Annotated in this window: 52 protein-coding genes, 1 tRNA gene and 1 pseudogene (1 of these 54 running past the window's edge); 4 read left to right on the top strand and 50 right to left on the bottom strand. The window is 41.6% G+C overall.

Going from position 1 to position 57,671, the window contains the following annotated elements; translation table 11 throughout:
• The 19 genes and pseudogenes from H7T99_RS07605 to H7T99_RS07515 all read right to left on the bottom strand — a co-directional run.
• Positions 1–255 carry the beginning of an ABC transporter permease gene (locus H7T99_RS07605; RefSeq protein WP_037602019.1) on the bottom strand. The gene continues 954 nt to the left of window position 1, outside the view, so 255 of the gene's 1,209 nt are visible here — the first part of the coding sequence; the start codon lies at positions 253–255; the stop codon falls past the left edge of the window.
• A gap of 9 nt (positions 256–264) precedes the next feature.
• Entirely contained in the window at positions 265–951 is a 687-nt protein-coding gene (locus tag H7T99_RS07600; RefSeq protein ID WP_207185330.1) for an ABC transporter ATP-binding protein, read from the bottom strand.
• A gap of 10 nt (positions 952–961) precedes the next feature.
• A complete protein-coding gene (locus H7T99_RS07595; RefSeq protein WP_037602017.1) occupies positions 962–2,215 on the bottom strand; it encodes an efflux RND transporter periplasmic adaptor subunit in 1,254 nt (417 codons plus the stop codon).
• Positions 2,216–2,279: 64 nt separating this feature from the next.
• Positions 2,280–3,035, bottom strand: coding sequence for a class I SAM-dependent methyltransferase (locus H7T99_RS07590; protein ID WP_037602015.1), 756 nt, complete (start codon positions 3,033–3,035; stop codon positions 2,280–2,282).
• Between the two features lie 367 nt (positions 3,036–3,402).
• The gene (carB, locus tag H7T99_RS07585; protein WP_037602013.1) at positions 3,403–6,582 is read right to left on the bottom strand and encodes a carbamoyl-phosphate synthase large subunit; all 3,180 of its coding nucleotides are present in this window, start codon (positions 6,580–6,582) and stop codon (positions 3,403–3,405) included.
• Positions 6,583–6,813: 231 nt separating this feature from the next.
• Complete coding sequence (locus H7T99_RS07580) at positions 6,814–7,902, bottom strand: carbamoyl phosphate synthase small subunit (protein WP_002890257.1); 1,089 nt, start codon at positions 7,900–7,902, stop codon at positions 6,814–6,816.
• Between the two features lie 163 nt (positions 7,903–8,065).
• Complete coding sequence (locus H7T99_RS07575) at positions 8,066–8,992, bottom strand: aspartate carbamoyltransferase catalytic subunit (RefSeq protein WP_002890256.1); 927 nt, start codon at positions 8,990–8,992, stop codon at positions 8,066–8,068.
• Positions 8,993–9,016: 24 nt separating this feature from the next.
• A complete protein-coding gene (locus H7T99_RS07570; protein WP_037602011.1) occupies positions 9,017–10,294 on the bottom strand; it encodes a uracil-xanthine permease family protein in 1,278 nt (425 codons plus the stop codon).
• A 418-nt stretch (positions 10,295–10,712) separates the two neighbouring features.
• Positions 10,713–11,234, bottom strand: a complete 522-nt coding sequence (gene pyrR, locus H7T99_RS07565) for a bifunctional pyr operon transcriptional regulator/uracil phosphoribosyltransferase PyrR (protein WP_002890254.1) — start codon at positions 11,232–11,234, stop codon at positions 10,713–10,715.
• Between the two features lie 220 nt (positions 11,235–11,454).
• Positions 11,455–12,345, bottom strand: a complete 891-nt coding sequence (locus tag H7T99_RS07560; protein WP_037602009.1) for an RluA family pseudouridine synthase — start codon at positions 12,343–12,345, stop codon at positions 11,455–11,457.
• Complete coding sequence (gene lspA / locus H7T99_RS07555) at positions 12,329–12,790, bottom strand: signal peptidase II (protein ID WP_037602007.1); 462 nt, start codon at positions 12,788–12,790, stop codon at positions 12,329–12,331. Before lspA ends, H7T99_RS07560 begins: the two co-directional genes overlap by 17 nt.
• 8 nt (positions 12,791–12,798) lie before the next feature.
• Positions 12,799–13,704, bottom strand: a complete 906-nt coding sequence (locus tag H7T99_RS07550) for a LysR family transcriptional regulator (protein ID WP_004183016.1) — start codon at positions 13,702–13,704, stop codon at positions 12,799–12,801.
• A gap of 115 nt (positions 13,705–13,819) precedes the next feature.
• Positions 13,820–15,058, bottom strand: a complete 1,239-nt coding sequence (locus tag H7T99_RS07545; protein ID WP_037602004.1) for a CD20-like domain-containing protein — start codon at positions 15,056–15,058, stop codon at positions 13,820–13,822.
• Positions 15,059–15,386: 328 nt separating this feature from the next.
• A complete protein-coding gene (locus tag H7T99_RS07540; RefSeq protein WP_037602002.1) occupies positions 15,387–15,965 on the bottom strand; it encodes a hypothetical protein in 579 nt (192 codons plus the stop codon).
• Positions 15,958–16,698 carry a hypothetical protein gene (locus tag H7T99_RS07535; protein ID WP_037602000.1) on the bottom strand — a complete coding sequence of 247 codons (741 nt, stop codon included), beginning with the start codon at positions 16,696–16,698 and terminating at the stop codon, positions 15,958–15,960. The genes H7T99_RS07540 and H7T99_RS07535 overlap by 8 nt, the downstream gene beginning before the upstream one ends.
• Entirely contained in the window at positions 16,695–17,588 is an 894-nt protein-coding gene (locus H7T99_RS07530) for an ABC transporter ATP-binding protein (RefSeq protein WP_037601998.1), read from the bottom strand. Before H7T99_RS07530 ends, H7T99_RS07535 begins: the two co-directional genes overlap by 4 nt.
• 76 nt (positions 17,589–17,664) lie before the next feature.
• Positions 17,665–17,778, bottom strand: a pseudogene (locus H7T99_RS10675) (TIGR01741 family protein); the annotation flags it as partial.
• A gap of 79 nt (positions 17,779–17,857) precedes the next feature.
• Positions 17,858–18,364, bottom strand: coding sequence for a hypothetical protein (locus H7T99_RS10605; RefSeq protein WP_230315748.1), 507 nt, complete (start codon positions 18,362–18,364; stop codon positions 17,858–17,860).
• A gap of 334 nt (positions 18,365–18,698) precedes the next feature.
• Complete coding sequence (locus tag H7T99_RS07515; RefSeq protein ID WP_037601994.1) at positions 18,699–20,069, bottom strand: hypothetical protein; 1,371 nt, start codon at positions 20,067–20,069, stop codon at positions 18,699–18,701.
• A 287-nt stretch (positions 20,070–20,356) separates the two neighbouring features.
• Here H7T99_RS07515 and H7T99_RS07510 point away from each other — a divergent pair, with 287 nt between their 5' ends.
• Positions 20,357–21,115: a peptidylprolyl isomerase gene (locus tag H7T99_RS07510; protein WP_037601992.1), complete on the top strand. Its 759-nt coding sequence runs from the start codon at positions 20,357–20,359 to the stop codon at positions 21,113–21,115.
• Positions 21,116–21,151: 36 nt separating this feature from the next.
• Here H7T99_RS07510 and H7T99_RS07505 read toward each other — a convergent pair whose 3' ends face one another.
• Positions 21,152–23,053: a beta-glucoside-specific PTS transporter subunit IIABC gene (locus tag H7T99_RS07505; RefSeq protein ID WP_037601991.1), complete on the bottom strand. Its 1,902-nt coding sequence runs from the start codon at positions 23,051–23,053 to the stop codon at positions 21,152–21,154.
• Positions 23,054–23,358: 305 nt separating this feature from the next.
• On the opposite strand from H7T99_RS07505, the gene H7T99_RS07500 reads away from it, so the two are divergent.
• Positions 23,359–23,994, top strand: coding sequence for a hypothetical protein (locus H7T99_RS07500; RefSeq protein WP_037601989.1), 636 nt, complete (start codon positions 23,359–23,361; stop codon positions 23,992–23,994).
• Positions 23,995–24,065: 71 nt separating this feature from the next.
• Here the strand turns inward: H7T99_RS07500 and H7T99_RS07495 are convergent, their stop codons facing one another.
• The 8 genes from H7T99_RS07495 to H7T99_RS07460 all read right to left on the bottom strand — a co-directional run bounded on the left by H7T99_RS07495 (position 24,066) and on the right by H7T99_RS07460 (position 35,006).
• Positions 24,066–25,457, bottom strand: coding sequence for an amino acid permease (locus tag H7T99_RS07495; protein ID WP_037597509.1), 1,392 nt, complete (start codon positions 25,455–25,457; stop codon positions 24,066–24,068).
• A gap of 167 nt (positions 25,458–25,624) precedes the next feature.
• On the bottom strand, positions 25,625–25,882 hold the full coding sequence (locus H7T99_RS07490; protein ID WP_037601985.1) for a DUF896 family protein: 258 nt from the start codon (positions 25,880–25,882) through the stop codon (positions 25,625–25,627).
• Between the two features lie 33 nt (positions 25,883–25,915).
• A complete protein-coding gene (glyS, locus tag H7T99_RS07485) occupies positions 25,916–27,952 on the bottom strand; it encodes a glycine--tRNA ligase subunit beta (RefSeq protein ID WP_037601983.1) in 2,037 nt (678 codons plus the stop codon).
• Positions 27,953–28,233: 281 nt separating this feature from the next.
• Positions 28,234–29,151, bottom strand: a complete 918-nt coding sequence (gene glyQ / locus H7T99_RS07480; protein WP_002886077.1) for a glycine--tRNA ligase subunit alpha — start codon at positions 29,149–29,151, stop codon at positions 28,234–28,236.
• 457 nt (positions 29,152–29,608) lie between these two features.
• Positions 29,609–30,853, bottom strand: coding sequence for a membrane protein (locus tag H7T99_RS07475; RefSeq protein WP_037601981.1), 1,245 nt, complete (start codon positions 30,851–30,853; stop codon positions 29,609–29,611).
• 105 nt (positions 30,854–30,958) lie between these two features.
• Positions 30,959–32,107 carry an N-acetylglucosamine-6-phosphate deacetylase gene (gene nagA, locus H7T99_RS07470; RefSeq protein WP_037602120.1) on the bottom strand — a complete coding sequence of 383 codons (1,149 nt, stop codon included), beginning with the start codon at positions 32,105–32,107 and terminating at the stop codon, positions 30,959–30,961.
• Between the two features lie 84 nt (positions 32,108–32,191).
• Positions 32,192–33,823 (bottom strand): Na/Pi cotransporter family protein, encoded by a 1,632-nt coding sequence (locus H7T99_RS07465; RefSeq protein WP_002890237.1) that lies wholly within the window; start codon positions 33,821–33,823, stop codon positions 32,192–32,194.
• Between the two features lie 136 nt (positions 33,824–33,959).
• Positions 33,960–35,006 carry an SH3 domain-containing protein gene (locus tag H7T99_RS07460; protein WP_037601978.1) on the bottom strand — a complete coding sequence of 349 codons (1,047 nt, stop codon included), beginning with the start codon at positions 35,004–35,006 and terminating at the stop codon, positions 33,960–33,962.
• Positions 35,007–35,231: 225 nt separating this feature from the next.
• Between H7T99_RS07460 and H7T99_RS07455 the strand changes: the two genes are divergently transcribed.
• On the top strand, positions 35,232–35,738 hold the full coding sequence (locus tag H7T99_RS07455) for a YgjV family protein (RefSeq protein WP_037601976.1): 507 nt from the start codon (positions 35,232–35,234) through the stop codon (positions 35,736–35,738).
• A gap of 18 nt (positions 35,739–35,756) precedes the next feature.
• Here the strand turns inward: H7T99_RS07455 and H7T99_RS07450 are convergent, their stop codons facing one another.
• The 22 genes from H7T99_RS07450 to H7T99_RS07345 all read right to left on the bottom strand — a co-directional run bounded on the left by H7T99_RS07450 (position 35,757) and on the right by H7T99_RS07345 (position 55,458).
• Positions 35,757–36,578, bottom strand: coding sequence for a Cof-type HAD-IIB family hydrolase (locus H7T99_RS07450; protein ID WP_037601974.1), 822 nt, complete (start codon positions 36,576–36,578; stop codon positions 35,757–35,759).
• Positions 36,579–36,595: 17 nt separating this feature from the next.
• Positions 36,596–37,252: a glucosaminidase domain-containing protein gene (locus H7T99_RS07445; protein ID WP_037601972.1), complete on the bottom strand. Its 657-nt coding sequence runs from the start codon at positions 37,250–37,252 to the stop codon at positions 36,596–36,598.
• A gap of 90 nt (positions 37,253–37,342) precedes the next feature.
• Entirely contained in the window at positions 37,343–37,684 is a 342-nt protein-coding gene (locus H7T99_RS07440; RefSeq protein WP_002886165.1) for a P-II family nitrogen regulator, read from the bottom strand.
• A 10-nt stretch (positions 37,685–37,694) separates the two neighbouring features.
• Positions 37,695–38,930: an ammonium transporter gene (locus H7T99_RS07435; protein ID WP_037601969.1), complete on the bottom strand. Its 1,236-nt coding sequence runs from the start codon at positions 38,928–38,930 to the stop codon at positions 37,695–37,697.
• A 137-nt stretch (positions 38,931–39,067) separates the two neighbouring features.
• Complete coding sequence (gene rsmI / locus H7T99_RS07430) at positions 39,068–39,934, bottom strand: 16S rRNA (cytidine(1402)-2'-O)-methyltransferase (protein ID WP_037601967.1); 867 nt, start codon at positions 39,932–39,934, stop codon at positions 39,068–39,070.
• A 2-nt stretch (positions 39,935–39,936) separates the two neighbouring features.
• The gene (yabA, locus tag H7T99_RS07425) at positions 39,937–40,257 is read right to left on the bottom strand and encodes a DNA replication initiation control protein YabA (RefSeq protein ID WP_002887582.1); all 321 of its coding nucleotides are present in this window, start codon (positions 40,255–40,257) and stop codon (positions 39,937–39,939) included.
• Positions 40,244–41,050 carry a regulatory iron-sulfur-containing complex subunit RicT gene (gene ricT / locus H7T99_RS07420; RefSeq protein WP_037601965.1) on the bottom strand — a complete coding sequence of 269 codons (807 nt, stop codon included), beginning with the start codon at positions 41,048–41,050 and terminating at the stop codon, positions 40,244–40,246. Before ricT ends, yabA begins: the two co-directional genes overlap by 14 nt.
• Entirely contained in the window at positions 41,047–41,922 is an 876-nt protein-coding gene (locus H7T99_RS07415) for a DNA polymerase III subunit delta' (protein WP_037601963.1), read from the bottom strand. Before H7T99_RS07415 ends, ricT begins: the two co-directional genes overlap by 4 nt.
• An 8-nt stretch (positions 41,923–41,930) precedes the next feature.
• On the bottom strand, positions 41,931–42,560 hold the full coding sequence (gene tmk / locus H7T99_RS07410; RefSeq protein ID WP_037601961.1) for a dTMP kinase: 630 nt from the start codon (positions 42,558–42,560) through the stop codon (positions 41,931–41,933).
• A 124-nt stretch (positions 42,561–42,684) separates the two neighbouring features.
• Positions 42,685–42,757: transfer RNA gene (locus tag H7T99_RS07405), tRNA-Thr, on the bottom strand.
• Between the two features lie 105 nt (positions 42,758–42,862).
• Positions 42,863–44,848: a transketolase gene (tkt, locus tag H7T99_RS07400; protein WP_037601959.1), complete on the bottom strand. Its 1,986-nt coding sequence runs from the start codon at positions 44,846–44,848 to the stop codon at positions 42,863–42,865.
• 303 nt (positions 44,849–45,151) lie between these two features.
• Positions 45,152–45,910, bottom strand: coding sequence for a triose-phosphate isomerase (gene tpiA / locus H7T99_RS07395; protein WP_002885895.1), 759 nt, complete (start codon positions 45,908–45,910; stop codon positions 45,152–45,154).
• 254 nt (positions 45,911–46,164) lie between these two features.
• Positions 46,165–47,361, bottom strand: a complete 1,197-nt coding sequence (tuf, locus tag H7T99_RS07390) for an elongation factor Tu (protein ID WP_002886182.1) — start codon at positions 47,359–47,361, stop codon at positions 46,165–46,167.
• Positions 47,362–47,597: 236 nt separating this feature from the next.
• Positions 47,598–48,878, bottom strand: a complete 1,281-nt coding sequence (ftsW, locus tag H7T99_RS07385; RefSeq protein WP_037601957.1) for a cell division peptidoglycan polymerase FtsW — start codon at positions 48,876–48,878, stop codon at positions 47,598–47,600.
• Positions 48,879–49,136: 258 nt separating this feature from the next.
• A complete protein-coding gene (locus H7T99_RS07380) occupies positions 49,137–49,553 on the bottom strand; it encodes a F0F1 ATP synthase subunit epsilon (RefSeq protein WP_002890211.1) in 417 nt (138 codons plus the stop codon).
• A 12-nt stretch (positions 49,554–49,565) separates the two neighbouring features.
• Positions 49,566–50,972, bottom strand: coding sequence for a F0F1 ATP synthase subunit beta (atpD, locus tag H7T99_RS07375; protein ID WP_002890209.1), 1,407 nt, complete (start codon positions 50,970–50,972; stop codon positions 49,566–49,568).
• A 76-nt stretch (positions 50,973–51,048) separates the two neighbouring features.
• Positions 51,049–51,927 (bottom strand): F0F1 ATP synthase subunit gamma, encoded by an 879-nt coding sequence (locus H7T99_RS07370; RefSeq protein ID WP_002890208.1) that lies wholly within the window; start codon positions 51,925–51,927, stop codon positions 51,049–51,051.
• An 18-nt stretch (positions 51,928–51,945) separates the two neighbouring features.
• Positions 51,946–53,451, bottom strand: coding sequence for a F0F1 ATP synthase subunit alpha (gene atpA, locus H7T99_RS07365; RefSeq protein WP_037601955.1), 1,506 nt, complete (start codon positions 53,449–53,451; stop codon positions 51,946–51,948).
• A gap of 15 nt (positions 53,452–53,466) precedes the next feature.
• Entirely contained in the window at positions 53,467–54,003 is a 537-nt protein-coding gene (locus tag H7T99_RS07360) for a F0F1 ATP synthase subunit delta (RefSeq protein ID WP_037601953.1), read from the bottom strand.
• Positions 54,003–54,500: a F0F1 ATP synthase subunit B gene (gene atpF / locus H7T99_RS07355; RefSeq protein ID WP_014634008.1), complete on the bottom strand. Its 498-nt coding sequence runs from the start codon at positions 54,498–54,500 to the stop codon at positions 54,003–54,005. The genes H7T99_RS07360 and atpF overlap by 1 nt, the downstream gene beginning before the upstream one ends.
• A 20-nt stretch (positions 54,501–54,520) precedes the next feature.
• Positions 54,521–55,228, bottom strand: coding sequence for a F0F1 ATP synthase subunit A (gene atpB, locus H7T99_RS07350; RefSeq protein WP_037601951.1), 708 nt, complete (start codon positions 55,226–55,228; stop codon positions 54,521–54,523).
• Positions 55,229–55,260: 32 nt separating this feature from the next.
• Complete coding sequence (locus H7T99_RS07345) at positions 55,261–55,458, bottom strand: F0F1 ATP synthase subunit C (RefSeq protein WP_002890193.1); 198 nt, start codon at positions 55,456–55,458, stop codon at positions 55,261–55,263.
• Positions 55,459–56,328: 870 nt separating this feature from the next.
• On the opposite strand from H7T99_RS07345, the gene H7T99_RS07340 reads away from it, so the two are divergent.
• Complete coding sequence (locus H7T99_RS07340; RefSeq protein ID WP_037601949.1) at positions 56,329–57,504, top strand: peptidoglycan bridge formation glycyltransferase FemA/FemB family protein; 1,176 nt, start codon at positions 56,329–56,331, stop codon at positions 57,502–57,504.
• Positions 57,505–57,671 lie beyond the last annotated feature (167 nt).

Genomic DNA, 57,671 nt, shown 5'->3' with positions numbered 1-57,671 from the left:
AACTTCTTTAACCGGTTTGGTAGGTTGTGCCAAATCTGCATAGGCAGGATCTAGCTCCTCACCCTTGGCTTCATAGTAAACTTGAACTGTATCCTTGTCACCAGTCACACTATCGGTAACACTCTGACGCATTCCATTTCCTAGCCCCATGATAAGTACTACCGCAGCAACACCAATGATGATTCCCAACATGGTCAGGAAGGACCTCATCTTGTGTGAACGGATAGAACTAAGAGCAAATTTCCAATTTTCCATTCTTACCTCCTAGTCAATCCGAACGCTATCAGTCGTGTCTTGAGTGATTTCACCATCACGAATGACAATCTTACGTCGGGCATAGTCTGCAATCTCTGGCTCATGAGTAACCATGATGATAGTCTTTCCTTCACGGTTCAGCTGGGTTAAGAGCTCCATAATCTGCATCCCTGTCTTGGTATCAAGAGCACCCGTAGGTTCATCCGCTAAAATGATTGCCGGATCGTTAGACAGTGCACGCGCGATGGCAACCCTCTGCTTCTGTCCACCAGACAACTCTGACGGTAGGTGATGGCTACGGTCTGACAAGCCGACTTTTTCCAAGAATTGTTGCGCCCTTTGTTTGCGTTCGCGTGGAGATTTCCCTGCATAAATCAAAGGAAGCTCTACGTTCTTTTGGGCACTTAACTTTGGCAAGAGAAAAAACTGTTGAAAGATAAAGCCAATCTGGTCATTTCTTACCTTGGCTAGACGATTTTCAGAGAGATCAGCCACATCCTCGCCCTCGAGTTGATAGGAACCTGTAGTCGGTTGGTCAAGAAGACCGATAATATTCATAAGGGTTGATTTCCCTGATCCAGAAGGGCCCATGATTGCCACAAAGTCCCCTTCTTCTACCGATAAGTCAATCCCCTTAAGGACCTGCAAGGACTCTTGACCATTTTTGAAAGACTTGGTGATACTCTTTAAAACCATAAGTGCTGGCTTAGTCACTAGACCTCACCTCTTCTCCACTAATGTCTTTTGATTGTTTGCTATCAGCATCCGTCACATCTTTTAGGGTTTCGCCATCCTTAAAGGATTTATCTGCCTTGGTGATAACTTTTTGACCTTCTTTAAGTCCTGAAGCAATTTCCTGTTGCTTGGCATCCGCATTACCAAGTTTGACCTTGACTTGCTTGATTTTCTGAGTTTCATCATCGTAAACCCAGACATAGTTGTCAGAGCCTTTCTTGGTCACAGCAGTTACAGGAACCAACAAGGCATCATCATCTTTTGTCACTTCGAGAGATACATTAAAACCTTGTTTCAGTTTTCCGATAGGACTAGTCAATTGAACCTTGTATTCATACTGAGAACCTGACTGACCTGAGGTGCCAGATGTCCCCGTTGACTGGTTGGCATTTTGCTTAGGATAATTGGAAACATAGCTGACCTTCCCTGTCCAAGTTTGGTCTGGGTATACTTTGGAAGTAATCTTGACCTTTTGCCCCACTGAAATATTTGGGATGTCATATTCTGTTAAGGTCCCTTGAATCTCAAATTGGCCTTCACTTGTCACATGAACTAGGGTTTGGCTCTCTTTTGAAGCAGGGTCCACAGAGTCCGCGACTTCTACGACTGTCCCATTAGCATCTGAAACAATGACTGTTTGGTTGAGAACATCTTGTGCCTTTTCTAGCTCTGATGCTGCATTTGCAATGGCATCATTATAATCTTGCAAGGTTTGGTAATTACTTGCCTCGGTTTGCTGACGCTGTTGAGGACTAACGGTAGTTGTCGAATCATCCTCATCCGAATCACTACTTGTTTGTGCTGAAGCCCCAGGAGCCGTCCCATACTGTTGGAAATAATTACGGTCACGAACTGCCTTATTGTAGGCACGACTAGCCGTATCATAAGCCGCTTGGGCTGAGGTGCTATCGTATTGGACCAGTTGCTGACCGACGCTAACTTCCTCACCCACAGAGACTGTTACAGTGGCATTGCGTCCAATGGTATTGTCAAAATAAACATACTGTTCCGACTGAGCCTTCACCATGCCAGTCAGAAGGGTCGACGAGGCTAGCTGCCCCTTAGTTACCTTACTTGCTGTAGGGGACTCAGAAGCCTTATCTTTCTTGCCACCACCTGCAAAAAGGTTAAAGCCTAGGACCAAAAGGACAAGGAAGCCAATTCCTCCAATGATCCAAACTCTTTTTTTATTTTTAAATAACTTTGGACTGATTTTCTTTCGCATATGTCTCTCTTTTCTTTTTTGTATCACATAAATAAAACAATTGTAATACTTTTAACTTTCAGTGTCAATGGCCTTCGCTTACATCCATGACACCATAATGCAGCTTTTGATTGGGCCGAACCTGGCGTTCAAAACCAAGTTCTTCAAAAACGGTATCTCGAAAATGTGCCTTGATTATAATTTTTTCCCGTGCAACACGTTTAGCTTCTTTTAGCCATTCTTCTGTCAGACGGCTACCATTGGCCAGAGGTTTGATAGCTTGTAGATTTTCTGATTCCTTGATAGTCTCTGAAAACATAGGATCAGCATAAATGATATCAAAAGAGTGATCAGCCTGAGACTTCAAAAAGGATAAGCTATCGCTCTTAATGGTCTTAATAGACCGCATCGCTTTTTCAAGTTGCTTGTCATCTGTCTGATAAGTGGCCAGACCACGAGAAACTACCTGAAAAATCACTTCTTGACTCTCAAGGGCAGTCACCTTATTTCCCGCTGCCGCCATAACTAGACTATCGGAAGCCAGCCCCATGGTCGTGTCGAGAATAGACTTGCTAGACGAACCCAAAAGATTGACTAGAGCATCGTGTGGTGCCTTAATCCGAAGAACTGCCGTATCTGGATGAAAGGACAGCTCACTGCCATCCTCATTGACAAAAGACAATCTGTCTTTATATAGAAGATAAAAGGGGTCAAATCGCTCTAAACATTTCGCCAAGGATAACTTGCGACGAGGCTGGTAGTCAGCTCCCAGTTCGTGGGCCAATTCTTGGGCACGCGCAATCAAGGCCTCATTTTCACGTAAAGATGTGGTAATAATCATGTTTCTAGTATAGCAGAATCTTAGGAAACAAAACCATAGTCTTAGCTTTCATTTTAATTTGATAGCTTACATTTGTGTAAGAAAAAAGCCCCCAGTAAGGCTGAGACTCAGAACATAATTAAACTATTTTTAAATATGAAATAGATTTTGCGAACCTAGTAAGCTTATACCGAGACTTTTCGTAGTGATAAAAACGTCTGAAACGATTAGTTTCAGGCGTTCGGAAGTTTTGAGACTTCCGGCTCAAAACTGAGTCATGGAACTTCGCAGAAGGTCGCTGACGACCGTCATCACTTAAGAAAAGTCTCAAAAGAAAACTTTGTCTTCAAAAAAAAAGCCCCAGCAAAGCTGAGACTCTATTTCGTGATTAGATAGCTTCTGTTGTAAAGCTACGGCTTTCAAGCACACGCACCATAGCATCTGCTGTGTCAAGCGCTGTGAAGAGTGGAATTCCAGCTTCAATAGCTGAGCTACGGATAGCTGCTCCGTCTTCGTCATAAGTACGTTTGTTACCAACCGTATTGATAATAGCTTGCGCTTTACCTGTACGAACGAGGGCTGGAATGTCGTTATCGTCATTTTCACCCAATTTGTTAACAAGCGTTGCGTGAACCCCGTGTTCATTCAAGAACTTGGCTGTTCCTTCAGTGGCGTAGATACCATAACCGATAGCGTCGAAACGACGAGCCAAGTCAAGGGCTTCTTCTTTAGTATCATCATGAATAGTAAAGATAACATTACCAAAGGTTGGCAAGTGGAGGTAAGATGCTTCAAAGGCTTTGTAGAGCGCTTTTTCAAGAGTCGCATCTGTACCCATAACTTCACCAGTTGATTTCATTTCAGGTCCAAGGAGGCTATCTACCTTAGCCAATTTTGTGAATGAGAAGACTGGTGCTTTGACATGGACATGGTTGCTTTCTGGGTAAAGACCATCTTTGTAACCTTGCTCAGCCAATGATTTACCAAGAATCAAGTTTGTAGCAACTTGAGCCATTGGGATATCAGTCACCTTAGACAAGAATGGTACGGTACGACTGGCACGTGGGTTAACCTCGATAACATAGACAGTTTCGTCCTTAATAACGAACTGAATGTTCATCATACCAATACAGTTAAGACCGATAGCCAAGCGTTTAGTGTAATCAGCGATAGTCTCTTGGATTTTCTTAGAGAGAGTTTGTGGAGGGTAAACTGCCATTGAGTCCCCTGAGTGAACCCCTGCACGTTCGATGTGTTCCATAATACCTGGAATCAAGACATCCTTACCATCAGAGATGGCATCCACTTCACACTCACGTCCAATGATATAGCTATCAACAAGGACTGGATGGTCCGGACTTGCCTTAACGGCTGTACGCATGTAAGAACGAAGGTCATCTTCATTTTCAACGATTTCCATGGCACGTCCACCCAAAACGTATGATGGACGAACAAGAACTGGGAAGCCAATCTTACGAGCTGCTTCAACCGCTTCTTCTTCATTTGTCGCTGTTTGTCCTGGTGGTTGTGGGATATCGAGGTCTTTAAGGGCTTGTTCAAAAAGGTCACGGTCTTCGGCACGGTCAAGGTCAGCAACCTGTGTACCCAAGATTTTCACACCAGCTTTAGACAATGGCTCTGCCAAGTTAATGGCTGTTTGACCACCAAACTGAACCACGACACCTTTAGGTTGTTCCAATTCGATAACGTTCATCACGTCTTCGAAGGTCAATGGTTCGAAGTAAAGTTTATCTGAAACTGAGAAGTCTGTTGAAACCGTCTCAGGGTTAGAGTTCATGATGATGGCTTCGTAACCTGCAGCCTGGATAGCTTTCACAGAGTGAACTGTCGCATAGTCGAACTCAACCCCTTGTCCGATACGGATAGGTCCTGAACCAAGAACGATGACAGATTCTTTATCAGATTTGATTGATTCATTTTCCCACTCGTAAGTTGAGTAGAAATATGGTGTTGATGACTCGAACTCAGCCGCACAGGTATCAACCATCTTGTAAACAGGAACAATGTTATTTTCCAAACGTGTCGCACGAACTTGGTCAGCTGTTTGATTCCAAAGATCAGCAATCTTACGATCAGAGAAACCGTTACGTTTAGCTTCTTTCAAAACATCAACATCGCCTACGTGAGTAGCCAATTCTTGTTCCAATTCGAAGATATGGAGCAATTTGTCGAGGAAGAAGATATCAATCTTAGTCAACTCTGACAATTCTTCAATAGTATAACCACGACGGATGGCTTCAGAAAGGTAGAAGAGACGGTCGTCTTGAGCTTTGACAATCTTTTCAACCAAGGCGTCGTCTGTGACGTCCGCAAGTTCAGGCATTTCATTGTGGTAAACACCGATTTCAAGTGAACGGCAGGCTTTAAGAAGTGACTCTTCGATGTTACGACCGATAGCCATAACTTCACCAGTTGCTTTCATTTGAGTACCAAGACGACGTTCCCCGTGTTCAAATTTATCAAATGGGAAACGCGGAATCTTAGCAACCACATAGTCAAGAGCTGGCTCAAACATAGCGTAAGTTGTACCAGTGACTGGGTTAATCATTTCATCAAGTGTCAAACCAACAGCAATCTTGGCTGCCAATTTGGCGATTGGGTAACCAGTTGCTTTTGAGGCAAGGGCTGATGAACGAGACACACGTGGGTTTACTTCGATAACATAGTACTTGAAGCTATTAGGGTCAAGAGCCAACTGTACGTTACAACCACCCTCAATTTTAAGGGCACGAATAATCTTCAAGCTGGCATCACGAAGCATTTGGTTTTCAATATCTGACAAGGTTTGCGTTGGAGCAAATACAATTGAGTCCCCTGTGTGGATACCAACTGGGTCAAAGTTTTCCATGTTACATACCACAAGAGCATTGTCTGCGGCATCACGCATAACTTCGTATTCGATTTCTTTGAAACCAGCGATAGAACGTTCAATCAAACATTGGGTTACTGGTGACAATTTCAATCCATTTTCAGCGATTTCACGAAGTTCTTCTTCATTGGCACACATACCTCCACCAGTACCACCAAGGGTAAAGGCTGGACGAACGATAACTGGGTAGCCAATCTCTGACGCAAAGGCAACTGCTTCTTCAACCGTATTTACAATCTCTGATTCTGGAATTGGTTGTTCCAAATCTTCCATCAATTGTTTGAAGAGGTCACGGTCTTCGGCTTGGTCAATCGCAGACAATTTTGTTCCCAAAAGCTCTACTCCAAGCTCATCAAGAATGCCAGCTTTTGACAATTCCATTGCCATGTTCAAACCAGTTTGTCCACCAAGTGTTGGCAAGAGGGCATCAGGACGCTCTTTACGAAGAATACGTGTGACAAACTCAAGCGTAATTGGTTCAATGTAAACCTTGTCTGCGATTTCTTTATCAGTCATGATAGTCGCAGGGTTAGAGTTAACAAGAACAACACTGTAGCCTTCTTCTTTCAAGGCCAAGCAGGCTTGCGTACCAGCGTAGTCAAACTCAGCAGCCTGACCAATGATGATAGGACCAGACCCGATAACCATAATTTTTTTAATATCAGAACGTTTAGGCATAATTTATGATACAAAGCCCGTTAAGGACCCAGTGAAAATAGGAAACGTGACGACGACGCCTAAGCGTTCTAGTCACCGTTTATCTTTTTCACACAGTCCTTAGGGCGTGTTCACTTCCGTGAACCTGTATCTTCTCCTTTCTATTTGACAACTCTCTGGTTGTCATTAAATAAGGTAGTAGACTGGGGCGAACAAGAGTCACACCCCACTATAGTCACTAGACAGTTGCAATTAACGACGTGCTTTTTCAGCTTGGAAAGCATCAATCAATTCCAAGAACTCATCGAAGAGATAGCTAGCATCGTGTGGACCAGGTGCTGCATCTGGGTGGAATTGCACTGAGAATGCAGGGAAGTCACGGTGACGAACACCCTCAACTGACTTATCGTTAATTTCTTCGTGTGTTACCATGAGGCAATCTGGAAGTGTCTCACGGTCAATGGCATAACCATGGTTCTGGCTGGTGAAGTCAACACGACCAGTCGCAATTTCACGAACCGCATGGTTAAATCCACGGTGACCAAACTTCATCTTGTAGGCCTTGGCACCATTCGCCAAACTAAACAACTGGTGACCCATACAAATACCAAAAATTGGAATTTTGCCTTGAATACCACGAATCATATCAAGTGCATACGGTACATCTTCAGGGTTACCTGGACCGTTTGACAACATCACACCATCTGGATTAAGATGGAGAATTTCTTCAGCAGTGATATCATGTGGCACAACAGTCACGTTACAGTCACGTTTTGAAAACTCACGCAAGATAGAATGCTTGAGACCAAAGTCAACCAAAACGATATTTTTACCAACACCTGGTGCTGGGTAGGCTGTCTTAGTTGATACCTGCTCAATATTGTTGGTTGGCAAAACAGTCGCACGCAATTGATCTTGCAAGTGCTCGATACTGTCACCAGGATTAGCCAAAGTCGCTTTCATGGTACCGTGTTGACGGATAATCTTAGTCAAGGCACGTGTATCAATACCAGAGATACCAGGGATGTTTTTTGCTTTCAAAAACTCATCCAAGGTCATTTGGTTACGCCAGTTGCTGGCACGACGGCTAGCCTCTGACACAACAACACCCTTGGTCGTTGGCTTAATTGACTCATAGTCGTCACGGTTAACGCCGTAGTTACCAACAAGTGGATAAGTAAAAGTCAAAATTTGACCATTGTAAGACTGGTCTGTGATAGATTCTTGATAACCTGTCATACCAGTATTAAAGACGATTTCACCCGTCACATCCACATCAGCACCGAAGGCCTGACCTTCAAAAATAGTGCCGTCTTCCAAAATAAGTAAACGTTTTGCCATTATAGTAAATTGTTCCTTTCACTAAGATACAAAGGGCGTTAAACATCTGAATGAAAATCAAATCTAACAAAGAAGCTCTAGCCTCTAGGAAGATTCGTCTCTTTTCAAAGATTTAGCCCATGTTCTTTTTCGTCTGATTCTCTCAGGAATCGGTTAACGTAGTTTACGCTTTGCCATTTAAAATAGCTTCAATAATTGCCATACGGACAAAGACCCCGTTTTGCATCTGAGCAACGATACGAGCCTTAGGCGCCTCAACCAGACTATCAGCAATCTCCACATCACGATTAACCGGAGCAGGATGCATGATAATCGCCTGATCAGCTAACTTGGCATAACGTTCTTCAGTCAAACCATAGAGAGCATGGTAATCTTCTTTTGAAAATCCTTTATCGTCCCCATGACGTTCGTGCTGAACACGAAGCAACATGAGGACATCCAAGTCCTCAATGACGTCGTCAATAGCCACATGCTGACCATAGACATCGAACTCATTCGAGTACCACTCTGCAGGACCAGCAAAATAAAGCTGAGCACCCAAACGTTTGAGAATCTGCATATTTGACTTAGCCACACGCGAATGCGTAATATCACCTGCAATACAAATCTTAAGATTTTCAAAGGTTCCGAACTCTTCGTAAATGGTCATCAAGTCAAGCAAACACTGACTAGGGTGTTGCCCTGAACCATCACCACCATTAACAATAGAGGTCTGAATAGTCCTACTATCAATCAACTGCTTGTAGTAATCGACTTCCGAGTGGCGAACCACACAGATGTCAACGCCCAAGGCAGACATGGTCAAAATGGTATCATAGAGGGTCTCACCCTTATTTACCGAGCTAGTTCCAGCATCGAACTCAATCACATCCAAGCCAAGTTTTTTCTCGGCCACTTCGAAGGACTTGTGTGTTCGTGTTGAATTTTCAAAAAAGAGATTGGCAGCGAAATACTGTCGATCCAGCTGGAAATCAGCTCTGCCATTTTTAAAATCTCCACCTCTACGAATCAGGCCCAAGACCTCTTCATTCGTGAGGGTTTCCATGGTCACCAAATGTTTCAGTGACACTTTTCCATCTGCAATCGCCATAGTTTTTCCTTTTAAATTGATTGACTAATCTTTGCTACCTTTTTTAGGATCTGGCAAAATTTGATAAAGCAAGATACCAAGAATAGTTGAGCTTGCCACACCCGTGATTTGAAGACCACCAAGGTCAATCATCAAACCACCGATACCAGAAACCAAGATAACGCTAGCAATCAAGAGATTCTTTTTATTATCAAAATCAATCTTATGTTCAACTAAAATTTTCAAACCGCTAGCAGCGATAACCCCAAAGAGGGCAATAGATAATCCCCCTAATACAGGAGTTGGAATAGAATGCAAGAGTGCTGATAGCTTACCAATAAAGCTCATCAAGACCGCAATCACTGCTGCACCCGCAATAACGTAAACTGAGTAGACCTTACTGAGGGCCATAACCCCAATATTTTCACCATAAGAAGTTACCGGAGGAGCTCCAAAGAATCCAGCGATAATCTGTGCCAAACCATCACCAGTAAGGGTACGGTCAAGACCTGGATCTTTAAAGTAATCACGCTCAGTCAAACTGTTTAGAACCATGACGTGACCAAAGTGTTCAGTCATCGTCACAAAGGCAATCGGAGCCATGGTCAAAATCGCACTTGGATAGAGCTTAAAGCTATAATCCACAAATGGAATGTCAAAGTTTGGAACCTGGATCCAATGTGCCGCTGCTACCTCTGAGAAATTGATAAAGCTATGTCCTGTCAGCAAACCAAGAACCGCTGAGAAAATATAGCCCACAATTAAACCAAGTAAAATTGGGATAACACCGATAATCTTCTTGCCATACATGTTAAAGAGGATAACTGCAAAGAGGGTCACCATCGAAATCAAGAGAGCATAGATACTGTAGCTTTTATTTAAAGTTGTTGCATCATTGACTGCATTAGCTGCAAGGTTCAAACCAATCACCATGATAATAGGGCCAACCACAATTGGTGGAAGGACCTTATCAATCCAGTCTTTACCCGCATACCTAACAATCAGAGCCACAAGCAAGTAAACCAAACCACCTGCCATGGCACCTTGAGCCACTGCCGCAATGCCATCAGTCTTCATAAGTGTCTGCATAGCCGCAATATAGGCAAAACTAGACCCCATGTAAGCTGGAATTTTGTACTTGGTCACCGTCAAGTGGGCTAAAGTTCCCAAACCAGATGAGAAAAGAGCAATAGCGGGATCAATCCCAACCAAAATCGGCACAAGCACCGTCGCACCAAACATGGCAAACAAGTGCTGGAATGACAAACCAACCAATAAACCAGGTTTTGGCATATCATTCACATCATATTTTACGTTATTCACGATATCAAAGGACTCCTTAAAATTAAGATACAAAGGGCGTATAAAGAGCAAAGTAAAATTAGGAAATCTGACGCTGAAGCCTTAGCTTCTAGGAAGATTTATCTATTTTACACAGCTCTTAGCCCGTGTTCAATTAGTAAGATACAAAGGGACGTTTTAGCGTAGCTAAACATTTCTGTAGAAAAATAGGAAGTCGACAAGGCACTCCAAAGAGTGCTAGGAGACTTATCTTTTTTCCTAAGAAATGAGTCCCGTGTTCAATTAACAAGATACAAAGCCCGTATAAAGCCTAAAGCAAAAATAGGAAATATGATGACGGAGCGCCAGCTCCTAAGAATATTTATCTTTTTTGCACAAGGCTTAGGGCGCGTTCAATTAACAAGATACGAAGGGCGTTTCATACTATCTGTCAGCCAACTTAGCTTGGATCGATAATGTTGACACTATCCTTACCATCAACTTCTGTCACCAAAACTTCGATTTCTTCCGACTCACTTGTTGGGATATTTTTACCAACATAGTCCGCACGGATTGGCAATTCACGGTGACCACGGTCAACCAAGACAGCCAAACCAACACGCGCCGGACGCCCATGGCTAACGATATTATCAATAGCTGCACGAATAGTACGACCTGTGTAAAGCACATCATCCACAAGGATAACATCCGTTCCATCAATTTCAATAGGGAAAACAGATGTGTCTTGTTCAGCCTTAACATCATCACGGAAAGCCTTAGTATCAAGCTCAATCAATGGCACATCAAGGTTTTCCAACTGTTTCAAGCGCTCTTGAATACGCTGAGCAATATAAACACCACGTGTCTTAATACCAGCCAAGACAATCTTGTCGAGATTTTTGTTACGCTCAATAATCTCATAAGTGATACGTGTAATGGCACGTTTCATGGTTACGTCATCGACGATCTCTTTTTTCTTCATAAAAAGAACCTTTCTAAATACAAAAAAATCCCCTCGAAAACAAGGAGATACACAAAAATATGAGTACAGTTCACCCGTACACTTCTCATGGCTCCTTGCCTGCCTCTCTGGACAGTGATTAAAGGACTTATTTAATTAGGTAAATTATAGCAAATTTCAGACTCTTTTACAAGAAAAAAACGGACGCCTCTCCCAAGAAAGACTATCCGTTTAATAACTGTTAAACTTCTCTCAGCTTCTCCAAGGTTTCCTTGAAAATAGCAGGTTCTTCCGCTGTAAATTCGACCAATTCTCCAGTCGTAGGATGCGTGAAACCAAGGGTCTTGGCATGTAGAAATTGGCCATGGCCCTTGAGGGTCTTGCGTGGCCCATAAAGAGGATCTCCCGCCACCGGGTGACCGATATAAGCCATGTGCACACGAATCTGGTGCGTGCGACCTGTTTCCAGTTGCAACTCTACCAACGTATAGTTGCCAAAACGTTCAAGAACGGTAAATCGTGTAACTGCAGGTTTTCCTTTAGCTGTAACCGCCTGCTTCTTGCGGTCCTTGTCTGAGCGCCCAATCGGAGCCTCAATCACGCCTCGATCGTTAGGTAGATTGTCATGCACGATAGCCACATACTTACGAAGGGACTTCTTATCCTTAAGCTCCGCCGCCAAAGCATTGTGGGCCTTATCATTCTTAGCAATCATTAGAAGGCCTGACGTGTCCTTATCGATACGGTGGACAATCCCTGGACGAACCACACCATTGATAGACGAGAGGTCCTTGACATGATACATAAGGGCATTGACCAAGGTACCAGACGTGTGACCAGCTGAAGGATGGACCACCATGCCTTGAGGTTTGTTGACCACTGCCACATCCGCATCTTCGTAGATAATATCCAAAGGAATATCCTCGGCCTTGTACTCCAAGACCTCTTCTTCCGGTAATTCATAGGTGATGACATCACCCTCTTTAACCGCATACTTGGCCTTTGCCGACTTACCATTAACCAAGACTGTCCCAGCCTTGATTGCTTCATTGGCCTGACTACGTGACAATTCTGTCAAATCTGCCAAAGCCTTGTCCAGACGGTTTCCCGCCTCTTTAATGATGACTTCCATTTTCCTCTTTCCATAAGATTAAAATCAAGAGCAACACGCCCACTGTTAGATAGGAGTCTGCCACGTTAAATATCGCAAAATCAATAAAATCAAGCTGAACCATATCAACCACGTAACCCAAGTGCAGACGGTCAATAAAGTTACCAATACCACCTGAGATAATCAACACCAAAGATAGCACCAGCCAAAGACTCTTCTGATAATTCTTAACCAGATAAACCAGAGCCGCACCAATCACTAGAACCGTCAAAATCACAAAGAAATATTTCTGATCCTGTAAAATCGAAAAGGCAGCACCACGGTTCTGTAGATAGGTTAAGCTGAAAAGTCCGGGAATAGCCTTGATAACTTGGTTAAGGGCAATATTTGCCACAACCCAATGCTTGACCCACTGATCCAAACCAATCAGAGCTAGAATAGCCAAAGGAATCGCAACCTTACGCATAAATCCTCCTATGGTTTGTATGTATCAAAGTAGTCAAACATAACATTGACAAACTTGAGAGCACAAGACGACAAGTTAATCCCCTTACGACGGACATAAACCATCTTGTTATCCAAATTATCCTCAAGCGGAATCACTGTAATCCCATTCACACTTTGTGCATCCAAGAAGCCAGACCCCGTCGCATAAGCATCCGTACGTTCCAAGATACCGTTCAAAGTCGCACGGTCTGTCACGTTAAACATAAGAGACGAATCTGACGTATCCACAAAGTTCTCAGAATAGTAAAGGTACTCGTCCTTCTCCTGAGTGAAACGCACCGTAGGTAAGGCCGCCAAGTCCTCCATGACCAGACTTTCTTTTTTAGCCAGAGGATGCCCCTTGCGGAGATAAATGTGCGTCTTAAACGGAATCAAATCAATAGCCTCAAGCCCAAGCTTGTCCATATTTTGCTGGATTCCCTTGCTATTTTGACGATTCAAATAGATAATCCCAATCTCACTGTGTCCCTTGGCTACCTCATCCAAAATCTGAATGGTCGTAGACTCAAAGATACGGAAATCCTTGTAATCAGGGTAACGCTCTGAAAAAGTCGTAATCAAAGGTGGCAAAAAGTCATAGTGCTGGCTGGCAATCGAATACTGGTTACCCTTTTCAGAAGCATTGAGATAGCGATTTTCAAAACTATCAAAACTGCGTACCACCTCAAGCGCACGCTCATAAAAGGTCATACCCTGACTGGTCAAGACAGCCCCCGTCGTTGTACGGGTGAAAATTTGAAAATTCAGCTCCTGCTCCAAATCCTTGATAGCCACTGATAGGCTAGGCTGGCTCACAAAGAGCTTGCTGGCTGCCTCACGGAAGGTTCCGCTGTTGGCAATGGCTACGACATAACGTAGTTGTTGTATGTTCATCTGTGACACTTCTTTCTTGAAAAATCAATCAATTTTATTATACCAGATTTTATCCTCTTTTGTTGATACTAAAAAGCCCAGGCAACCCTGAGCTTGAATGACTAACAAAGTAGTCCTATTCGTCTGATTTATCTGTCAAGAAGTACTCGTTTTCACGTTTGTCATAGTCGAAGGTCAAACGAACAGTATCTACCTTACCATTTTCTGGATTATAATCACGGTAGCTAAGACTCACTGACTGAGTGAGATCGCCCTGTTCAGTTTGTGTCATTTCATGATAAGTGAAGCTAGCCTCTGGGTGTTTTTCAACCACTTCAGAAAGTCGTGTCCCCTTAAGCAAATCAGCTTGTGTACCTACAGACAACTTTTCATAGTCATCTTTTGTCCAGTTGCTATGATAGTCATCGACTTCTTTGACCTTATCATAGTCGAAGGTTGCTGAGGCAGATTTCAAAACATAGACACCGTCTTTTATCTCAAAAGTCAAACGAACATAGTTGTTTCCATCTGTATTTTCTTTTCTATAGGTAAGATCTAGTAAATCTGGTTTATCTTCCTCGTAAGCATCACTATACTCGGCATCAGTCGCCTTACCGTGAGCATCCAAGACCTCGTCCAATGTCAAAGTACCAACCTTCAACTCCTTAAACTGATCCTCAGTCCAGTCAAACTTATAATTCTCATCAATGTACTGATAAGCTCTGTTGCGACCGTCACTTTGGAACTGTTCAGCATGGTTCATGACATATTTCACCGCTTGATAACCTGCTCCAGCAAGCGAAGTCATAAAGAAGATGATTGACATGACTAGGGCAATAATAGATAGTGCCTTGCGTGTCGATTTCAGACTCAAAACCAAAGTCACAATAGCCAAAATGATAAGGAAGAAAGCAAGGAAGGTAAAGATGAAACCGATTGGAAGTGTCCAAGACAAAATGACAAATAGAATCCCCAAAACTAGGATAATGATTGGCAAAGCAATATTAACAAAAGCATTGTTCTTGGTTACTTTGGGCTTGTAATAAGGGTTTTCCAAAGGTATCTGACTTGTCTTTGGAGTTTCTTTTTCTTGCTCTTTCTCCAGATTCAACTCAGGCATGTGATTAGGAGCTTCCTCCTCTAATGTCACCTGAACTTCGTCTAGTTGAGTATCTGCTACTGAGTCAGCAGACACCTCTTCAGTAGTTTCAGAGCTATCCACTTGCTGAGACTCAACCTGCTCAGACACTTGGGCACTTGGTTCCTCCGAAGCGATGACAAAGCCCTCTTTCTTAGCTTCCATAAACTCCTCAGGACTTGGTTTACGACCATTGACGTCCTCAAAGTGACGCACCCATTCTTCTCTAGTTGCCATAGCTGACTCCTTTATCTCTTTTTCTTTATTTTATCATACTTTAATCTGGTCTTATGAAAATAAGGTCGGATATAAGAGATAATTTTTTTAGACTGCCTTAGGTGCTTAAGTGACAAGCTATCTCATAGAAAATGGATGAAAGTCGAAAAAAAACTGCATCCTAAAGTTTGATTTTCTCTGTCACACTTTTTGGGGCAGTTCACTTCTAGTGAATTATAGTATTTTCACTGTCCACTGTAAGTGGGAGTATATCACCTTCACCGTCTCAGAGGATAGGAATTAAAAGAAGATTTCAATAGAAAAAGGACTCTGCATTGAAAAAGAATCCTTAATTTCTTATAATCCCATCAAATAATTTCTTCAAATTCCCAAAACTCACCACTGGAAAGACGAGTCCTGAGTAGAATAAGAGCACGGTGTTTAGAAAATCTACCAAGACTGAAATTCGTTGGAAGCGGATAGTCAGTCGAATCATGACAAGATAATAGCCGAGGAAAATCAGGAAACCAATCAGTACCACGAACAGTCCTTGGAAACTGATGACCTTCAAAGAAAAGCGAGTTGGTAAACCCTGATGAATCAAAAGCAGAGCAATCCAGAAGATCAAAGACAACCAAACAAAGTAAACCACTGCTCGTTGCAGGTAAATTCTATACACTGATTGCAAAGCATACTGGGTGCCAAAAGATTGCCCAGACCGAATCTCGTACTCCAACTCTTCATTACCCAAGGAGACCACATGGGTCAAGATGAAATAATAATAGAAATAGGACAACTGAAAGTCAGAATTTCCCCTCAAAAGGCTATAAAAACCAAGAATGAAAATGACGTGGTAGAGGGTGTCAAACAGGGTATCCGCCCAGCGTCTCCTGCGAAAGAGATAAAATCGCTTCACTTCATTATACATGGAACAAACTTCCCTTCTTTTTGGCATAGGTCAAACAAGTTTGAAAGCACAAGTAACCCAAGAGCCAGTAAATCAAACCGTATCCCAGTAATAATAAAAGAACGAACCAACTTGGCTGGCGGATAAAACTCACCAAGAGATGGAAAGGCAAGAAACGAGTTAAAGTAGCAATCAAATGACTCGATTGTTCCTGAAAACCAACCAAAAAGAGAATCCCGTAAGCAAGGAGGCTAGTAATACTGGAAATTTTTGTAAAGACAAAGGAAAAACTGGCAAAGAGAAAGCCTAGACCATAAAGGGACGCAATAACCACAAATGACAGAAGAAAGGTAACAAATGTATCGACCCAGTCAGTAGGAAAGGCAATCTGCTGAACCAAGGCAACCAAGCAAAACAAAGGAATGGCCTTGACCAAGTCCAACAAAATCTGTACGATAATTTTGATAAAAAGCATGCCAAATATGCTCCGCCGACTCTGAATCACGTTGATAATGGTGCGGTCTGCAATCTCATCCTCGATAAAATAGGTTGGATGGGTGATACTGTGGCTAGAAAAATACCAAGTAAAAAGCAAGATAAACAGCTCAAAAGTATCTTGCTGGCTGTCAAAATAGGTCAGAAAACCCGTAATTAGAAAGAAAATTCCCAGATTGGCAAAGAGAAGATTGACTTTGAACTGTTTGTATTCACTAAGTTGGCGACTAAACTCTCGCCCAATAGCTGCTAGCATCATTTGAGCACCTCATAAAGCAAATCTTCCAAAGAGGCAGGTTCTCGGGTGAACTGCAAGACTTCTGTTTCTTCCAGCAATAGCCGATAAAGGTCTGGATTGCTGGTCTCTACCGAAATCCCACCGTCAAGCACCTTGTAGTCCAGCTCAGGGAATCTTTGTTTCAGTACACTTTCTGCACTCTTATCTAACAGCAAGTGATAGACTTCATGCTGGTGGACATTGCCAAAAATCTCTTCAAAGGTTCCTTCACGATAAAGCCGCCCCTCCTGAATTACCACCACCCGAGTGCTGACCTTCTCGATAAAACTAGCATCATGACTGGTGATAAAAATACTGGCTTGATGGTGACGAGCATAATCCTGCAAAAGAGTCATCAGCTGTTTTTTTGCCAGCAAATCTAGCCCATTGGTCGGCTCATCCAAACAGAGTACTTTCGGTTTTTGCACCAAGGCTAAGATTAAGGTCAATTTTTGACGGTTGCCCTGGGACAGTTCTGAAACCAGCGTGTCCTTATAAGGGGTAAAAGCCAGCTGGTCACACAAGACATCCACCTCTGCCTTGATATGAGACAAGGCAATCCCATTCAAGCTTAGAAAATATTGGAGATTCTCCATAGCTGTCAAATAACTGTACAACCCCTGCCCGCTCTCCAAGACAAACTTGACCAGCGAGTGGATTTTCTTGGAGCGATTAGAAACGTCATAGACACGAACCTCGCCCTTATCCTGCAAAAAAATCCCTGCCAAGAGCTTGATAAAAGTCGACTTACCGGCACCATTGCCACCAACGATGGAGAAGATTTCACCTGAATCCGCTTGAAAATCAGGAATGTCTAACACCAACTTCTTGTGAAAACTCTTTTGAACTTGTGAAAATGTTATGTTAGTCATTTAAGATTACCCCTTGATTTGGAAGATTCCCTTTAATTTGTTCAATTATTTTTTCAATATCTATAATTTCAGTATTATTAGGAAAATTATATTGCTTTGGAATATAGAGATTGTAGATATACTCATTTTTCCCCTCTTCATTAACACTCTGAGCAATCTCACGAATTTTTTCATTAATTTGTTTTTCCATTTTATCCTCCAATACGGTTTAAAATTGTTTTAACTTCAAGCATTTTGCCATCAATTTCATACATTACTTTAACCACAACTTAACCCTGCATCCTCCTATACTCCTTCGACTTCTCGCCATACCAGTCCTTAGCTGAGTAGCCAAACTGCTCTCTATATTGTTCAGAATATTTAAAAAGGTAATAGCCTCGTAGCAAATCAATGGAAAAGACATAAGTCGCAAAGACAAATATGGCAGGCATGATAGGCATCAACACCGCATCAATGCTCCCTCTAGTGTCACTTCCAGTGGAGCGGTCAAAGAGCACAAGGGCACCTGTAATCCCTGTCCCACCTAAAAAGACCAAGCCATCTGAAATCTTTTCGGTTACAAGAGCTACCATGGGGCTAAACTCTGTCTGATTTTGAACGGCTTCTGTCAGTTTACGGGGAACCGTTCGAATCAAGTAATAAATGGAAAGAAGAAACATAGCACCCGATAGTATGCTGACAATATTTCGTCGTGTCATCATCATTATACCAGCACATACTGTAAAGATAGCGAGTAAGACCACCATGTAAAAGTAGGTGCAAAATTTTAGTTTCATCGGGCTTCTTCTGTGCTTTATTGAAAAGAGCAGATAGACCAGATACATGACTAAATACAAGAGAATCATAGGCCACTGAATCCAAGAAAATGTTAGATTTTGATCAAGCGTCAATCCTTTTATAAACATGGGTGTGATAATAGAGAAGAAATAAATCACAATTGAAGTAACAAACAAGCCAATAAATCGTTTCCAGCTTCCTTTTTGATTGAGCTTTTCTACGGTCTCCTTAGTGACAAGAGACTGACTTTGCTCGAATGTATAATTTAAGAATTTCAATAGTTTTCTCCTTTTATCAAGAAAAAACAGGAAGGTTTCCCCTCCTGTTCCTTAATTAATCCTCGCCATCTGGACCTGATTTATAAGTAAGGTAGAACGTATCGTCATCTTCTTTGGTATCAAATGACAAGTAAACACTCTTGAGTTTACCATCTCCAGCATCATAGTCACTATAAGAAATGCTCATTTCTTTTTTGAATTCACCTTGACGAGATGTTGAGATTGTGTATTCTGCACTTGAAGCTTTAGGGTGATCCTTAACGATATCTTCAAGTTTCGTACCGTTTGATGGATCAGTGTAATCACCCTTAGTGAGAGCATCAAACTGTTCTTTTGTCCAGTCAGCTTTGTAAGAGCGATCAACTTCAACCTTATCTTGAGGGAATCTACCTGAAGCATATGACAAGATAAATGTACCGTCATATTGTTTCTTAAAGTTTAGGTAAACACTTTCACCATAGTCTTTACCAGAGTAATTCAACTTCATCTCATCGCCAGAGATTTGTGCATCAGAAGCCTTACCATAAGTCTTGATGATAGACTTAACGGTATCCTTACCTGCTTTCAACTTCTTGAACTTAGATTCATTCCAGTCAAATTTAGCATTTTTGTCAATGTAATCGTTGACGTCAGTGCTATCACCTTTTGAATCAGATTTAGAGTCAGATTTTGAATCGCTGTCATCATCTTTCTTGTCAGCGTCATCATCGTCTTTATCAGCAACTTTTGACGTCTTACTTGAGCTTGTGTTGTCACTAGCGTTTTGAGAGATTTGGAAAATCAAACCACCAATAGAAACAAAGAGCATGAGACCAGCAACACCTGTTGCGATGATTGAAAGCAATTTCTTGCTTGATTTAAGGCTAAAGACAAGTGAAACAACTGCAACTGCAACTGCGAGAACTGTCAAGATGATGAAGAGCCAGGCAGGACTTACGAACCATGCCAAGATTGCAAAGATTACTGAAAGTGCAATCGCAACGATTGGCAAGATAAGATTGAAGAGAGGTTTATCTGCTGAGCCAGCTGCTGGATTAGGAACTGTTCCAAATCCTGGAGCTGAAGAGATAGGTGCCTTTTCAAACATGCTTGAATCAAATTGTGGGGTTGGTTGTTGCACAGGTGCTTCTGAGAAAGCTTCTGCACCAACTGGTGATTCACTGCTTGCTTGTTCTGCGACAGCATCTTCAGCTGTTTCAGCCACATCTGCGATGTCATCTTGTTCTGTGACTTTTTCAGTAGCAACTGGTTCTGTCGCTACTGCCTCAGCGACAGGTTCATTAGCTGGTGCTTCTACAGATGCTGCTTGAGCAGTCAAAGCGCTAGTATCAAAGTCAGCTGCTTTAGCGTCCAAAAATTCTTGGGGGCTAGGTTTACGCCCATGTACCGACTCAAAGAGTTCAGCCCATTCTGCTTTAGTTGACATAAAAATCTCCTTTTATCAAGAAATCTAAACAAGAAATCCCTTCGACTTGGCGAAGTTTTCTATAGTCAGGATTTAGACACCTCTCTCTGATAAGAGCAAGTAGCACGTGTCCTTTCAAAAGTCCGACCTCACTTTACAACTTGAGGCAACCTTTCCCTATATCTAGTCCCATGTTCATTTTCTTGTTGATAGTTCCATTCTACCATATTTAAAGACCTCTGTTAACCGTTTCCCAAAAGGTTTTTTTCTGCTACAATAGTAGGTATAATGCACCAAAGGAGTTATATATGAAAAACATTAAAAAGTACATTCCATTAATTATTGTACTTGTTATCGCAGGCCTAGGTTTTGCCTTTCGTGAGAACATCTCACGCGCCGTTCGTGGAGATGCCTACGTTGATAACAAGATATTCACTAAACAATTAGAAAAGGCTCAAAAATCTGGAAAAGATGCCTTTCCACAGTTGTCAGACAAGGTTGGCAAGGACGAAGCTGAAGTTATCCTCCACACTTCAAAGGGTGATATCACAGTCAAACTCTTCCCTACACTTGCTCCTAAGGCTTCTGAAAACTTCTTGAAGCATGCCAAGGACAAATACTATGATGGGCTTACTTTCCACCGTGTTATCAAGGACTTCATGATTCAAAGTGGTGACCCTAAGGGTGACGGTACTGGCGGAGAATCTATCTGGAAGAAAGGGTTCGCTGTTGAGCCTACACCATTCCTCTACAACATCCGTGGCGCACTTGCTATGGCTAATACTGGTGCTAAAGAGTCAAACGGCAGCCAATTCTACATTGTTCAAAACAAGGATGATCAAAGCAAACAGCTAGGAAATGCTGGCTATCCAAAACCTATCATTGACGCCTACAAAAAAGGTGGTTACCCAGCTGGCGATACTAAATATACCGTCTTTGGTCAAGTCATCAAAGGCATGGATGTCGTTGATACTATTGCTAACCTTGAAGTTGATGACAATAGCAAACCAAAAGAAAATGTAACGGTCAATTCCGTTGAAGTCGTTAAAGACTACAAATTCAAATAAACAAAAATCTGAGAAGCTGATTCTCGGATTTCTTTTTTATTTAACAGCGGTGAGGAGATAATCACCAGTGTTAACACGAGCTTCTTTAGTTGTTAAGACATCATCAAAGTCAGCTGTATTGGTTACAATGACTGGTGTGATAACTGGTAATTTAGCGTCTCGGATAGTTGCTAGGTCAAATTCTATAAGTTTTTGACCCGCTTCTACGACATCCCCTGCTTCCACATAGGTCTTGAACCCTTTTCCAGCAAGAGAAACAGTATCCATACCAATATGGATGAGAAGCTCTGCACCATTTTCAGTTGTCAAACCAATCGCATGACCAGTAGGAAAGACTAAATTCACCGTTGCCTTAGTTGGTGCAACAACAACACCATCGGTAGGATCAATAGCGATACCTTTACCCATAGCTCCTGAAGCAAAGACTTGGTCAGGCACTTGGTCAAGTGGTACGACATTCCCGATGAGTGGGCTAGCAATGATTTCTTGTTGAATTTCTTTAGGAGCAGGTGCAGCTTCCTCAGCTTTTTCTTCAACCTTAGCTACTCCACCACCGTATAGATTTGGTACTCGTACAAAGAGTTGGATAAGGAAGGCAAGAACACCACCCACAATGGCAATGATAATGGCAATGATAACTTTAGAAAGATTACCGTCAGGCCCAATAAGGCTTGGGAAGACAAAGACACCCAGACCACCTATTGAATACGTCTTAATATCTAGGGCCATCATGGCAGCCCCCATAAGTCCTGAAACACCACATGAAATGTAGAATGGCGTTTTCATTGGAAGGGTTACCCCATAGATAGCAGGTTCTGTAACCCCAAAAATAGATGAAATGAAGGCTGGCATAGAGATGGTACGGACTTTTTCTTCTTTCGTTTTAAGCATGATAGCTCCCAACACACCTGTTTGCGTGAAACATGGAAGGATAGCCGCTGAAAGAATAGTAGAACTTCCGTTTGTTGCCACATCTAAGATAGCAAGGGGAACAAGTGCCCAGTGCATTCCGAACATAACCAAGACTTGCCACAAAATACCAAGTATAAGACCAAAGACAATCGGACTAAAATTCATGATTGCTTGGAAAAGGCTTGTCAATCCATCAGAGAAAGTATTGGCAACTGGTCCTACCACCAAGAATGTTAATGGGACAGTAATGAGTAATGTAAAGAAAGGCACTACGAAGACTTTAATGACATCTGGAGTAATCTTGGTAAAGAATTTTTGAATGTATGAAGCCACCCAAACGGCCAAGATAGAAGGCATTACAGTTGAGAGATAGCCACCTGCAGGAAGCGCAAATGGAATAACTCCTAGAACATGACCTTGACCAGCTTTCTGAAGAGCAGTCACCAGCGTAGCAATATCAGGATAAACAAGTGCCGCTGCAATCGCAATAGCTGTAAACTCATTAACCTTGAAACGACGAGCAGATGTCAAAGCAATTAAGATTGGCAAGAACTGGAAGAAACCATCTCCTGCTGCATTCAAGATGACATACATAGGACTCGTTGCAGCTGACAAGCCACAAGCTGCCATGATAGCAACTATCCCTTTGATAATCCCCGCCGCAGCCAAAGGTCCAAGGAAAGGTTGGAAAATACTTGAAACCAAAGATACAAAGCGGTCAAAAAGATTCCCTTTAGGTGCATCACCTTCATCAATATCAAGACTACCACCTGCTGGAAGACCGCCAACTTGGAGAACCTCCGCATAAACATCAGGGACATGGTTACCGATAACCACCTGATATTGACCACCTGCCTTAACAACAGTAACAACACCGTCACGGTTCTTAAGGTAGTCATCATCTGCTTTAGACTCATCTTTCAAATCAAAGCGCAAACGTGTTACACAATGTTTTAAGCTATTGACATTTTCCTTACCACCAACGTGTTTGAGAATGTCTTCAGCTAATTCAGTATATTTAGCCATAAGGGCTCCTTTCTTTTCTAGGATTTTAGTTCTTTCGAGGCTTTTTCAACGAAAAAAACCTAAATAAATACCAAGAACCAATTAGGGTGAGTATACACTACTCCCATTAGTTTTTCGTATTTATCTAGGTTTTGCCTGCTGACCAGTAACAATCCTTTTGCTATGGTTATATAATATCAGAGTTCAAATATTTTTGCAAGCCCTTACAAAAATATTTTTTGTTTTTTGAGGTAAAATCTTGACCAAGATAATAAGTCATGATAAACTATTGTTAGTTTATAAACTAACAGAAAGAGAGTTATACGATGAAAACAAGTGCAATTATTGAATTTAAAGATACATACGCTAGCATGGAATGCCACGAGCTTGGTTACCAAACCAAGGAAACTGCCTTAGCTATTATTTCTCCTACTGGACATATTCTATCAAGTACACCGCTTTTCAGAAAGGTATATGGTTCAAATACTGCTCACATCGACCAACTTCCTTTCAATATAGATAACCTTAGTATCACAGCAAGAGGTCTTAGTAAAAAGGCTAAAGCCAACTTGGAAGATTGGATTGCCCATACTATAATTCTTCCAATGGACTATGATAAGTCCTTTACCAAGCATCAAGAACTTTTGCACCTCTTAGCAGATTCACCTATCGTTGAGTCTGTCCAATCTTTAACTTATAAGACAGTAAAGATTCATTTTTCCGAAGCACTCAATGATGAACATATTCGCCAACTGCAAGGTTTTATTCTCGCTCAGGCAGGCATCTACAGCTATATTGGGACATCTACAGTCTCAGACCGAAATGCCCACCAGGCTCTTGAATGGGCTAAACTTGATGTTAATGGTCGTTCGCACAACAATCACAAGCCTGCTATTTTCCATCGTAGCAAGAGCCTCTTAAGTGGTTTCTTTCACCATGGAAGTCAAGAAAGTATTGCATAGATAATAATTGGGACACCTTGTGTCCTTTTTTGGCAACTAAAAAACCCACCATAAAGGTGAGCTAAATTGATTTATTTACTGTGTTTCCAGTTACTATAGATACTAAATACGACAATCCAGATGGCTGCTCCGATAGCTCCGACAACTGTTGACTTTTGCAAGAAGAGACAAACAAAGACGAAGATGAAGAAAAGGATAGTCAATGGATTAAGAATCTTATAGGCTGGCATAAGGAAGCCATCTGCCATAAACTCTTGAGACTTACGGTACTTGAGATGAGCAAGCATGGTCAAAATATAGATGGCAATGTAGACACCTGATGAAGATGCGGTAATCAAAGCGAAGGCGTCAGATACACCAGGTAAGACGTTGATGAAGGCTGAAACACAAACTACAATGGCTGAAACAATGATAGCACGTGAAGGAATACCATTACGGGCCAAGGTATCAAGTTTCAAAGATTTCATAACCTTACTGTTTGGTGTTTCCCTAGCGATTTGGAAAAGGTGACGGCCAGTTGAATAAAGTGTTGAATTCAAAGAAGAGGCTGCTGCTGTCAAAACAACAAAGTTAATGAAAGCCGCTGCCCACTTGATACCAGCCATTTGGAAGACCGTTACGAAGGGTGATTCATTAACTGGAAGTTTTTGCCATGGGAAGATAGCCATGAGGGCAATGAGGGCACCCACATAGAAAATGACAATACGAATCGGAATTTCCTTAATTGCCTTTGGTAAAACCTTACGTGGATTTGCTGTCTCAGATGTTGTAATCCCTACAAATTCGATGGCTTGGTAGGCAAAGAAGACCATTTGGAAGGTCATGACAAAGCTCACCCAACCTTTAGGGAACATCTGGAAACCTTGTGTGATATTGTTAAGACTAGCATGTCCAGCTGGCGTTTCAAAGTTAGTTGCTACCATAAATATCCCTGTAGCTATCAAGGCAAGAATGGTGACAATCTTGATCATCCCAAACCAAAACTCAACTTCCCCGAAAATCTTAACCGCAATCAAGTTAACCGAACTCAGGATAATCAAGAAGACAATCTGAATCTGCCAGGCAGGCCAACTTGGAAACCAAAACTGCACATAGTTCGATACAGCCGTAATTTCTGCCATACCAAGAAATACCAGTGATACCCAGTAAGACCAACCTGAGAAGAATCCCCAGCCTTTACCAAGGTATTTCGTAATAAAATTAATAAAGGTATGTTGGTCCGGGTCCATGTAGAGCATCTCACCGATAGCTCGCATCATGAGGTACATGAAGACACCTGTCAGCATATAAACAAGTATGATTGAAGGTCCTGTTAGGGAAAGGGAACGCCCTGCCCCAAGGAAGAGACCTGTACCGATTGTACCAGCGATGGCAATCAGCTGGACGTGACGGTTTTGAAGACCACGCACCATCCCATTCTCAGTCTGGTTGTCGTCGTCTTTATGATGTTGCTTTTGCGACATTTTTTTCACTCCAATTCTATTAAGCAAGACTCATTGAGTCCTGCAATTTTTAACATAACTTATATTATACCATTTTTGAAATAATTGGTCAATATTATACAGAATATTCAGAATTTTATACTTCAAAACAAGGGCTTGGAAAACTTCCAAACCCTTGTTACTAGTTATTATGATTCAGGATCATCAAGGCTACGACCATGCAAGCCTTTTTCACGTTGTATTTGACGTAGTTTCTCAGGTGTCACATCGTTACCTTCTTCGTCAACCACTTTAATTCCTTCGATGTGGTGACGAACTGAGCGACGATAACCATCAATGTATTCTTCACGAAGTTTTGCTTGTTCTACCGCTTCTTCTGGCGTCAAACCTTCTGTTTTTTTCTTTTTAGCAAGCTCATTGATACGAGCAATTTTTTCAGGTGTCATAATAAGACCTACTTTCTACCTGCCATCAGGTCATTATTTTGTGTTCAATTGGTTGAAAGCTGCGACAGCGTTAGCTTTCGCTACGAGACCTGCAAGAAGGGCCAAACGGTTATTTTTAACAGTCTCATCCTCTGCCATTACCATCGTGTTGTCAAAGAAGGCATCGATGACTGGGCTAAGAGCGAAAAGCTGAGCCAATTTGTCACTAGCTGAACCAGTCAATTTAAGCTCTTCAATTGCTTTAGAAAGGGCTTTTTCTTGATCATTTTCAAAGAGACTGGCATCGACTGTTACTGAAGCATCTGCTTTTTCTGCCAAGTTGAAGGCACGTGAGAGTGATTCAACAGCTGCCTTGTAACCATCAGCCTTAGCAGCTTCTGAGAGGGCGTCAGCTGCTTCAAGCATATCCGCAACCACGAAGTTTGAACCAGCAAGAACGGCTTCTTTGATATCTTTTGATGTGCGTCCCATCATCTTGTCCACACGCGCTTTGATGAAGTTGATGACTTCTGCTTGATTGTCATAAGAAAGACTATCAAATGAAAGGGCGTAAAGGCTGTCGATCAACTCATCCATAGGGATGTGCCAACCAAAAGCATCCAAGATACGAACAATCCCTTGTGTTGCACGACGAAGCGCATAAGGGTCATTAGAACCTGATGGAATCAAGCCAACTGAGAAGAAGGAAAGGAGGGTATCCAATTTATCTGCAAGCGCAAGGATGGCACCAACCTTAGTCTCTGGAAGTGCTCCGTCTGCTGAATCAGGAAGGTAGTGCTCACGGATAGCTGTCGCAACCGCAGCATCTTCACCGGCAAGGAGGGCGTATTTTTCACCCATGATTCCTTGCAATTCATCGAACTCTCCGACCATACCAGTCAAGAGGTCAAATTTGTAGATTTCAGCTGCACGCGCTACGGCTGCCGTTTCTTCGGCAGTCAAACCAGCTTGTTCAGCCAATGACGCGGCAATGACACCAGCACGGGCCATGTGTTCTGAGAGAGAACCGATTTTTTCATGGAAAGTCACGTTAGCCAATTTAGCAACGAGGTCTTCAATCTTAAGTTTTTGGTCTTCACGCCAGAAGAATTCACCATCTTCAAGACGGGCCACCAATACTTTTTCATTTCCTCGGATAACATTTTCCAAGTGCTCAGCGTTACCATTACGGACTGAGATGAAGTTTGGTTTAAGCTTACCGTCAAGGTCACGTACAACAAAGTAACGTTGGTGCGTTTCCATTGATGTCACCAAGACTTCTTCTGGAACGTCCAAATATTTAGTGTCAAAACTTCCCATAAAGGCAGTTGGATATTCGACCAAGTTCAAGACTTCATTCAAAAGACCTTCTTCGATTTGGACTTGAACACCATGTTCTGCTTCGATAGCTTTGATTTGCTCACGAATCATGTTTTCACGTTCTTTGCTATCCGCAATCACGTAAACAGTACGAAGGTCTTCCTCATAAGAATCCGCATTGGTAATTTCCACTTCATGTCCAAGGAAACGATGTCCACGACTCACACGACCTGACTTGATATCCAAGAAGTCAAGGTCAAGCGCTTCATCGCCCAAAAGAACTGTCAAGGTGTGAACTGGGCGAATGTATTCAAATGTGTTGTTAGCCCAGTGCATGCTGACAGGGAAAGTCAATGAAGCAAGCACTTCTGGAACGCCAGCCAAGACTTCTTTGGCAGGTTTTCCAGCTTCGTGTTTAGTAACATAAACGTACTCTTCACCTTTGACTTCACGGAATTCGATATCGTCAACAGTCAAGCCTTTCCCACGGACAAATCCTTGCGCCGCTTTTGAGAAGTTACCTTCTGCATCCAAAGCGATTTTCTTAGAAGGACCTTTAAAATCTTCGGTCAAATCGGATTGTTGATCAGCCAAACCAATCACACGGACTGCCAAACGGCGTGGTGTTGAGAAGGTTTGAATGCTTTCGTATGAGAGACGGTTATCATCCAAGAAGGCTGCCATTTTTTCACCGAGTTGTTTTTCACTTGGTGTGACAACGTAGGCTGGCAACTCTTCAAGTCCAAGTTCTACTAATAAGTTTTTTGTCATGTTTTTTCCTTTACAAAATTCTTTTTTCGATAGGCGCCTTAGGTACTGGGGACGTTGCTAACTAACTTTGTGAGGCTGTATGGAAATCTGGTGTCTCCTTGACATAGATTTCCAACAGTCTCATCAAAGTGGATTTAGCTAACTGATTTTTGAACCTAACGTTTCAAAAATTCCCATATACCAGTACAGCGGTGCCTATCCCTTTAGCAAGTCTTCGACTTGCCTCTGGGTAGCCATGTGGGCTCACTAGGTTCGCCCATTTTCCATTCTTGTAACTTTGCTTATTCTTCCTCTTCTGCTAGGAGTTTTGCGCGTGTGGCTTCATCAAGAAGTGGGTAACCAAGTTTCTTACGTTCTGCAACGAAGGTTTTGGCTACGACACGGGCCAAGTTACGGATGCGGGCAATGTAACCGGCACGTTCTGTAACGGACACTGCTCCACGAGCATCTAGCAAGTTAAAAGTATGTGAACATTTCAAAACGTAGTCATAGGCAGGGTGAACAAGACCCAATTCCAAAGCACGTCCTGCTTCTTTTTCAAATTTTTCGAAGTTTTCAAGAAGCATGTCTTGGTCAGAAACTTCAAAGCTGTATTTTGAGTGTTCGTATTCTGGTTGAAGGAAGATTTCCCCGTATTTAACGCCTGGAGCCCACTCAATATCGTAAACAGAATCTACTTCTTGGATGTAAGAAGCCAAACGTTCCAAACCGTAAGTGACCTCAGAAGTTACCGGACCAGTTGCCAATCCACCAACTTGTTGGAAGTAGGTGAACTGAGTGATTTCCATACCGTCAAGCCAAACTTCCCAACCAAGACCAGCTGAACCAGTTGATGGGTTTTCCCAGTTATCTTCAACGAAACGAATATCGTGTTCCAAAGGATTGATGCCCAATTTTTCCAATGACTCAAGGTAGAGCTCTTGGATGTTTGATGGAGAAGGTTTCATAACCACTTGGAATTGGTGGTGTTGGTAAAGGCGGTTTGGGTTTTCCCCGTAACGACCATCTGCTGGACGACGAGATGGCTCTACATAAGCCGCATTCCATGGCTCAGGACCAATGGCACGAAGGAAAGTGTAAGGACTCATGGTTCCCGCACCTTTTTCATTATCATAAGCCTGCATGAGCATACAACCCTGGTCATTCCAGTATTGTTGCAAAGTCAAAATAATTTCTTGAAATGTTAATTTCTTAGACATTGAATACTCCTTGATTAAAAATGATTTCTTGCGACACGAGTCTGCCTCGTCGATTATACGAGGCAGGACGAGTTAGTACTGCGTCTAGCTCAGGCACCCTAGTGCTGAGCGTGGGGCAGTCCGACTGTAAGGAGGTCTCTGCCACTGACGCAGTGGAAGGTTAGTTTTTTAGACATGTTTTACTCCTTATTCATAAAGTTTCTTGTGACTCAGGATACAAAAAGAACCGTGTCTCTGCTCCTAAGTCGTTTGACCTAGGGGCGTCAGAAACGCGGTTCCACCCTAATTTATTACTTCATTTTATCTGTTTGTCTTCAGCCATTTGCTGAGAGAAAGCGCCACTTGCCTACTTTGCTCTACTTGGCTTCCACTGTCCCAAGCTCGCTAGAAAAACGCCATAAGCCCTTCTTTCTTGTCAGTATTATAGCAGAAATAGAGAAACTTGTAAAATAAAATTCTAATCCTTCTTACTAATCCCCATTTCCTGACGAACATGCGCATGGGAGTCTTCATGGAGAATATCATTATCAAGAATTGAGGCTTCTCGAAGTTCTTCGGCCTTTTTCTTGTCCCGATGGGTCAAGTCTTGATTGGGATCATAAGCTTTCTCAACGATAGACAAAAGATGATTTCGAATTTCCTTTTCCTTACGAATCTTAGCTTTTTTGCGGTAGCTAGCAACAACTAGCACTACCAACATCAGCATTCCCAGATAACCGATAATAGGATACATAACCGCTACCAGTTGACGGAAGCCCATGAAGGAAATAGCAAAACCAGCAAGGGCAAATGCGGCCACAAAGAACTTGAAGCGTTTCTCACTACCTGCTGAGAAGCGTTTCCCAAGGGCATAGTAGAGACTAAAGACGGTATTAAAAATCAAACCAAAGATCACCAAGGCGTAAAGTGTCGCAAAGATAGGATTCACTTCCTTAGCAATAGCCAACATAGGAACATCCGAGCTAGCAATTTTATCACTGTTAGCAAAGAGGATCAATGTTGTGACAAAGAAAATCACACCAACCATAAATCCTCCCCAGGCTCCACTCTTTTCGGCTTCATTGATTTTGAGAATAGAGCCACCCATGACAAAGGCCATGGCTATGGCTGACATGACACAAACGGCAAAATAATTAACCACAGACAGCCAAACACTTGGAAAGGGAGATTGAATGGTTTGCGACACCTTATCCATCTCGGCAAAATCCCAGTGACGCCCTAAAACATTGGTCACGAATATCATGGCAATCATAACCAAAATCATAGGGGTAAAAATTCCAATAACACCAATGATTTTTTTGAAATCTAGGAAACTCACAAAGATTGTCAGAGCTGTACACAGGAAGGCACCTACCCAAATCGGAAAGCCGAACTGTTGGTTTAGGTTAGCCCCTGCCCCCGCTGTCATAACAAAGCCAAACAGGAAACAAGTGATAATCAAAGCGATATCCAAAATACGGTAGATAACAGGGTGACTGATTTCTGCCAGGACTACTGAGTGATCGTCTGAGCGGTAATAACTTCCCAGAGCAATCATGAGTCGCCCAAAGCCAACATGCAAAACTCCTAGAACTATGACACCTATCAGTCCCCAGGCTCCAAAACTAACAAAATACTGTAAGAGGTCCTGTCCTGAAGATACCCCTGCACCAATCATTACACCGACATAGGCCAGGGCAATGCTCCAAATACGTTTTGACATATTACCTCCTGTAAAATACAAAGTATTTTTATTTTACACTACTCTAACACCTTTGTAAAAATCAATAAAAAACAGCACTTTCATAAGAAAGTGCTACTCATACTCTTATTTTTCCCAACCTTTTCGTCCATCAACAAAGGTTGCTTGTAAGTCCAAGGAGTCATCTAATACAATAAAATCAGCTGGTAAACCTGCTTTTAGGCTTCCGCAAGTATTTTCAAGCCCAACCGATTTAGCTGGAACACTAGTGGCCATTTGTAAGGCTTGAGCAACTGTCACAAGTCCCCAATCAACCACATGTTTGACTCCGTCTTTAAGTTGTAAGATAGATCCAGCTAGATTACCACCTTCTTTGAGGCGGGCGGTACCATTTTCAACAATAACAGGAAGTTCGCCTAACATATAGTCGCCGTCCGGACAGCCTCCCGCTGACATACAGTCTGTAATTAGGGCAACTCCTTGAGGTGTCTTTTGCTTGATAAGAACTTTACAAGCTGCAGGGACCACGTGATGACCATCTGCAATCAGCTCACCAATAGTTTCTGGACTATCGAAGGCTGCCCCAACCATACCTGGCTCACGGTGGGTAAAGCCACGCATCCCGTTGTAGACGTGAACCCAAACGGACGCCCCAGCTTCCACTGCTGCCATGGCTTCTTCATATGTGGCATTGGAATGACCTAGAGCGATGGTCACACCTTGCTTGGTTGCTTCTTGGATAAATTCAGCCACTCCCTCACGTTCAGGAGCAAGGGCCAATTTAATCAGTTTTCCTTGAGCCGCCTCCTGCCATTCCTTCAATTGTTCCACACTTGGATTGCCCATATACTTAGGATTTTGAGCTCCCTTGTAGGTTTCAGTGAAATAAGGTCCTTCAAAGAAGAGCCCTTGAATTTTGGCGCCAGTCTCCTTACCAACCGTATTAGCTGTTGTTTGGCAAATTGCCTTCAACTCTTCAAATGGCGCTGTTAAAGCTGTCGGTAAGAAGGAGGTCACACCTGCTGAAAGCAAGGCCTGACTCATGCCTAGAAGACTTTCCTCAGAATTATCCATGACATCATAACCCGCAAATCCATGAATGTGAGTATCTACAAGACCCGGAGAAATCTGATAATCACTGTAATCTAATACCTCTGCACCTTCTGGTACATTTTCCGTCCAGTCACCAAAACGGCTATCCTCAACCGCTAGGTAGCCACCTTCCTTGATTTTATGTTCAAAATAAAAACGCTTGGCTGAAATATAATAGGTCATAGGACCACCTCTCATCATTTTTCTATGTTTTTAATACGCTTTCATTATAACAAAAAAGCCGAGAAATTTTCTCGACTTTCTCTATTAAATCACACCTTCTGTAACCTTTTCAACAAGGTTAATCGCATGATCTGCGATACGTGTGTAATGTGAGAGGTAATCAACATAGTTGATACCTGCTTGCGCAGTACACTCACCATTGTTAAGACGTTTGGTATGTATTTTACGCAATTGTTTTTCAAGTTTTTCCAACTCTTCATGGCGAAGGATGACTTGACCTGCAAGTACCTTATCGTCATCTACAACAACACGAATACTATCAAGGGCGATACGGTGAGTACGGTTGTAAACATCCGCAAGCTCAGCCTTGGCAGTATCAGAAAATTCAATTCCCTTATTATGAATGTGTTGTGAAAGGTTTGCACTTGCAACTGCAAGGTCACCAATACGCTCCAAGTCACGAACAGAGTCAAGCACACTTGCCAACACTTCATTTTCAGAAACGCTTAGAGATTCGTTAGAGATGTCAATCAAATAAGTTGTCAACTCTTCATCAATACTATTAACTGCTGTTTCATACTTCTCAACCTTATCGAAGTATTTTTCATCTCCCTTAGCAAAGAAAGCATAGGAAGCTTCCAAAGACTGGATGGCGTACGATGCCAAGTGCACCAATTCTTTCTTAGCATTACCAAGGGCGATAGCTGGTGCTTGTGTGATAAGCAAACGGTCCAAGTAGAGTGCTTCGTACTTGTTAATCTCATCTTCACCAGGAATAATCTTAGTCACAAGGTAAGCCAAGAGTCCGATGAATGGGAATTGAACAATAGTATTTGCGATGTTAAAAGTACCGTGAGCAAAGGCGATAGTCATCTCAGGTGTCAAACCAAGCACAGACTTAAACCATTGAATCAAGGCTGTGAATGGTACCAAGAGAATCAAACACAAGACCGTCCCAATGACGTTGAACAGGACGTGAGCCCCTGCCACACGTTTGGCTGCAATGTTTGAACCAAGAGCAGCTAGAACCGCTGTGATAGTCGTCCCGATATTATCCCCAAAAAGGATTGGAAGGGCACCTTGCAGATCAAGCAAACCACCCGAGTAGAGACTCTGAAGAATACCGATGGTCGCTGCTGACGACTGAATCAACATGGTCAAGCCAGCACCGATGATAACCCCCATGACTGGGCGATCACCCAAGGTTGCCAGGTAATCCTTAAAGGCTGTAACTGACTTCAAAGGCTCAACCGCATCTCCCATAAGGTTAAGGGCAAAGAAAATCCCCCCTACACCAAACAAGATACGACCTAGGTTATTGAGCTTCTTATTGCTTGTAAAGAAGAGAAGCGCAGCTCCCAGGAAAATCACTGGAAGGGCATAGTCACCAAGCTTGAAACCAATCATGAAGGAAGTTACGGTTGTCCCGATGTTTGCCCCCATGACAATACCAATAGCCTGACGAAGACTTAAAAGCCCTGCCGAAACCAGACCGACGACAATAACGGTAACCCCTGAACTCGACTGAATCAAGGCCGTCATGACAATACCAATCAAAACCCCTAAAAACGGGTTACTGGTATACTTATCGATGTAAAAACGCAACTTATCTCCGGCTGCTTGTTGAAGACCATCTCCCATGTACTTGATACTAAAAAGGAAAAGCCCCAAACCACCGAGGAAAGAAAACGCAATATCTTGCCAATTTACTGACACATTTTTGTCCTCATTATTTAAAATTTTTCGGTAAAACCGACCTTTCTATTGTATCGATTTATTAGGGAATAAACAAGGCTTTTCCACAAAATAATAGAAAGATCAGAAGAAAATCTGACCTTTCTAGATATCTCAATTAATCCACTTGAACATAACGGCGAACACCACTATAGCTGATGTAAGAAATCCAACTATGACCATCTTGATTAACCTTCATATCAAAGTTAATCTGATTACCTGCTTCTAAGTAAAATTCAACTGGAGCCGTATCACTAGGAGTATTCTTGACAGCCGTACGTTTGGTAAGCTTGTAGCTGCCAGATTCTGCAATACCACTATCAATTGGAAGTTGATTGTCAGTAACTGTCACGTCTTTAGGTAGCGTCATATTATCTGATTCTTTTAAGTAGACCTTTGTTCCTCCAGTACTGGTTACTTGAATGGTATCTTGTTCGTAGCTTGGACCAGAAATAGCTGCTTTTTTAGAGACAAAGCTAATATCTCCAACGATACCAGAGGTGTCCCCCCTATCTCTTGAGAGGGTGGCATCATACTTACCTGAGCCCTCTTGATAATTATCTTTCGGGTGCACATAATTGTGAACTGTCGCTTGGCCTTGTGCAGTTATATCTCCTACTAGGCTAGTATTGTTAAAGACCAGACGACTGCCATCACTAGACTTCCAAGTTCCGGCAATACTATCAAACCGACCACGCGCTACCGCACTCACATCCATATCCACAGTGGTCACTTGCGTATCCGTTTTAGCTTGAGCTTGACTGCTTGAAGTTTGACTATCACTTGAGCTCTTCGGAGCTTGAGATTGACTCGCTGAAGACTTAGGAGCCTGGGACTGGCTGCTTGAGGAAGCTGATGAACTCTTTGAAGATGATGATTGAGACTGACTGCTACTCGAACTTGGGGCAGAAGCCTTTTGACTACTTTGCGCGCTTGAAGATTCCGTCTTTGAACCCGAAGATTCCTTGACCTTAGCACTAGACTTGCTAGTCTTACCGCTATCTTTACTAGATGATTTAGCCTTACTTGATGAGGTCACCTGGCTGCTATTAGGCGTCTTATCTGCTGAACTGGATTCCTTATGGCTGGAACAGGCCGTCAGCAAAGCCATTGAGGAAAGGGTAACCATTGAAAGCACGATTGCTTGGGAAAATTTGTTTTTCATAATCATTTCCTCATTTCTAGTCTATCACATAAAGTAAAGATAGGACCTATGTCACAAGGAAACACAGGGTTCTCTCTACTTTTAAGGGAACAATCTTATCTACACTTTTATTATATCATTTTCTAATGTAAACGCTAAGATATTAGCCTTGTAAATCCTAAAATAGAGATGAAAATATCTTGAATCCTTGTGATATAATAGAGACAAAAAATTGAAAGTTATACCATGACATTCTATCTTCTAGCACAAGTATTCTCAGCCATAGGTGCCCTATGTGTCGCTATATCCTCTTTTGCAAAATCAAAAAATAAGATGCTCGTCTGGCAAATTACCGACTATATTTTTACTGCTATTGCCAACCTGCTTCTCGGAGGCTATACCGGTGCTTTAACCATTAGTATTTCCATCATTCGTAATAGCTTGATGGTCAAAAAGAAGATGACCAAGGCTATCTTGACCATCCTCATCATTATTCAAATCATCTTAGGATCCTACCTCAATCAGCTTGGACTTATTGGCTATCTGCCAATCATCTCTTCAGTCTCTTATAGTTTAGCCATTGCCATCACACGAAACCTTCAGTGGCTTCGCTGGGTCATCATTGAGAATATGTTACTCTGGCTCATTTACGATTTGACCATTCAGGCTTACCCAGCTGCCGTCACTGATGTCACCATCACACTGACTACTCTTGTTGCCATTATTAAAAATCGAAAAACCTTTAGCAGATAGAAGCTAAAGGTCTTTTTCTTATAAAGCCCAAGTACGAATAGCGTGGGCTACGCCTGCCTCGTCATTTGTCAAGGTCACATACTTACACAACTCTTTAATATCGTCACTAGCATTACCCATGGCAACACTTTGACCGACGAATTTAAGCATTTCAAGGTCATTAGCAGCATCACCCAGAGCCATGATTTGATCTGGAGCAATTCCAAGTTTTTCCGCTAAATGCTTAAGTCCACTGGCCTTAGTTGCCCCCTGTGGCATGATTTCAAAGATATAGTCTTGGCTACGAACTGTGCTATAGCTTTGACTAAGTCTATCTTGCACAGCGTTTTGGAAGGCGTCCAAAGGTTCAGAATCAGCCATATACATGGCTTGGAAAATCACTTGGCCTTCCACAAAGATCTCTTCCAAACTTCTAGCCTTCGCTTCTGTGAAAACAGTGCTAGCATCATATGCTACTAGCTCAGGCACTTCATCGCCCACAACATAGTAAGTCTTCTCACCAGTAAAGGTTAGAGCCACCTCTGGAAAGCCTTCGCAAGCCTGCAAGAGTTCTTCCATCTCAGAGCGAGATAAACTTTCATATTGAAGCAAGTTCCAATTTTTTGTCTCATAAGTTGAACAACCATTGTTCATGATAATGTACTCTTCTTCACTCAGTCCTAATTTCTCAAAATGGGGAAGAATACCTGAACGTGGGCGTCCTGTACAAAGGACAATTTTGATACCTGCCGCAGCTGCTTCTTGAATAGCCTTAATATTCTCTACAGGAATCTCTTTTTGGCTATTTAAGAGCGTCCCGTCCATGTCAATTGCAATGAGTTTCACTTGGTTCTGATTCATTTTACTCTCCTTCGACCCTAATAAGTGTCATAAATGGTTAACTGGTATTGTTCAATGATGCTGTTTAATTTGTCGCCATAGGTTGTGTCCGTAGCGTAGACCCCTGTTAGGGCAGCTGTCGCATCCTTATAATTCTTAGTATTGGAACGGTGCACCCCTACATAGTAGCTTCCCTCAAGGAAATCCACATAGTCCTGTAAAGAATTTTCCACAGAGCCATAAGAACGAAAAGCCGCATCAATATAGTAAGGATTACCCTTACCATCATCCTCCCAAGTCGGTAGGGTCACACTTTGACCATTGTAATCCCCCTTAATCCCAAAGAAGTTATAGGACGGCTTCTGACTCAAAGTAGATTGTCCAGAGTCGGATTCCAAGATGGCCTGAGCTATCATAACAGATGCATAAAGATCATTTCTAGCTGCCAAATAGCGCGACGTCTCTCCAATCTCGGCAATAAAAGCAACTGTCCTCTCATCTGTAGATGTCATGTTCTTTTCCATAGTCAACTTTGGAAAATTTAAACTAGCTAGGAGTCCCAATAAGGCAAATAGGCCAATAAAAATCAGACTCCACTTTTGGAAAAATTTAGGAAAGAGCAAGAAAGACTTCTGTTTCTTTTTAGTTTTCTTAGGTCTAGCTTTAGACTTACTTTTCTTTTTTCCTTTTGCCAATTGGTCACCCCCTCAATCATACTAACTCCTCTAAGTATATCAAAATTCACTAAAAAAGACCCAAACCAACCGGTTTAAGCCTTCATTATATTAAATGGCGTCTCCACCACGTTCACCAGTACGAATGCGGATAACATCATCAATAGGAACAATAAAAATCTTCCCATCACCAACTTCTCCTGTCGCCACGGCGCTCCGAATGGCATCAACAACTTCGTCAACCGCCATATCCTTAACTACAATTTCAACCTTAACCTTAGCTAATAAGGTAGGAACAATGCGCTGTCCACGAACAAACTCTGCAAAGCCACGTTGATTACCATAACCCAGAACTTGACTTACAGTCATCCCCTTGGCCAAACCACTACCAGTCAAGGCATTTTTCAAATCTTCCAATTTATCCGAACGAATAATCGCTTCTACTTTTTTCATCTGTATTCTCCTACGAATCTAAGCCCATAAAGGTTGGATAGGCTGTTTCCTTGTGTTCACAGTCATCAAGACCAATAGCTTCATCACGGTCACTAACACGCAAAGGCATATAATGAGCAATTACTTTAATAATACCATAGGTCACAAGAGCAGACCAAATAGCTGTAAAGATAATAGCTAAAATAGTCACTATAAACAGATGCGCCTTTCCATAGATCAAACCAATATTAGCCTTATCTAGAGCTAAATCTGGTGTCGTAAAAATCGCAGTAGCCAAACCACCAAAGATTCCTCCAACGCCGTGGCAACCAAAAGCATCCAAAGCATCATCATAGGCAAAACGTTTCTTCAAGACAGAAATAGCATAAAAACAAATCGGACTAACCATAAGACCAATTAGAATCGCACTCCAAATTGAAACAAAACCAGCCCCAGGTGTGATTGCAACCAGACCTGCCACCAAACCGGTTGAACCACCAACCAAGGATGGATGTCCTGTGACATGTTTTTCAATTGCCAACCATGAAAACATGGCTGCAGCTGCTGAAACATGGGTGGTCACTAGCGCGTGAACTGCCAAGCCATTAGCAGCCAAGGCTGATCCTGCATTAAAGCCAAACCAACCAAACCATAAGAGACCCGCTCCCAATAGAACAAAAGGAACATTATGAGGACGGTGTTCTAAAATGGCAAAATCACGACGTTTCCCAACGACAATTGCCAGAACCAAGGCCGATACACCAGAGGTAATATGAACCACATCACCACCTGCGAAGTCAATCGTCCCCCATTTAGCAAGGAGCCCTTCGTCCCAAACCATATGTGCAAATGGATAGTAGACAAGAAGTAACCAAAAGACAACAAAAATGGCTAAAGGCGTAAAGCGCATCCTTCCTACTACTGAACCCGTCAAAATCGCCACACAGATAATCGAAAACATCATCTGAAAAGCAGCAAACAGCATATCAGGAATGGTTAGACCACGACTTGAAGCCGTTTCAGACACGCCATTTAAAAAAAGGTGACTGAAATTCCCAAAGAAACGACCATGTCCACCAAAGGATAAAGAATAACCAGCAATAACCCACAAAAGCGAGGCAATCGCTAAGGGAAGAACAGACATCATCATGGTATTGATAACATTCTTACGACGTCCAAGCCCACCATAGAAGAAGGCCAAGGCCGGTGTCATCAAACAAACCATGGCTGAACAAATCAATATAAAGGCACTGCTACCTGTATCCATGAAACCACTCCAATGCGTAAATTATTTTATGTCAGATAATATAACACAAAATTACGAGGCATACAAGTTTATTTGCGGAATTTTTTGATAATTCTTTCTTTTCTAACATCTTATGTTGCCACAAAAAAAAGAGCCTCTTAAACCCCATGAAAAAGGTTATAAAGCTCTTGTCTGTTCATTTTTCGCTCTTTAGCAACGGTTTTTATAGCCTGATTAGGTTTCATTCCAGAGGCAATTAAAGCTTCTATAGCCTCTACCGGGGTAACATTTGATGTTAGATTTTCTTCCTTATCATTTTCAGAAGCTCCAGCCACAATCAGTAAACATTCACCCTTGAGAGGATTACTAGCAATATAATCTAAAACTTCTGAAATAGATCCTCGTTGGTACTCTTCATAAAGCTTGGTCAATTCTCGAACTAAAGTTACTTGACGGTTGCCATAGACCTCATGCATATTTTCAAGAGTATCCGCCACACGGTAAGGTGACTCGTAAAAAATCTGTGTCTCAGGATAAGATACTTTTTCTTTAAAGAAATCAATCTGCTGTCCTTTTTTACGGGGTAGGAAGCCATAAAAAATATGAGGTTGAGGTGCTAAACCACTGGCAATCAAGGCTGTAATACCAGCCGATGCTCCCGGTAAGGCCACCACTGGAATATCCTCTGCAATGGCAGCTTTGACCAAATCATGCCCAGGATCCGAAATAGAAGGCATCCCCGCATCAGAAACCTGAGCCAAAGAAAGACCTGACTTCAAGCGCTCCAGTAAATCTGGAATTTTCTCATAAGCATTGTGCTCATGAAAAGAATACTGCTTCGTTTCAATCTCAAAATGCTTGAGCAAGAGACCCGTATTGCGCGTGTCCTCTGCACAAATAAGGTCTACCTCTTTCAAGATTTGAACACTGCGAAAAGTCATATCCTGCAAATTCCCAATAGGTGTGGGAACCAGGTAGAGGGTACCGTAGTTAGACTGCCCCTTAAAACTCTTTTGAACCTGCATGCTTAATCTCCGTACAACAATTCTGCACAGAAGCCACAAGCCTCATTATTATCACGACGTTGACCATAAAAATCTGGACAAATATGGAATCCATCATCATAAATGGCCTCGAGGTTCACCTTGCCATGAGACATCTTAGTTCCTGTCTCCTCTTGAACCACTTGACTCAAGTGCTCACGCAACTTGTCGTTTTCCAACTTAAGGGCTGTATTCTCATCAAGAATTCCTGAGAAGTTCGCCTTAATTGCTTCTACTTCTGCCAACATTGACATCAAATTTTGTGATAATTCTTCGAACTTATCATACAATTCACGCTTTTCCATTTAGCTGAACTTCCTCCACTCCATAAATTAGGGGCGCACGCCCTTTTTCAAACACAACCTTAATAGTCCCTGCAATCACATCAATGGCAACAACTTGACCTTTTCCATCCTTGGTTTCAATTTCTTGTCCCAAGTCAGGGTAATTAGCCTTGCTTTCTCTATAAAAATCATCTTCATAACTGAGACAGCACATGAGTCGGCCACAGACACCATTCATCTTACCAGAATTCAAGGACAAACTCTGATTTTTAGCCATCTTAATCGACACCGGTGGAAATTCACCCAAAAAGCTAGAACAACAAAGTGCACGTCCACAAGGTCCTAAACCACCATAAATCTTTGATTCCTCACGACTTGAAATTTGACGCAACTCAATGCGTGTCTTAAAGTAAGCTGCCAAATCCTTGAGCAACTGACGAAAATCGACTCTCTTTTCAGCCACAAAACTAATCAGTACATAAGAGCTATTTAGAGGAAAAACGATGTCAACCACTTTCATATCTAGTTGATTTTGAGTGATTAAATCAGCCACCACAGACATACTCTTTTCAGCCTTCAAAAGATTTTCATCATATCTGGCAAAATCCCTCTCTCCGGCTAGGCCTTCAACTCGATTCAAATCAGTAGGCAAACTAACTTCAGGAAAATTTGTATTCTCCACAACGACCTGAGCCAGACGCTTATCCTTTTTATCCAAAACGACTACAAAGTCATCTTTGGCATAATTTCTATCAGGTACAACATATTCTATTGTACCAGTTTCTTCAAATTTTATTCCAATGACTTCAGTCATGATAACACCATATACTCCATCGCATTTTGAAAGCTGACATTAGCTAGCCACATTTTTCGTGCCTCATATACTAAGTCTAGCCATCGTCTTGCTTGTGGATTTTGTATATCCTTCCCCAATTGATAAGTTAAAAAAGCCCAGACCATCTCTTGTTCTGACTTTTCACTACACTGGACAGCCAGTTTTGCAACATCCAGATAAAGCAGGTCCTGATTAGCCAGCAGAGACTGTGAAAAACGCTCCACTGTATTGACCAAATCAAGAACCTTATTATCCTTAGCTAACTCAAAAGCCTGTGCTTCATCCTTAGCAAAATCTGCCAAGACCTTAGCTTGTGTCAATAACAAACCTTCCTTCTGCAGCAAGTCTTCCAGATAAACTCTGTTCTTAGGAAAATAAAAGAGTTGAGCTCGGCTTTTAATCGTCGGTAACATATGACTATCATCAGCTGTCAAAAGAAAAATATAAATCTGACTTTGAGGTTCTTCAATAAACTTTAAGAGACTATTCGCAGCATTGACATGCATCTTGTCAGCATCTCGAATGATAAAAACCTGAGCCTGTCCCTCAAAGCTAGATTGACTAAACTCTCTGGTCAACTGACGAATCGTGTCCGTCTTAATAATCTGTCCTTGTGGTTCTACGAATTTAACATCAGAAAAATCCCCTTGTGCAATCAAGCGACAGGGACGACAGTGACCACAAGGAAGACCATTCTCAGGAGTCACACAAAACCGACTCTGCGCTAGCCAAATAGCCATGTCGAGACTTCCAAAATCACCCGAAAACAAATAAGCATGACTCAAACGATTTTCCCTGATAATTTGTGAAAACTCTTCAAACAGTTTGCTTTGACTTTCAGCTAACTTCATCTTGCTCCTTATAAATAGCCTTCAATTACTTTCCAAGCTTGCTCTACAACATCTTCAAAAGCCTGTGAGGCATCGATTAACTTGATACGTTCTGGTTCAGCCTTAGCCAAATCCAAATAACCTTGACGTACACGCTGATGCAAGTCAAGCTTCTCTAAATCTAAGCGGTTGACTTCACGTTCACCGCTGGCTGCAATGCGGGCCAAACCAGTTTCAGAATCCACATCAAATAACAAGGTCACGTCAGGTTTATAACCATCAGTCGCATAGGTATTTAACCAGGCAATCTCATCCTGATTCAAGCCACGACCAGTCCCTTGATAGGCAACTGATGAATCAATAAAACGATCCATAATGACCATATTGCCTTTTTCAAGCTCTGGCAAAACCTTCTCAACCAAGTGTTGGCGGCGAGCCGCAATATAGAGCAAGAGCTCTGTCTTAGCATCCATAGCCGTATTATTTACGTCCAGAATAACCTCACGGATTTGCTCTGCAATGGCTACTCCTCCTGGTTCACGTGTCGTTACGACTTTGGCTGGATAGGCTTCTCTAAGACGAGGCAAAAGTGCCTCCAAAACTGCAGTCTTTCCAGCACCGTCTGGTCCTTCGATTGAGATTAATAACCCTTTTGACATGATACTTCCTTTATTATTTCTTTACCTTTTATTTTATCAAATTTTAGCTCAAATGAACAATCTAGGACTAAAGAAAAAAGAGGTTTCTAAAACCTCCCCTTTAATATGTGAACACCTATGACCATGCCGATTGCAGGTTTCGAACCTGTGACCTACGCGTTACGAGTGCGTTGCTCTACCAACTGAGCTAAATCGGCTAACACAGTCATTCTAGCACTCTAGACCCAAAAGTCAAGCACTGTGTGAAGTTAAACACTTTTTACAAGAAAAAAGAACTTGGACGAGCCAAGCTCTTTCTTTTCTTACAATGATTTGTAAAGTTGACTTGCATTCTCAACAGTGAAACCATATTCTTTAAAGATACGGTCACCAGGTGCTGAGGCACCCCAAGTATCAATAGTAAGTGTTTTACCTGCAAGACCAACGTATTTGCCCCAACCAAAGCTAGTTCCAGCTTCGATAGCCAAACGTTTTGTCACAGCTGCTGGAAGAACTTCTTCTTTATATGCAGCATCTTGTTCATCAAAGAGATTTTGTGATGGCATTGAAACAACACGGACATGCACGCCTTCAGCTTCAAGAGCCGCTTGAGTATCAAGAGCCAATTTCACTTCAGAACCTGTCGCAATGATGATACCATCAAGATCACCTTTAGCTTCTGAGATGATGTAAGCCCCTTTATTGACACCAGTTTCAGCATTTTCAGCTGTACCATCAAGGACTGGCAAGTTTTGACGTGTCAAGACTAGCATTGTTGGACGTTCAGTCTCAGCCAAGGCACGTTTCCATGCTGCATTAGTTTCATTACCATCTGCAGGACGGATAACATTAAGGTTAGGCATTGAACGCACACTTGCCAATTGTTCGATTGGTTCGTGAGTAGGTCCATCTTCACCAACTGCTACTGAGTCGTGTGTCATAACATAAGTTACTGGCAAGTTTTGAAGTGCTGCCATACGTACTGCTGGAAGCAAGTAGTTTGAGAAGACGAAGAAAGTACCACCATAAACACGAGTACCACCATGAAGAGCAATACCATTCATCGCTGCAGCCATAGCAAACTCACGTACACCGAACCAAATATTACGTCCAGCATAGTTGTCTGGTTGGAAATCAGACTCAGCCTTAACCATAGTATTGTTAGAAACTGAAAGGTCTGCTGAACCTCCCCAGAATGAAGGAACTTGTTCAGAAATCTGTTGGATAGCTTGTTGGCTTGACACACGGCTAGCTACTGCTGAACCCAATTCATGAGCATTCAAGTCAACGTGTACAGGTTCATTCGCAAAGGCAGCCTTGTATTCAGCAGCCAATTCTGGGTAAGCAGCTTCATATTCTGCAAATTTAGTTTGCCAAGCATTTTCAGCAGCTTCACCACGGAATTTAATACCAACTTCGAAACGACGAGCGACTTCATCTGGAACTGTAAAGGCTGGGGCATCATAACCATAAACATCTTTTGCGTGATCAATGCCGTCTTGACCAATTGGAGCACCGTGGACAGCTGATGTTCCTTGGCCTTCAGCTCCGTAACCAATGATTGTCTTAACTTCGATAATAGATGGTTTATCTGTCTCAGCCTTAGCTTCTTCAATAGCTTTAGCAATAGCTTCCAAATCATTACCATCTTTAACAAGAATGTGTTGCCAACCATAAGCTTCAAACTTAGCCTTAACATCTTCTGTGAAAGCCATTGAAGTTGGTCCATCAAGTGAGATATCATTTGAATCGTAAAGAAGTACCAACTTACCAAGTTTAAGGTGACCAGCAAGACTAGCAGCTTCTTGAGAAACACCTTCCATCAAACAACCATCGCCATGGAGGGCATAAGTATAATGGTCAACAATATCAAAACCAGGTTTGTTAAATTTAGCTGCCAAGTGCGCTTCAGCCATTGCCATACCTACAGCATTAGCAATCCCTTGACCAAGAGGTCCTGAAGTCGCTTCAACACCATCTGTATGGTTAACTTCAGGGTGACCTGGAGTCTTAGATCCCCATTGACGGAAGTTCTTCAAGTCGTCCATTGTCACGTCGTAGCCAGAAAGGTGCAAGAGACTATAAAGCAAGGCAGAACCATGACCTGCAGAAAGAACAAAACGGTCACGGTTTGTCCAGTTACGGCTAGTCTTTGGATTAACATTCATCACATGGTTCCAAAGTACATAAGCCATTGGCGCTGCACCCATAGGAAGACCTGGGTGTCCAGAATTCGCGGCTTGAATGGCCTCGATTGAAAGCGAACGAATAGTGCTGACCGCCATTTGGTCAATTGCATCAAAAGTCATGATTTCTAATTCTCCTCTTCTTGGAAAAATGCGGAGCATACAGACTATCAGTGCCTGCGCTCTAGTTATACTATTCTCATTATAGCATATTATCTGCCTCTTGGGACAATCCAATTGTACTTGCCTAGGCTCAAAGTTTTAAAAAATCCAAACAAAAAGATAGGGCTTACAAAATAGGAGTTTTTGTTCTACATTTAAGCACCTTTGCTCCCCAAAACAGGATAAGAGAAACCTGGCTTTTTTTAGAAAAACACTTAAGACAAACAAGAAAAAAGCCGAGGGAAACCTCGACTTTATCTAAAATTATTTAACGAAGTCAAGCAATGCCAAGAAGCTTTCAGCTTCAAGTGATGCACCACCTACAAGAGCTCCGTCAACGTCTGGACAAGCCATGTATTCAGCAACGTTTTCAGGTTTAACTGATCCACCGTATTGAACACGTACTTTGTCGGCAACTTCTTGACCAAAGTCAGCAGCTACAACGTCACGAACAACTTTACACATTTTTTGTGCGTCGTCTTGTGAAGCTGATTTACCAGTACCGATAGCCCAGATTGGTTCGTAGGCGATTACTGTTGAAGCTACTTGTTCTGCAGTCAATCCAGCAAGAGCAGCTGAAACTTGAGCACCTACGAATTCTGCTGCTTTACCAGCTTCGTAAGTTTCAAGTGATTCACCACAACAGATGATTGGAAGCATACCATTAGCAAAGATTGCTTTAGCTTTTTTGTTGATGTCTTCATCAGTTTCGTGGAAGTAGTCACGACGTTCTGAGTGACCGATAACAACGTAGTCAGTACCGATTTCTTTCAAAACTTGTGGGCTAGTTTCACCAGTGAAGGCACCAGCATTTTCAAAGTAAGTGTTTTGTGCAGCAACTTTAAGGTCTGAACCTTTAGCAGCAGCAAGTACAGCTGTCAAGTCAACTGCAGGAGCTGCGATACCAGCTTCAACAAGATCTGATGAAGGAAGTTTTGATGCTACAGCTTCAACGAATGCTTTTGCTTCTTCTGGATTTTTGTTCATTTTCCAGTTACCAGCGATAAATGGTTTACGTGACATTTCACATACCTCTTCTTTTATTTATTTACTCGTTTATTTTATCACAAATCCCTTACTATTACTAGGATTTTAGGAAAATTCCGAAAACTCAACCTGCTTTATGTCTATTTATCACTATCAAAACTTAGCTTAAGCATCTAAAATACCTTAAAAGTATAAAATCACAAGTATTTTTAAACACCAAAAAGAGCCGAGTAAACTCGACTCTCTCAATTATTGTCTGACGAATAATTGTATTGGGAACTTAATATTAATTAAGCTTCGATTTCAGATACGATACCTGAACCAACAGTACGTCCACCTTCACGGATAGAGAATGTTGTACCTTGTTCAACGGCGATTGGGTGGATCAACTCAACGTCGATAGTCACGTTATCACCAGGCATAACCATTTCAGTACCTGCAGGAAGTTCGATTGAACCTGTTACGTCAGTTGTACGGAAGTAGAACTGTGGACGGTAGTTGTTGAAGAATGGAGTGTGACGTCCACCTTCTTCTTTAGAAAGGATGTAAACTTCACCTTTGAATTTAGTGTGTGGGTTGATTGAACCAGGTGCAGCCAATACTTGACCACGTTCGATTTCATCACGTTGGATACCACGAAGAAGAACACCGACGTTATCTCCGGCAATACCTTCGTCAAGTTGTTTACGGAACATTTCAACACCAGTAACAACTGCTTTTTGGATGTCTTCTTTAAGACCAACGATTTCAACTTCGTCATTGACACGAACAACACCACGGTCGATACGTCCTGAAGCAACAGTACCACGACCAGTGATTGAGAATACGTCTTCGACTGGAAGCAACAATGGTTTGTCAGTGTCACGTTCTGGTTCTGGAATGTATTCGTCAACAGTGTTCATCAAGTCCATGATGATGTCTTCGTATTTAGAATCACCTTCAAGAGCTTTAAGAGCTGAACCTTGGATAACTGGAATGTCATCACCTGGGAAATCGTATTCTGAAAGAAGGTCACGGATTTCCATTTCAACCAATTCAAGCAATTCTTCATCGTCAACCAAGTCAACTTTGTTCATGAAGACGATAAGGTGTTTAACACCAACCTGACGTGAAAGAAGGATGTGCTCACGAGTTTGTGGCATTGGTCCGTCAGTAGATGCTACTACAAGGATCGCACCGTCCATTTGAGCGGCACCAGTGATCATGTTTTTAACGTAGTCCGCGTGTCCTGGCGCATCGATGTGAGCGTAGTGACGTTTTTCAGTTTCGTACTCAACGTGTGCAGTGTTGATTGTGATACCACGTTCACGTTCTTCTGGAGCAGCGTCGATTGAAGCGTAGTCTTTTGGTGTGTTAACTGCGCTAGGAAGACGACGAGCCAATACAGTTGTGATAGCAGCTGTCAAAGTAGTTTTACCGTGGTCAACGTGTCCGATTGTACCAATGTTAACGTGTGGTTTACTACGATCGTATTTTTCTTTTGCCATTTAGGAAAAGCCTCCAATAAAATATATTTTATAGATAGACAGTAGGCAATACAGTCTAACTTTACTCTACTATTCTATCAAAATGTCATAGAATTGCAAGTATTTTATATAGTTTTCAGTTTTTCTTTAGAGTAATTACAAATATTCCTTTCAATAATTCTATTTCTACTGCTCCTATTAGCTTTCACTATCTTCATACTACTGCCTAACACCATCTAACGAAAAAAGAAGCCGTATTAACGACTTCTTCTTAAAGGCACGATTTTTTCATCTTGATTTTCCAATTCTTGAGTCTGAGATAACTCATCCTCAATCGCTTGAACAATATTATCACGCTTTTCATTAGCAGCGATGTTCAAGACAAAGGCTATCCCAACTGAAGTCACTAAAAGAGAGTTACCTCCTTGCGAAAGGAAGGGGAAGGTAACCCCTGTTGATGGAATCAGCCCTGAGATTCCTCCGATGTTAACGAAGACCTGCATTAGCATTAAGGCACCTACACCCAATGCCATCATAGAGTTAAAAGGATTTCGTGCCTTGACTCCCACAATCATAACACGAAGAATGAGGAAAAAGAGGAGGGCCAGAATCAAGCCAGCTCCGATAAGACCTAACTCTTCAATTACAATTGAAAACACAAAGTCTGTTGTAGCTTCTGGGAGATAACCAGTTTTTTCAATCGAATTTCCAAGTCCAAGGCCGAACCAGCCCCCATTACTCATAGCATAGTATGAATGAGATAGCTGAAGACCAGATCCTGTCAAATCCTTGAACGGATTAAAATATGCTGCGAAACGCTTGGCAACATATCCAAAGATAGGTACCTTAGCCATGGTTTGAACCCCAACCAAGGCAATTAACCCAAGGAAGGCTGACGAAATCCCAACAATACTGGCAAACAAGGCCGTAAACCAACGGTAGCCAACACCAGAAATTGAAAACATCACTACTGTAGTCAACACAATGATAGCCGCATTCCCCAAGTCAGGTTGGATAGCAACCAAACCGATCATTACAAGCAAATAGACACGCCAGTCATTAAGTTCCTTACCATTCCTAGGAATCCATCTATTCTTCGTCAGGGCTTGGTAGTCATAACGTTCTATGGCAGACTGTTTTTTTGAAAAGGTGTGTGCCAAAAACCAAACAACAATGATCTTAAGGTACTCCGCTGGTTGGAAAGACAAGGGACCTAGCACAATCCAACCATTGGCACCATTGATTTCCCTGGTGAAAAATTTGGCAATGACCAAAAGTAAAATCTCAAAGGCAATAACAACACCCAAAAGCTTATCTTTCCTGAGAAAGTTCAATTTCAGTCGGTAGATGAAAAAAATAGAGAACAAGGATACCAACCAAAAGGCTCCTTGGTTTATAACAGATGCGAAGGGATTGGCTCCCAAGGCTACTAAACGAGCACTTGTTGTTGAATACACTACTATTAAACCAACTATGGATAAGATTAAATAAGGTATCAAGATGGTGTAATCTAAAAGATGCTTCTTTTCAATTTTCATATCTTTAAAAAACTCATACTTTCTATTACGTTACTCTACATTTTCTCTTAAAATATAAAGCTAACAGCTTATATTATAACACTTTGATACCTTAAACTAAAGTAAAAGCTAAATTAACCGTTTTCAGGACTGGAAATCTGATTTTTTATCTTACCTTCAGATAGGTTTTACAATGAACTTTCTTTGATAACTTTGCTACTTCTCATGTTTTCTTTTACGACAAATAAAAAACGGGACCAAAGTCTCGTTTTTTTTGTCTTATTTTGTACCGACACTGATACGATTAAGTGCTCGACGGAGAGCAACCTGAGCACGTTGAACTTCATCAATACGGTCAGATTTAGTTGCTTCTTCCAAGTCACGTTCGGCACGTTGCTTGGCACGTTCGGCACGAGAAACGTCAATGTCGCGTTCACGTTCTGCTGAATCGGCAACGATAGTAATAAAATCATCTTTAACTTCGATGATACCACCGTTTACGGCAATCCAATCGACGTGACTCTCGTCATCCACACGACGAACCTTGAGTTCATCCACTTCAAGTGGCGCAATCAAGTTAATATGGCCTGGCAAGATACCAATTTGACCATCTTTAGTAACCGCGTGGATAAAGCTGGCATGGTGGTCATATTTCAGACCATCCGGAGTTACCACTTGTACGGTCATTTGTGCCATATCTTCACCTCATTAGTAGCCCATAGCTTTAGCTTTAGCTACTACATCCTCAATTGGACCTACGCTACGGAAGGCATCTTCTGGAAGATTGTCATATTTACCTTCAAGGATTTCTTTAAAGCTACGAACGGTTTCAGCAACTGGAACATAAGAACCTGGTTGACCTGTAAACTGTTCAGCAACGTTAAAGTTTTGTGACAAGAAGAATTGGATACGACGAGCACGTCCAACCAATGTTTTTTCTTCGTCTGACAATTCATCCATACCAAGGATAGCGATAATATCTTGCAATTCACGGTAACGTTGAAGCACACGTTGAACTTCAGTCGCAACAGCATAGTGTTCTTCACCAACAATTTCAGGTGAAAGGGCACGTGAGCTTGATGCCAATGGGTCAACGGCTGGGTAAATACCCATTTGTGTCAACTTACGTTCAAGGTTGGTTGTTGAATCCAAGTGAGCAAATGCTGTAGCTGGCGCTGGGTCAGTATAGTCATCGGCTGGAACGTAGATGGCTTGGATTGATGTAACAGAACCTTTTTTAGTTGATGTGATACGTTCTTGCAATTGACCCATTTCAGTAGCAAGTGTAGGTTGGTAACCAACGGCTGATGGCATACGACCAAGAAGGGCAGAAACCTCAGAACCTGCTTGAGTGAAACGGAAGATGTTATCGATGAAGAGAAGCACGTCTTGACCTTCGACATCACGGAAGTATTCCGCAATTGTCAAACCAGTAAGTGCAACACGCATACGTGCTCCAGGTGGTTCGTTCATTTGACCGAAGACCATGGCTGTTTTCTCAATAACGCCAGATTCTTTCATTTCCCAGTAAAGGTCATTACCTTCACGTGTACGTTCACCAACACCTGTAAACACGGAAATACCACCGTGCTCTTGGGCAATGTTGTGAATCAACTCTTGAATAAGAACGGTTTTACCAACACCGGCACCACCAAAGAGTCCGACTTTACCACCTTTAAGGTAAGGGGCAAGCAAGTCGATAACTTTAATCCCTGTTTCAAGGATTTCAGTAGATGTTGACAATTCATCGAAAGTTGGTGCTTTTTTGTGAATTGGTTCACGCTCTGCATCTTCTGCAAAAGGTGCTTCCAAGTCAATGGTATCACCAAGAACGTTAAAGACACGTCCAAGGGTATCTTTACCAACAGGAACGCTGATTGGACGACCAGTGTCCAGAACTTCTAGTCCACGAGTCAATCCATCAGTAGATTCCATGGCAATGGTACGAACCACACCTTCTCCAAGTTCAAGAGCTACTTCGAGCACGATACGTTTAGACTTTTGTTCATCAGTATAAACGACCAATGCATTGTTAATCTCAGGGAGTTTATCACCGGCTGCAAACGCTACGTCTACAACAGGACCAACAACCTGAGCAATTTTGCCTGAGCTCATTGTTTTCTCCTTATGATAGTTTTTTGGATGACAATCATCCCTTTTTCATGTGTGTCTAATTAAGACAAATCTCTAGCTATTCAAGTGCACTTGCACCACCAACAATTTCAGTAATTTCCTGAGTGATGGCAGCTTGACGCGCACGGTTATATTGGATTGTCAAATCGTTAATCACATTCTTAGCATTATCAGTGGCTGTCTGCATTGCAGTCATACCCGCTGCGTGCTCAGCTGTTTTGGCATCTACGATAGCACCGTAGATAAGACTCTCCGCATATTGTGGTAAGAGTTGATCCAAAATAGTGTCACGATCTGGTTCCAATTCAAACTTGGTCAACACATGACCTTCTGATTCATTGGGATCCAAATCAGCGATAGGAAGCATTTGTTCCACACGAACTTCGCTAGACAAACTGTTAACATGGTGGTTATAGCACACATAGAGTTCATCAAAAAGTTCATTTTGATACATTCCTACAGCTTTAGAAATGATTTTTCCGACTTGATCAAAACTAGGTTGATCTTCAAGGCCACGAAGTTCAAAAGCAACATTCATGTTACGAGCCTTGAAGAAATCTGAACCTGTTCCACCAATGGAAATGATAGCATATTCATCTTCAGAATCATGGTCACGTTTAATCATGTCCAACACAGCTTTAAGAATTGTTGAGTTATAACCTCCAACAAGTCCTTTATCTGAAGTAATGACAATGTAACCTGTCTTACGAACTGGACGTGCATCCAACATTGGATTTGACGAACCATTAATTAATTCTGAATGTAGAAGATCTGTTGTGATCTGTCTAATTTTTGAGGCATAGATTTGGAAATCTTTAGCAGCTTGCTCAGAACGTGTCAATTTTGATGCAGAAACCATTTGCATGGCTCCTGTGATCTGACTCGTTTTCTTTGTTGAAGCAATTTTTGCTTGGATTTCTCTTAGAGAGCCTGCCATATGCTGTCCTCCCTATTTCTATTTGTATTCTGACTGATCTTTGAAAGCTTGGATAGCTTCATTAAGTACAGATTCCTCAGGAATATCCTTAGTTGTACGAATAGTTTCAAAGATATCCTCATGGTGACTATCAAAGTAGTCATAGAGTGCTTCTTCAAAATCCAAGATTTGATCAACCGGAACACTATCCAAGAAACCGTGTGTCAAAGCGTAAAGGATAACAACTTGTTTCTCAACTGGAAGTGGTTTATGAAGCGGTTGTTTCAAAACTTCGATTGTACGACGACCACGGTTCAATTTCGCTTGAGTCGCAGCATCCAAATCTGAACCAAATTGCGTAAAGGCTTCAAGTTCACGATATGAAGCCAAGTCAAGACGAAGTGTACCAGCAACCTTCTTCATCGCTTTAATTTGCGCTGATCCACCTACACGTGATACGGAAGAACCCGCATCAATGGCTGGACGAATACCTGAGTTAAACAAGTTTTCTTGCAAGAAGATTTGTCCATCTGTGATTGAGATAACGTTTGTTGCGATATAAGCTGAGATATCTCCGGCTTGCGTTTGGATGATTGGCAAGGCAGTAATTGAACCACCACCAAGATCATCTGAAACTTTAGCTGAACGTTCCAAAAGACGTGAGTGGAGATAGAAGACATCCCCTGGGTAGGCTTCACGACCTGGTGGACGACGGAGAAGCAATGAAAGTTCACGGTAGGCCACGGCTTGTTTAGACAAATCATCATAAACAATCAAGACGTGTTTTCCGTTATACATGAACTCTTCAGCCATTGCAACACCAGCGTAAGGTGCGATGTAAAGCAATGGTGATGGTTGTGATGCTGAGGCAGTCACAACGATTGTGTAATCAAGAGCACCATGTTTACGGAGAGTTTCTACTTGTGTACGAACTGTTGATTCTTTTTGACCAATAGCCACATAAATACAGATCATATCTTGTCCTTTTTGGTTCAAGATAGCATCAATGGCTACTGAAGTTTTACCAGTTTGGCGGTCTCCGATGACCAACTCACGTTGACCACGTCCAATTGGAACCAAGGCATCAATGGCCTTAAGACCAGTTTGCAATGGCTCAGAAACTGATTTACGTTGCATAACACCTGGAGCAGGTGTTTCAACTGGACGGAAACCTGTTGTTTCGATGTCACCAAGACCATCAACTGGTTGCCCAAGTGGGTTTACTACACGACCAATAAGGGCTTCACCAACTGGAACTTCCATGATTTTTCCAGTACGTTTAACAATATCGCCTTCACGAATTGCTACGAAATCCCCCAAGATAATGATACCGACATCATTAGATTCAAGGTTTTGGGCCATACCATAGGCACCATTTTCAAATTCGAGCAACTCACCACTCATGGCATTATCAAGACCACGAGCACGTGCGATACCGTCACCGATATAGGTAACGACACCAGTTTCAGTGACGTCAAAGTTTGGCTGGAAGTTTTCAATTTGCTTTTTAATTAAAGCGCTAATTTCTTGTGCGTTAATTGCCAAAAGTCACACCACTTTCTATTTCAAATTCGTTTTAAAGGTTTGCAATTGACTGCGAATTGACGTGTCAACAACCTTATTTTTTGCTTTGATGACGAATCCTCCGATGAGGTCCTCATCAATTTTTTCTACTAAACGACGTGTCTTAATCTCAAATTTTTGTGAAACAATCGCCAAAAGTCGGGCTTTTTGTTCCTCAGACAAGGGACTTGCTGATGTCACTGTGACATCGTAACTATTGTCTTCTTGGTCAAAGAGCTCAAGGACCAATTTCAACACATCATAGAGAATGTTGGCACGGTCATTGAGTAAGATTACCTCAAGAAAATTGTTCATATACACTGAACAAGACTCTTGAAACAAGCTCAAACTTTCTTTTTTAGCTTCACTTGTCACATTTTCCTGCGACAAGAAGGTTTTTAGATTTGTTTCAGCAAAAACTGTTAGGATTTGCCTTACTTCTTCTTGGATTGTTGACACGGCGTCTTGTTCAAAAGCGACTTCTACCAGGCTTCTGGCATACTGCTCAACAAGAGCTTGTGTTTTCTTATCCATTAAGCATCTCCTAATTGATCAAGATAGCTATCAATCAAGTCAGATTGCGCTTTAGCATCAAGGTTTTGTTTCATAACTTTTTCCGCCAAGAGGACAGTCAAGTCTGCAACTTCACCTTTAACGCCAGCAAGTGCTTCCACACGGCTTTGGGCAATGTCTTGATTTGCTTTTTCTTTCAAGCGTTTAGCTTCATCATGTGCTTCTGCAATGATTTTTGATTCTTGAGTTTTACCAGTTTCCTTGGCCCCATCAATAATTTGAGCTGCCTCAGTGCGAGCACCTGCCAACTCATCTTGACGTTTTTGTGCCAAGCTTTCTGCTTCTTGACGAGCATTTTCAGCACTATCAATATCTGTGGCAATTTTCTTTTCACGAGCAGCAAAGATTCCTGTAATTTGATCCCATGCGAATTTACGGATGAGGTAATACAAGAGAAAAACTGAGCCGAGTGTGATAATGATATTACCAAGTGTCGTACTATTAATAAGTATTGACATTTCATTTCTCCCTTTCTTAATTATTCTTCGTTGACTTTATCACCAATATAGTTTGAACTTAGGATAATAAAGACATAGGCTTGGATAAAGCCGATAAAGGCTGAAAAGGCAACCCAGACAAGGTTCAAAGCAAAGGATACAGGTGCTGCAAAAGCAGACCAGGTCACCAATTGAAGAATCAAGCCAGTAAGTACCTCACCAGAATAAATGTTACCAAACAAACGCAAGGCCAATGAAGCAGGGTTGGTTAATTGTTCCAAAATGTTCATTGGGAGCATAGCTGGGTATGGTGAAAGGTAGCCCTTTAGATAGCCTTTAAACCCTTTTTTACGGATCCCCTCAATATGACTAATGAGGGTAATAATCAAAGAAAGAGTGATAGTAACACCGAAGTTCGATGTTGGAGAAGTCCAAAAATTGTAATGCTCACTTTTTACAGACACAAGCAAACCTAAGTTGTTTGCTGTAAAAACAAAGGTGAAAATTACAAACAAGAGCAAACTATAATTCTTCGTGAATTTCCCAAGACTTTGAGAAATGGTACTATTCACAAACTCATAGATGAACTCAAGCACATTTTGTTTTCCCTTTGGTTTAATGGTCATCTTACGACTTGACCAAAAAACCACTCCAAAAACGATAATTACTGTCAAGAGAGACATGGCAAGGACAGTCAAGTCAAAATCAATCCCAAATAATGAGACGGTTGGATTACTTGTAGTTTCCACTGCTCATCCCTCCTTCATCTTTTATTTGTCTATTAGACAATGTAGCTAAGGGCAAACAATACGAAGAAGGTACCTTCGATAAAGGCAACACCAGTAAACATCAATGTTTGAAGTTTGCTAAACATCTCAGGTTGGCGAGCTGCAGCTTTAGCGATATTGGCAACGAGGATACCCTCACCAACAGATACACCCATAACGGCCAAACCGAGGGCTAAGATAGTTAGATTCATAGTAGAATTCTCCTTTTAATTTTTTTTACCCTGTTATTTTAGTCCTATTTTCCACGAAAGTCAATGAATTGACGGTTTTTTGGACGTTTTCACTGACTTTGCCTAACGTTTTCATTTTATTTGCGTAAGCGTTTACTTTTAATGAAAAACTTTCTTCTTATTTCATAAAAACAAGCCTAACCTATTATGGTTAGACTTGTTTGGGAGATTTATGAAAAAAGAAAGATACACTGTCTGACTTAAAACCAGAACATGTGAGCGCTACCGAACGACGTTCAGTAATACTTATTAGGATAACTATAGTATAACTTGAGTTCCTTAAAGAAAGCTGAAGGGGAGCGTTTTTGCTCCACTTTCTCTTTAGAAAGTCCTACTGACTCCAAAAGTAGAAAATACTACTCCGACACTTTTTAATATTAGTATCTCTCCATATCAAATGTTTACTTTATCAATAATTACCATCGACGTGGCTACTCTCCTTGGATAAAACAAACACTAACATTATCAGATGTTAAACGACTTACCCAACCTTTATTTCATAGTCCAGGAATAATAATATCACCTCATAGAGACTTTGTATTTTTCATAAAATGACGTGTACAAAACGGTAACTCGTCCAATTTAACAACTTCTTTTGTCCTAAATCTTCTTCTATCATACAAAACACATGACCCGATGCTATCTTCCTTTCGTTATCAACGATAGAATCTAGAACCTCACTGTACCTAGTTTTATATTAATGTAAGATTACTAGACTTTAGCATTCTCTGACTATAGTCACTTTGAAATATAGATAGTTTGAAGCATCTGGATTTATTTTTGTTATAATAACTTATATAACTATTTTACTTGTAATCGAAAGGAAATAAAATGAGTCTTACAATTTTGAAAGAGGATGAGTTTACATCTTTCATAGAAAAATGTAAAGAACATTCGTTCATGCAAACAGTATCAATGTCTAATCTCCTAAGAAAAAGAGGATTCGAGACTAAATTTTTAGGTTGGAAAAGTAATAATGAAACTACTGTTGCTGCTATTGCTTTCATGAAGCATTTGACTGGAGGAGTCAGAATAGAAATTAATAGTGGTCCATTGTATACAAATGAATCCGATTTAAAGAGTTTTTATCATGAATTACAACTTTTTGCTAAGAAACAGGGAGCTCTAGAATTGGTTGTAAAGCCAGACGACATTTATCAGACATTTGAAATTGATGGAAAGCCTATTGAACCTGAGAAAACAGAATTAATTTCTACACTAACAGATCTTGGCTACAAATTTGATGGTTTACAGGTAGGCTATCCTGAAGGAGAACCAACTTGGCATTATTTGAAAAATCTTGAGGGCTTTGATGAAACATCTTTATTAAAATCATTTAACAAAAATAGCGTCAGAAACATCAAAACTGCTCTCGACTATAATGTTATTGTTCGCAAAATAAATAAAGAAGAAATTCCAGAATTCAAAAAGATTATAGAAGAAACCGGAAGAAGGCAAGGATTTGAAGATAAAAGTTTAGATTATTATACAGAACTATATGATGCATTTGGTGATAACGCTGATTTCTTGGTAGCAGAGTTAGATTTTGAAAAAAGCTTAGATCACATAAATAGTAAACTTACCTCACTGAACCCTAAGAGCAAACAGTATGATCAACAAGCTCAAAAATTGAATAAACAAAAACAGATCATTTCAGAGCTCAAACAACAAATTAATACAGAGAAGATACTTCTTGCCTGTGCTTTAATACTATATACGAAAGATCAGGCCACATATCTCTTTGGAGGTTCCTACACAGAATTTCAAAAATTCTCTGCTGCTTTCTTAATTCAGTATCATGCCATGAATTGCACTTTAAGAAGAAATATTATGAGTTATAATTTCCTTGGAATCACAGGTGTGTTTGACGGCTCTGATGGAGTTCTACGATTTAAACAAAACTTTAACGGTTATATTGTTCGTAAGATGGGAACCTTCCGCTATTACCCACAACCTTTAAAATACAAACTTATTCAAGGACTTAAAAAGCTTCTTAGACGTTCTTAGTTTAAAAAATACTGTTTACTATTCATTGCTTGAAATAAACGCAGGCTTTTGTTAGAGCCACTGAAAAAGTCATCATATGATGACTTTTTTGTTATGTGACTTTAAGTCCGTTTCGCTCCGAAGGTGCGAAACAGATAAACCACCCGCTATGCGGGTGCGCATCGAAG

The sequence above is a fragment of the Streptococcus sp. 17.1 genome (assembly GCF_016648655.1).
Lineage (GTDB): Bacteria > Bacillota > Bacilli > Lactobacillales > Streptococcaceae > Streptococcus > Streptococcus salivarius_E.
This window is presented reverse-complemented; position numbering and strand designations above follow the sequence as displayed.

Excerpts from the sequence above, each read along its gene's own strand:
- H7T99_RS07600 (WP_207185330.1), bottom strand. The coding sequence starts at position 951 with ATGGTTTTAAAGAGTATCACCAAGTCTTTCAAAAATGGTCAAGAGTCC.
- H7T99_RS07595 (WP_037602017.1), bottom strand. The coding sequence starts at position 2,215 with ATGCGAAAGAAAATCAGTCCAAAGTTATTTAAAAATAAAAAAAGAGTT.
- H7T99_RS07590 (WP_037602015.1), bottom strand. The coding sequence starts at position 3,035 with ATGATTATTACCACATCTTTACGTGAAAATGAGGCCTTGATTGCGCGT.
- carB (WP_037602013.1), bottom strand. The coding sequence starts at position 6,582 with ATGCCTAAACGTTCTGATATTAAAAAAATTATGGTTATCGGGTCTGGT.
- H7T99_RS07580 (WP_002890257.1), bottom strand. The coding sequence starts at position 7,902 with ATGGCAAAACGTTTACTTATTTTGGAAGACGGCACTATTTTTGAAGGT.
- H7T99_RS07575 (WP_002890256.1), bottom strand. The coding sequence starts at position 8,992 with ATGGCGATTGCAGATGGAAAAGTGTCACTGAAACATTTGGTGACCATG.
- pyrR (WP_002890254.1), bottom strand. The coding sequence starts at position 11,234 with ATGAAGAAAAAAGAGATCGTCGATGACGTAACCATGAAACGTGCCATT.
- H7T99_RS07560 (WP_037602009.1), bottom strand. The coding sequence starts at position 12,345 with ATGGAAGTCATCATTAAAGAGGCGGGAAACCGTCTGGACAAGGCTTTG.
- lspA (WP_037602007.1), bottom strand. The coding sequence starts at position 12,790 with ATGCGTAAGGTTGCGATTCCTTTGGCTATTCTAGCTCTGATTGGTTTG.
- H7T99_RS07550 (WP_004183016.1), bottom strand. The coding sequence starts at position 13,704 with ATGAACATACAACAACTACGTTATGTCGTAGCCATTGCCAACAGCGGA.
- H7T99_RS07545 (WP_037602004.1), bottom strand. The coding sequence starts at position 15,058 with ATGGCAACTAGAGAAGAATGGGTGCGTCACTTTGAGGACGTCAATGGT.
- H7T99_RS07540 (WP_037602002.1), bottom strand. The coding sequence starts at position 15,965 with ATGTATAATGAAGTGAAGCGATTTTATCTCTTTCGCAGGAGACGCTGG.
- H7T99_RS07535 (WP_037602000.1), bottom strand. The coding sequence starts at position 16,698 with ATGATGCTAGCAGCTATTGGGCGAGAGTTTAGTCGCCAACTTAGTGAA.
- H7T99_RS07530 (WP_037601998.1), bottom strand. The coding sequence starts at position 17,588 with ATGACTAACATAACATTTTCACAAGTTCAAAAGAGTTTTCACAAGAAG.
- H7T99_RS10605 (WP_230315748.1), bottom strand. The coding sequence starts at position 18,364 with ATGAAACTAAAATTTTGCACCTACTTTTACATGGTGGTCTTACTCGCT.
- H7T99_RS07515 (WP_037601994.1), bottom strand. The coding sequence starts at position 20,069 with ATGTCAACTAAAGCAGAATGGGCTGAACTCTTTGAGTCGGTACATGGG.
- H7T99_RS07510 (WP_037601992.1), top strand. The coding sequence starts at position 20,357 with ATGAAAAACATTAAAAAGTACATTCCATTAATTATTGTACTTGTTATC.
- H7T99_RS07505 (WP_037601991.1), bottom strand. The coding sequence starts at position 23,053 with ATGGCTAAATATACTGAATTAGCTGAAGACATTCTCAAACACGTTGGT.
- H7T99_RS07500 (WP_037601989.1), top strand. The coding sequence starts at position 23,359 with ATGAAAACAAGTGCAATTATTGAATTTAAAGATACATACGCTAGCATG.
- H7T99_RS07495 (WP_037597509.1), bottom strand. The coding sequence starts at position 25,457 with ATGTCGCAAAAGCAACATCATAAAGACGACGACAACCAGACTGAGAAT.
- H7T99_RS07490 (WP_037601985.1), bottom strand. The coding sequence starts at position 25,882 with ATGACACCTGAAAAAATTGCTCGTATCAATGAGCTTGCTAAAAAGAAA.
- glyS (WP_037601983.1), bottom strand. The coding sequence starts at position 27,952 with ATGACAAAAAACTTATTAGTAGAACTTGGACTTGAAGAGTTGCCAGCC.
- glyQ (WP_002886077.1), bottom strand. The coding sequence starts at position 29,151 with ATGTCTAAGAAATTAACATTTCAAGAAATTATTTTGACTTTGCAACAA.
- H7T99_RS07475 (WP_037601981.1), bottom strand. The coding sequence starts at position 30,853 with ATGTCAAAACGTATTTGGAGCATTGCCCTGGCCTATGTCGGTGTAATG.
- nagA (WP_037602120.1), bottom strand. The coding sequence starts at position 32,107 with ATGACCTATTATATTTCAGCCAAGCGTTTTTATTTTGAACATAAAATC.
- H7T99_RS07460 (WP_037601978.1), bottom strand. The coding sequence starts at position 35,006 with ATGAAAAACAAATTTTCCCAAGCAATCGTGCTTTCAATGGTTACCCTT.
- H7T99_RS07455 (WP_037601976.1), top strand. The coding sequence starts at position 35,232 with ATGACATTCTATCTTCTAGCACAAGTATTCTCAGCCATAGGTGCCCTA.
- H7T99_RS07450 (WP_037601974.1), bottom strand. The coding sequence starts at position 36,578 with ATGAATCAGAACCAAGTGAAACTCATTGCAATTGACATGGACGGGACG.
- H7T99_RS07440 (WP_002886165.1), bottom strand. The coding sequence starts at position 37,684 with ATGAAAAAAGTAGAAGCGATTATTCGTTCGGATAAATTGGAAGATTTG.
- H7T99_RS07435 (WP_037601969.1), bottom strand. The coding sequence starts at position 38,930 with ATGGATACAGGTAGCAGTGCCTTTATATTGATTTGTTCAGCCATGGTT.
- rsmI (WP_037601967.1), bottom strand. The coding sequence starts at position 39,934 with ATGCAGGTTCAAAAGAGTTTTAAGGGGCAGTCTAACTACGGTACCCTC.
- yabA (WP_002887582.1), bottom strand. The coding sequence starts at position 40,257 with ATGGAAAAGCGTGAATTGTATGATAAGTTCGAAGAATTATCACAAAAT.
- ricT (WP_037601965.1), bottom strand. The coding sequence starts at position 41,050 with ATGACTGAAGTCATTGGAATAAAATTTGAAGAAACTGGTACAATAGAA.
- H7T99_RS07415 (WP_037601963.1), bottom strand. The coding sequence starts at position 41,922 with ATGAAGTTAGCTGAAAGTCAAAGCAAACTGTTTGAAGAGTTTTCACAA.
- tmk (WP_037601961.1), bottom strand. The coding sequence starts at position 42,560 with ATGTCAAAAGGGTTATTAATCTCAATCGAAGGACCAGACGGTGCTGGA.
- tkt (WP_037601959.1), bottom strand. The coding sequence starts at position 44,848 with ATGACTTTTGATGCAATTGACCAAATGGCGGTCAGCACTATTCGTTCG.
- tpiA (WP_002885895.1), bottom strand. The coding sequence starts at position 45,910 with ATGTCACGTAAACCATTTATCGCTGGTAACTGGAAAATGAACAAAAAT.
- tuf (WP_002886182.1), bottom strand. The coding sequence starts at position 47,361 with ATGGCAAAAGAAAAATACGATCGTAGTAAACCACACGTTAACATTGGT.
- ftsW (WP_037601957.1), bottom strand. The coding sequence starts at position 48,878 with ATGAAAATTGAAAAGAAGCATCTTTTAGATTACACCATCTTGATACCT.
- H7T99_RS07380 (WP_002890211.1), bottom strand. The coding sequence starts at position 49,553 with ATGGCACAAATGACCGTACAAGTGGTAACTCCGGATGGTCTGAAATAT.
- atpD (WP_002890209.1), bottom strand. The coding sequence starts at position 50,972 with ATGAGCTCAGGCAAAATTGCTCAGGTTGTTGGTCCTGTTGTAGACGTA.
- H7T99_RS07370 (WP_002890208.1), bottom strand. The coding sequence starts at position 51,927 with ATGGCAGGCTCTCTAAGAGAAATCCAAGCAAAAATTGCTTCAACAAAG.
- H7T99_RS07360 (WP_037601953.1), bottom strand. The coding sequence starts at position 54,003 with ATGGATAAGAAAACACAAGCTCTTGTTGAGCAGTATGCCAGAAGCCTG.
- atpF (WP_014634008.1), bottom strand. The coding sequence starts at position 54,500 with ATGTCAATACTTATTAATAGTACGACACTTGGTAATATCATTATCACA.
- H7T99_RS07345 (WP_002890193.1), bottom strand. The coding sequence starts at position 55,458 with ATGAATCTAACTATCTTAGCCCTCGGTTTGGCCGTTATGGGTGTATCT.
- H7T99_RS07340 (WP_037601949.1), top strand. The coding sequence starts at position 56,329 with ATGAGTCTTACAATTTTGAAAGAGGATGAGTTTACATCTTTCATAGAA.